General features: G+C 60.9%; 44 protein-coding genes and 2 pseudogenes. 31 read left to right on the plus strand and 15 right to left on the minus strand.

The window, feature by feature from the left end; genetic code table 11:
* Positions 1-155 precede the first annotated feature (155 nt).
* A complete protein-coding gene (locus tag ACWKV5_RS28330; protein ID WP_123436029.1) occupies positions 156-1,649 on the minus strand; it encodes a CoA-acylating methylmalonate-semialdehyde dehydrogenase in 1,494 nt (497 codons plus the stop codon).
* A gap of 65 nt (positions 1,650-1,714) precedes the next feature.
* The gene (aptA, locus tag ACWKV5_RS28335) at positions 1,715-3,064 is read right to left on the minus strand and encodes an omega-aminotransferase AptA (protein ID WP_483843946.1); all 1,350 of its coding nucleotides are present in this window, start codon (positions 3,062-3,064) and stop codon (positions 1,715-1,717) included.
* Positions 3,065-3,187: 123 nt separating this feature from the next.
* Here aptA and ACWKV5_RS28340 point away from each other — a divergent pair, with 123 nt between their 5' ends.
* From ACWKV5_RS28340 to ACWKV5_RS28365, 6 genes are all read left to right on the plus strand, one after another.
* Positions 3,188-4,108, plus strand: coding sequence for a LysR family transcriptional regulator (locus ACWKV5_RS28340; protein ID WP_123436027.1), 921 nt, complete (start codon positions 3,188-3,190; stop codon positions 4,106-4,108).
* Positions 4,109-4,203: 95 nt separating this feature from the next.
* Entirely contained in the window at positions 4,204-4,854 is a 651-nt protein-coding gene (locus tag ACWKV5_RS28345; protein ID WP_140669575.1) for a TetR/AcrR family transcriptional regulator, read from the plus strand.
* A 7-nt stretch (positions 4,855-4,861) separates the two neighbouring features.
* Positions 4,862-5,443, plus strand: a complete 582-nt coding sequence (locus ACWKV5_RS28350; protein WP_483843947.1) for an IMPACT family protein — start codon at positions 4,862-4,864, stop codon at positions 5,441-5,443.
* Between the two features lie 532 nt (positions 5,444-5,975).
* Positions 5,976-7,541 (plus strand): ABC transporter ATP-binding protein, encoded by a 1,566-nt coding sequence (locus tag ACWKV5_RS28355; protein WP_483843948.1) that lies wholly within the window; start codon positions 5,976-5,978, stop codon positions 7,539-7,541.
* Positions 7,542-7,552: 11 nt separating this feature from the next.
* A complete protein-coding gene (locus ACWKV5_RS28360; RefSeq protein ID WP_483843949.1) occupies positions 7,553-8,656 on the plus strand; it encodes an ABC transporter permease in 1,104 nt (367 codons plus the stop codon).
* Positions 8,656-9,582, plus strand: coding sequence for an ABC transporter permease (locus ACWKV5_RS28365; RefSeq protein WP_123514976.1), 927 nt, complete (start codon positions 8,656-8,658; stop codon positions 9,580-9,582). Before ACWKV5_RS28360 ends, ACWKV5_RS28365 begins: the two co-directional genes overlap by 1 nt.
* An 83-nt stretch (positions 9,583-9,665) precedes the next feature.
* On the opposite strand, the gene ACWKV5_RS28370 is transcribed toward ACWKV5_RS28365, so the two are convergent.
* Entirely contained in the window at positions 9,666-10,088 is a 423-nt protein-coding gene (locus ACWKV5_RS28370) for a hypothetical protein (RefSeq protein WP_483843950.1), read from the minus strand.
* A gap of 82 nt (positions 10,089-10,170) precedes the next feature.
* On the opposite strand from ACWKV5_RS28370, the gene ACWKV5_RS28375 reads away from it, so the two are divergent.
* From ACWKV5_RS28375 to ACWKV5_RS28385, 3 genes are all read left to right on the plus strand, one after another.
* On the plus strand, positions 10,171-10,521 hold the full coding sequence (locus ACWKV5_RS28375) for a MerR family transcriptional regulator (RefSeq protein ID WP_046032956.1): 351 nt from the start codon (positions 10,171-10,173) through the stop codon (positions 10,519-10,521).
* A gap of 25 nt (positions 10,522-10,546) precedes the next feature.
* Positions 10,547-11,233 (plus strand): SDR family oxidoreductase, encoded by a 687-nt coding sequence (locus tag ACWKV5_RS28380; RefSeq protein WP_483843951.1) that lies wholly within the window; start codon positions 10,547-10,549, stop codon positions 11,231-11,233.
* Between the two features lie 186 nt (positions 11,234-11,419).
* Positions 11,420-12,778, plus strand: coding sequence for an 8-oxoguanine deaminase (locus tag ACWKV5_RS28385; RefSeq protein ID WP_483843952.1), 1,359 nt, complete (start codon positions 11,420-11,422; stop codon positions 12,776-12,778).
* A gap of 37 nt (positions 12,779-12,815) precedes the next feature.
* On the opposite strand, the gene ACWKV5_RS28390 is transcribed toward ACWKV5_RS28385, so the two are convergent.
* Positions 12,816-13,904 (minus strand): calcium:cation antiporter, encoded by a 1,089-nt coding sequence (locus ACWKV5_RS28390; protein ID WP_483843953.1) that lies wholly within the window; start codon positions 13,902-13,904, stop codon positions 12,816-12,818.
* Positions 13,905-14,202: 298 nt separating this feature from the next.
* On the opposite strand from ACWKV5_RS28390, the gene ACWKV5_RS28395 reads away from it, so the two are divergent.
* The 3 genes from ACWKV5_RS28395 to ACWKV5_RS28405 all read left to right on the plus strand — a co-directional run bounded on the left by ACWKV5_RS28395 (position 14,203) and on the right by ACWKV5_RS28405 (position 17,434).
* Complete coding sequence (locus tag ACWKV5_RS28395) at positions 14,203-15,288, plus strand: BMP family ABC transporter substrate-binding protein (RefSeq protein ID WP_483843954.1); 1,086 nt, start codon at positions 14,203-14,205, stop codon at positions 15,286-15,288.
* Between the two features lie 144 nt (positions 15,289-15,432).
* Positions 15,433-16,398: a 2-oxoglutarate and iron-dependent oxygenase domain-containing protein gene (locus tag ACWKV5_RS28400; RefSeq protein ID WP_483843955.1), complete on the plus strand. Its 966-nt coding sequence runs from the start codon at positions 15,433-15,435 to the stop codon at positions 16,396-16,398.
* An 82-nt stretch (positions 16,399-16,480) separates the two neighbouring features.
* Positions 16,481-17,434 (plus strand): adenosine deaminase, encoded by a 954-nt coding sequence (locus ACWKV5_RS28405; protein WP_123436014.1) that lies wholly within the window; start codon positions 16,481-16,483, stop codon positions 17,432-17,434.
* A 118-nt stretch (positions 17,435-17,552) separates the two neighbouring features.
* Here the strand turns inward: ACWKV5_RS28405 and ACWKV5_RS28410 are convergent, their stop codons facing one another.
* The 3 genes from ACWKV5_RS28410 to ACWKV5_RS28420 all read right to left on the minus strand — a co-directional run bounded on the left by ACWKV5_RS28410 (position 17,553) and on the right by ACWKV5_RS28420 (position 21,050).
* Positions 17,553-18,935 carry an MFS transporter gene (locus tag ACWKV5_RS28410; RefSeq protein WP_483843956.1) on the minus strand — a complete coding sequence of 461 codons (1,383 nt, stop codon included), beginning with the start codon at positions 18,933-18,935 and terminating at the stop codon, positions 17,553-17,555.
* A 134-nt stretch (positions 18,936-19,069) separates the two neighbouring features.
* On the minus strand, positions 19,070-19,804 hold the full coding sequence (locus ACWKV5_RS28415) for an ArsR/SmtB family transcription factor (RefSeq protein ID WP_483843957.1): 735 nt from the start codon (positions 19,802-19,804) through the stop codon (positions 19,070-19,072).
* Between the two features lie 316 nt (positions 19,805-20,120).
* Positions 20,121-21,050: a LysR family transcriptional regulator gene (locus ACWKV5_RS28420; protein WP_483843958.1), complete on the minus strand. Its 930-nt coding sequence runs from the start codon at positions 21,048-21,050 to the stop codon at positions 20,121-20,123.
* A 118-nt stretch (positions 21,051-21,168) separates the two neighbouring features.
* Between ACWKV5_RS28420 and ACWKV5_RS28425 the strand changes: the two genes are divergently transcribed.
* The 3 genes from ACWKV5_RS28425 to ACWKV5_RS28435 all read left to right on the plus strand — a co-directional run bounded on the left by ACWKV5_RS28425 (position 21,169) and on the right by ACWKV5_RS28435 (position 22,833).
* Entirely contained in the window at positions 21,169-21,462 is a 294-nt protein-coding gene (locus ACWKV5_RS28425; protein WP_483843959.1) for a putative quinol monooxygenase, read from the plus strand.
* Positions 21,463-21,495: 33 nt separating this feature from the next.
* Positions 21,496-22,509, plus strand: coding sequence for a zinc-binding alcohol dehydrogenase family protein (locus tag ACWKV5_RS28430; RefSeq protein WP_483843960.1), 1,014 nt, complete (start codon positions 21,496-21,498; stop codon positions 22,507-22,509).
* A gap of 150 nt (positions 22,510-22,659) precedes the next feature.
* The gene (locus tag ACWKV5_RS28435) at positions 22,660-22,833 is read left to right on the plus strand and encodes a hypothetical protein (protein WP_172825920.1); all 174 of its coding nucleotides are present in this window, start codon (positions 22,660-22,662) and stop codon (positions 22,831-22,833) included.
* 8 nt (positions 22,834-22,841) lie between these two features.
* Here the strand turns inward: ACWKV5_RS28435 and ACWKV5_RS28440 are convergent, their stop codons facing one another.
* Both ACWKV5_RS28440 and ACWKV5_RS28445 read right to left on the minus strand, forming a co-directional pair.
* Positions 22,842-24,038, minus strand: coding sequence for a multidrug effflux MFS transporter (locus ACWKV5_RS28440; protein ID WP_483843961.1), 1,197 nt, complete (start codon positions 24,036-24,038; stop codon positions 22,842-22,844).
* 132 nt (positions 24,039-24,170) lie between these two features.
* Positions 24,171-24,368: a cation transporter gene (locus tag ACWKV5_RS28445; RefSeq protein WP_483843962.1), complete on the minus strand. Its 198-nt coding sequence runs from the start codon at positions 24,366-24,368 to the stop codon at positions 24,171-24,173.
* 147 nt (positions 24,369-24,515) lie between these two features.
* Between ACWKV5_RS28445 and ACWKV5_RS28450 the strand changes: the two genes are divergently transcribed.
* From ACWKV5_RS28450 to cueR, 3 genes are all read left to right on the plus strand, one after another.
* Positions 24,516-24,899 (plus strand): hypothetical protein, encoded by a 384-nt coding sequence (locus ACWKV5_RS28450; protein WP_483843963.1) that lies wholly within the window; start codon positions 24,516-24,518, stop codon positions 24,897-24,899.
* Positions 24,900-25,098: 199 nt separating this feature from the next.
* Positions 25,099-27,489 carry a heavy metal translocating P-type ATPase gene (locus ACWKV5_RS28455; protein WP_483843964.1) on the plus strand — a complete coding sequence of 797 codons (2,391 nt, stop codon included), beginning with the start codon at positions 25,099-25,101 and terminating at the stop codon, positions 27,487-27,489.
* Complete coding sequence (cueR, locus tag ACWKV5_RS28460) at positions 27,489-27,902, plus strand: Cu(I)-responsive transcriptional regulator (RefSeq protein ID WP_483843965.1); 414 nt, start codon at positions 27,489-27,491, stop codon at positions 27,900-27,902. The genes ACWKV5_RS28455 and cueR overlap by 1 nt, the downstream gene beginning before the upstream one ends.
* Here cueR and ACWKV5_RS28465 read toward each other — a convergent pair.
* A complete protein-coding gene (locus ACWKV5_RS28465; protein ID WP_483843966.1) occupies positions 27,856-29,073 on the minus strand; it encodes an MFS transporter in 1,218 nt (405 codons plus the stop codon). The genes cueR and ACWKV5_RS28465 overlap by 47 nt on opposite strands.
* A gap of 207 nt (positions 29,074-29,280) precedes the next feature.
* A complete protein-coding gene (locus ACWKV5_RS28470) occupies positions 29,281-30,174 on the minus strand; it encodes a PA4780 family RIO1-like protein kinase (protein WP_123436005.1) in 894 nt (297 codons plus the stop codon).
* A gap of 525 nt (positions 30,175-30,699) precedes the next feature.
* On the opposite strand from ACWKV5_RS28470, the pseudogene ACWKV5_RS28475 reads away from it, so the two are divergent.
* Both ACWKV5_RS28475 and ACWKV5_RS28480 read left to right on the plus strand, forming a co-directional pair.
* Positions 30,700-31,707 (plus strand): annotated as a pseudogene (locus tag ACWKV5_RS28475) (cache domain-containing protein); the annotation flags it as partial.
* A gap of 129 nt (positions 31,708-31,836) precedes the next feature.
* Positions 31,837-32,565, plus strand: a complete 729-nt coding sequence (locus ACWKV5_RS28480) for a methyl-accepting chemotaxis protein (protein ID WP_371258932.1) — start codon at positions 31,837-31,839, stop codon at positions 32,563-32,565.
* A gap of 188 nt (positions 32,566-32,753) precedes the next feature.
* On the opposite strand, the gene ACWKV5_RS28485 is transcribed toward ACWKV5_RS28480, so the two are convergent.
* Both ACWKV5_RS28485 and ACWKV5_RS28490 read right to left on the minus strand, forming a co-directional pair.
* Positions 32,754-33,545 (minus strand): AraC family transcriptional regulator, encoded by a 792-nt coding sequence (locus ACWKV5_RS28485; RefSeq protein WP_483843967.1) that lies wholly within the window; start codon positions 33,543-33,545, stop codon positions 32,754-32,756.
* 175 nt (positions 33,546-33,720) lie between these two features.
* A complete protein-coding gene (locus ACWKV5_RS28490; RefSeq protein ID WP_483843968.1) occupies positions 33,721-34,998 on the minus strand; it encodes an acetyl-CoA C-acetyltransferase in 1,278 nt (425 codons plus the stop codon).
* Between the two features lie 214 nt (positions 34,999-35,212).
* On the opposite strand from ACWKV5_RS28490, the gene ACWKV5_RS28495 reads away from it, so the two are divergent.
* Together ACWKV5_RS28495 and ACWKV5_RS28500 are read left to right on the plus strand one after the other, a co-directional pair.
* Entirely contained in the window at positions 35,213-36,565 is a 1,353-nt protein-coding gene (locus ACWKV5_RS28495) for a 3-oxoacyl-ACP reductase (protein ID WP_483843969.1), read from the plus strand.
* 2 nt (positions 36,566-36,567) lie between these two features.
* On the plus strand, positions 36,568-37,422 hold the full coding sequence (locus tag ACWKV5_RS28500; RefSeq protein WP_483843970.1) for a MaoC family dehydratase: 855 nt from the start codon (positions 36,568-36,570) through the stop codon (positions 37,420-37,422).
* 72 nt (positions 37,423-37,494) lie between these two features.
* On the opposite strand, the gene ACWKV5_RS28505 is transcribed toward ACWKV5_RS28500, so the two are convergent.
* Positions 37,495-37,899 carry a response regulator gene (locus tag ACWKV5_RS28505; RefSeq protein ID WP_483843971.1) on the minus strand — a complete coding sequence of 135 codons (405 nt, stop codon included), beginning with the start codon at positions 37,897-37,899 and terminating at the stop codon, positions 37,495-37,497.
* Positions 37,900-37,967: 68 nt separating this feature from the next.
* Positions 37,968-38,174, minus strand: coding sequence for a Flp family type IVb pilin (locus ACWKV5_RS28510; RefSeq protein WP_483843980.1), 207 nt, complete (start codon positions 38,172-38,174; stop codon positions 37,968-37,970).
* Between the two features lie 324 nt (positions 38,175-38,498).
* On the opposite strand from ACWKV5_RS28510, the gene cpaB reads away from it, so the two are divergent.
* The 9 genes and pseudogenes from cpaB to ACWKV5_RS28555 form a co-directional block, all read left to right on the plus strand.
* Complete coding sequence (cpaB, locus tag ACWKV5_RS28515; protein ID WP_483843972.1) at positions 38,499-39,443, plus strand: Flp pilus assembly protein CpaB; 945 nt, start codon at positions 38,499-38,501, stop codon at positions 39,441-39,443.
* 21 nt (positions 39,444-39,464) lie between these two features.
* A complete protein-coding gene (locus ACWKV5_RS28520) occupies positions 39,465-40,727 on the plus strand; it encodes a type II and III secretion system protein family protein (protein ID WP_483843973.1) in 1,263 nt (420 codons plus the stop codon).
* Complete coding sequence (locus ACWKV5_RS28525; RefSeq protein WP_483843974.1) at positions 40,724-41,914, plus strand: CpaE/TadZ family protein; 1,191 nt, start codon at positions 40,724-40,726, stop codon at positions 41,912-41,914. The genes ACWKV5_RS28520 and ACWKV5_RS28525 overlap by 4 nt, the downstream gene beginning before the upstream one ends.
* Complete coding sequence (locus ACWKV5_RS28530) at positions 41,911-43,191, plus strand: TadA family conjugal transfer-associated ATPase (protein ID WP_483843975.1); 1,281 nt, start codon at positions 41,911-41,913, stop codon at positions 43,189-43,191. The genes ACWKV5_RS28525 and ACWKV5_RS28530 overlap by 4 nt, the downstream gene beginning before the upstream one ends.
* A gap of 9 nt (positions 43,192-43,200) precedes the next feature.
* Positions 43,201-44,085 carry a type II secretion system F family protein gene (locus ACWKV5_RS28535; protein WP_483843976.1) on the plus strand — a complete coding sequence of 295 codons (885 nt, stop codon included), beginning with the start codon at positions 43,201-43,203 and terminating at the stop codon, positions 44,083-44,085.
* Positions 44,082-44,972 carry a type II secretion system F family protein gene (locus ACWKV5_RS28540; RefSeq protein WP_483843977.1) on the plus strand — a complete coding sequence of 297 codons (891 nt, stop codon included), beginning with the start codon at positions 44,082-44,084 and terminating at the stop codon, positions 44,970-44,972. Before ACWKV5_RS28535 ends, ACWKV5_RS28540 begins: the two co-directional genes overlap by 4 nt.
* A gap of 10 nt (positions 44,973-44,982) precedes the next feature.
* Positions 44,983-45,696, plus strand: coding sequence for a hypothetical protein (locus ACWKV5_RS28545; RefSeq protein WP_483843978.1), 714 nt, complete (start codon positions 44,983-44,985; stop codon positions 45,694-45,696).
* Between the two features lie 13 nt (positions 45,697-45,709).
* Positions 45,710-45,976, plus strand: coding sequence for a DUF3613 domain-containing protein (locus ACWKV5_RS28550; protein ID WP_483843979.1), 267 nt, complete (start codon positions 45,710-45,712; stop codon positions 45,974-45,976).
* A gap of 416 nt (positions 45,977-46,392) precedes the next feature.
* A pseudogene (locus ACWKV5_RS28555) lies at positions 46,393-46,604 on the plus strand (DUF6124 family protein); the annotation flags it as partial.

Here is a 46,604-nt window from a genome sequence, read left to right on the forward strand (position 1 = left end):
CAAGGAGTTTTCCGTTTCGACTGCGCCGGAAGTGGGGCGAATTATAGACATCCAGAATCTGCCGTCAACCTTTAATTTCACAAATCTGTCATATGAGTCAAAAAAGCCCGCAAACACAAAGGCCGGCCCCAAGGGGCCGGCCTTCTTCCTTCTACTTACAAGCTAGGGAATGCGAATTGCGACGCTTCATGGCTCGCACGCTGCGGCCAGCGCTGGGTGATGGCTTTGCGGCGGGTGTAGAAACGCACACCGTCCGGACCATACGCATGCAGGTCGCCGAACAGCGAACGCTTCCAGCCACCGAAGCTGTGGTAAGCCACCGGCACCGGCAACGGTACGTTAACGCCGACCATGCCCACTTCGATCTCATCGCAGAACAACCGCGCCGCTTCACCATCACGGGTGAAGATACAGGTGCCGTTGCCATACTCGTGATCGTTGATCAGCTGCATCGCCTCTTCCAGGCTGTTCACCCGAACGACGCACAACACCGGCCCAAAGATCTCTTCTTTATAGATACGCATCTCTGGCGTGACGTTATCGAACAGGCAGCCACCCAGGAAGAAGCCTTCCTCATGACCGGCCACGCTCAGACCACGACCGTCGACCACCAGCGTCGCGCCGGAAGAAACGCCGTCTTCGACATAACCGCTGACCTTGTCCCGTGCCTGACCGGTAACCAACGGCCCCATGTCCAGACCACACGTAGTACCCGCGCCGATTTTCAGCGCCTTGATCTGCGGCACCAGTTTTTCCACCAGCGCATCCGCCACCTGGTCACCGACGCACACCGCCACCGAGATCGCCATGCAACGCTCGCCGCAAGAACCGTAGGCCGCGCCCATCAGTGCGCTGACCGCGTTATCCAGATCCGCATCCGGCATCAGCACCGCATGGTTCTTCGCGCCGCCCAGTGCCTGGACGCGTTTGCCGCGCTTGGTGCCTTCGGCGTAGATGTATTCGGCAATCGGCGTCGAACCGACGAAACTCAGCGCTTTGACCTCCGGCGCTTCGATCAGCGCATCCACCGCAGCCTTGTCACCGTGCACGACGTTCAGCACGCCTTTAGGCAGACCGGCTTCCAGCAACAGTTGAGCGATCAGCAACGTGGAGCTCGGATCACGCTCGGACGGCTTGAGGATAAAGCAGTTGCCGCAGACGATTGCCAGCGGATACATCCACAGCGGCACCATCGCCGGGAAGTTGAACGGGGTAATACCGGCCACCACGCCCAACGGCTGGAAGTCCGACCACGCATCAATGTTCGGGCCGACATTACGGCTGTATTCACCCTTGAGGATTTCCGGCGCTGCGCACGCGAACTCGACGTTCTCGATACCGCGCTTCAATTCGCCAGCCGCGTCTTCCAGGGTCTTGCCGTGCTCTTCGCTAATCAACTGGGCAATGCGTGCTTCGTTCTGTTCCAGCAATTGCTTGAAGCGAAACATCACCTGGGCACGTTTGGCCGGTGGCGTGTTGCGCCAAGCCGGGAATGCAGCCTTGGCCGAGTCGATGGCTTTTTGAATGGTTTCGCGGCTGGCCAACGGCAGCTTGTGGATCGCCTGGCCGGTAGACGGGTTGAACACGTCAGCCGTGCGACCGTCTTCGGTCACCAGTTCGCCATTGATCAAATGCGGGATAAGGCTCATGTAACGCTCCTGAAAAGTTGTCCACAGGCGCCCCATATAAGGACGCCTCTATATAGAAGAGAAAATCAGTCGATCTTGTTCAGCACTTCGCCGACCGCGTCGAACAGACGATCAAGGTCTTGCGGCTTGCTGTTGAAGGTTGGGCCGAACTGCAGGGTGTCTCCGCCGAAGCGCACATAGAACCCGGCTTTCCACAGCGCCATACCCGCTTCGAATGGACGCACGATCGCGTCGCCATCACGCGGCGCGATCTGAATCGCCCCGGCCAGGCCGTAGTTACGAATGTCGATGATGTTCTTCGAACCTTTCAGACCATGCAGCGCATTTTCGAAATGCGGGGCCACCTCGGCCACGCTCTGCACCAGGTTTTCCTTTTGCAGCAGGTCGAGTGCCGCCAGGCCAGCGGCGCACGCCACCGGGTGCGCGGAGTAGGTATAGCCGTGCGGGAATTCCACCGCGTACTCAGGTGTCGCTTGGTTCATGAAGGTTTGGTAGATCTCGGAGCTGGCAATCACCGCGCCCATCGGGATCGCGCCGTTGGTGACTTGCTTGGCGATGCACATCAGGTCCGGAGTCACGCCGAAGGTATCGGCACCGAACATTTTGCCGGTACGGCCGAAACCGGTGATCACTTCGTCGAACACCAGCAGGATGTTGTGCTGATCGCAAATCTCGCGCAGACGCTTGAGGTAACCCTGTGGCGGAACCAGTACACCAGCAGAACCGGCCAGCGGCTCAACGAATACCGCGGCGATGTTCGACGCATCGTGCAGTTCGATCAACTTCAGCAGCTCATCTGCCAAAGCAATACCACCGAGCTCCGGCATGCCGCGAGAGTAGGCATTGCTCGCCAACAGCGTGTGCGGCAGGTGATCAACGTCCATCATCGCCTGACCGAACATTTTGCGGTTGCCATTCACACCGCCAAGGCTGGTGCCGGCGATGTTCACGCCGTGGTAACCGCGAGCACGGCCGATCATTTTGGTCTTGGTGGCCTGGCCTTTCAGGCGCCAGTAAGCGCGGACCATTTTCACCGCGGTGTCCGCGCACTCGGAACCCGAGTCAGTGAAGAACACGTGATTCAGGTTGCCTGGGGTCAGGTCGGTGATTTTCTCTGCCAGTTGGAACGACAGCGGATGGCCATACTGGAAGCCTGGCGAGTAGTCGAGCGTGCCCAATTGCTTGGCGACCGCTTCCTGGATTTCCTTGCGGGTGTGCCCGGCGCCGCAAGTCCACAGACCGGACAGCGAGTCATAAACCTTGCGGCCCTTGTCGTCGATCAGCCAGCTGCCTTGCGCCGCCACGATCAGACGCGGGTCGCGCTGGAAGTTACGGTTGGCGGTATAGGGCATCCAGTGAGCATCAAGCTTGAGCTGGCTGGCCAGGGAAGACGGGGCGTTTTCAGGCAAGTTCATGGGCAAAACCTCGCAGGCAATAAGCGGCATAGAGATCAAAAGCGTTCTTGCAGCTAAATTGCCATGGGGATAAAGTCTGTGAAATCCAACTTTTCTAACGTTCAGTCAGGCCGCTACTAAACTATGAGCACGCGTCGTCCCGATCCACTGGCGCAAGTCAGCGACTTTGATATCCGTTTGCTGCGGATCTTTCGCAGCGTGGTCGAGTGCGGTGGCTTCTCGGCGGCGGAAAGCGTGCTGGGGATCGGTCGTTCCGCTATCAGCCAGCAAATGAGCGATCTGGAACAACGCCTGGGCTTGCGGTTATGCCAACGTGGGCGCGCCGGGTTCTCCCTGACCGAGGAAGGTCGCGAGGTGTACCAATCGGCCTTGCAGCTATTAAGTGCGCTGGAAAGTTTCCGCACCGAGGTCAATGGCCTGCACCAACACTTGCGCGGCGAGTTGACCATCGGCCTGACCGACAACCTGGTCACCCTCCCCCACATGCGCATCACCCACGCCTTGGCGCAATTGAAGGAACGTGGCCCGGACGTGCAAATCCAGATCCGCATGATCGCGCCCAACGAAGTTGAGCAAGGCGTGCTCGATGGGCGTTTGCATGTCGGTGTAGTGCCCCAGGCCAGCGCGCTGTCGGGGCTGGAATATCAGCCGCTTTATAGCGAACGCTCGCTGTTGTATTGCGCGGTTGGGCATCCGCTGTTTTATGTCGACGACAAACAACTCGACGATGATCGCCTCAACAGCCAGGACGCGATCGCGCCGACCTTCCGACTGCCAGCGGACATCCAGGCCCACTACCAGGCACTCAACTGCACCGCCAGTGCTTCGGACCGTGAGGGCATGGCGTTCCTGATCCTGACCGGGCGCTACATCGGTTACCTGCCGGATCATTACGCCAGCCTCTGGGTGCAACAAGGTCGCCTGCGTGCGCTGAAACCGAAGGCGCGTTTCTATGACCTGAGCCTAGCATCGGTCACGCGCAAGGGCCGTCGCCCGCATCTGGTGCTGGAAAGCTTTCTTGAAAGCCTCGCCGCGACACGCTGAACAACCGAAGAAACCTGCGCCCCAGGACTTGTCTGAAGCCCGTGGGTGCGCTATCAACGCACTGGTTGCACCCACCTACTTGTCTGGAAGTGCCTATGACCTTTGAAGTCCCAGCTCACGGCGGTAAACCTGCCAGCCGCATTCGTCAGAAGAACGAAGAGACCATCATCAAAGCCGCCGAAGACGAGTTCGCCCGTCACGGGTTCAAAGGCACCAGCATGAACACCATTGCCCAGAATGCCGGGTTGCCCAAGGCGAACCTGCATTACTACTTCACCAACAAACTCGGTTTGTACGTGGCGGTGCTGAGCAACATCATCGAGTTGTGGGACAGCACCTTCAACACCCTGACGGCCGAGGACGATCCGGCCGAGGCATTGACCCGCTACATCCGCGCCAAAATGGAATTCTCCCGGCGCCAGCCACAAGCTTCGCGAGTCTTCGCCATGGAAGTGATCAGCGGCGGCGAATGCCTGACCGAGTATTTCAACCAGGATTACCGCGCCTGGTTCCAGGGCCGGGCCGCGGTGTTCCAGGCGTGGATCGACGCCGGCAAAATGGACCCGGTCGACCCGGTCAACCTGATCTTCCTGTTGTGGGGCAGCACTCAGCATTACGCCGACTTCGCGACCCAGATCTGCCGAGTCAGCGGACGCACCAAGCTGACCAAGCAAGACATGGAAGAAGCCGGCAACAACCTGATCCGTATCATTCTCAAAGGCTGCGGCCTGACCCCTGTTATTTAAGACACCTATGCCTTTTACCCTCAGCGACTTTTGCGAATACCGCGAAGAGATTCGCAAAAGCCGCTTCATCACCTTCGCCGCGCCGATCTCAAGCCCGGCTGACGCCCAGGCATTCCTCGAACAGCACAGTGACCTCAACGCCTCGCACAATTGCTGGGCGTGGAAACTCGGCGACCAGTACCGCAGCAACGACGATGGCGAACCCGGCGGCACCGCAGGCCGACCCATTCTGGCGGCGATCGAAGCGCAGGACTGCGATCAGGTCGCGGTGCTAGTGATTCGTTGGTACGGCGGAATCCAATTGGGCACCGGAGGCCTCGCCCGGGCGTATGGCGGCGGTGCCAACAAATGCCTGCAAGCGGCACCCAAGGTCGAGCTGATCAGTCGAGTGCCCGTCAGTTGCGCCTGTGCCTTCAGTGAACTGGCGTTGGTGAAACTTCGCGTGGCGGAACTGGGCGGACTGGTCGTAGAAGAATCGTTCACCGCCAACGGCGTCGAACTGCAATTGGCGATGGGAAAAGCGCAGATCCCGGCCCTGCAAACGCAACTGGCGGACTTGAGTCGCGGACGCATTGTGTTGCAGCACTGAACGCACCAACACCGTTCACCCTTATTCCGTCGACGTCAGGATTTTGCCCACATCTACTGTGCACCCGCCTGTGGATAACCTGAGCACATGTGCCTGTAACCCTTCTGTCATGCGGGTTTGCGGGCTTTGTTCATTTTTCGTCCAATTTTCTATCACCCACGTTAAATTCACGTAAAAACAAACAGTTAGATCGGGTTATCACCTTTAGAAGATAGCCGCACAGTGCTTATGCCCGACGTTTGAGCTTGCGCACAAATACTGTGGAGCAATCTGTGGATAACCCGTTCATGGTCGACGCGGCCCCATATACAGCATGGCTTGCGGGCTGCTGTTCATTTTTTAACCAACTTCCTGCGAGCGAAACTGGAGCCTGATCAAAGGCTTCGCACTCAACTGGTGCCTGATTCGGAATCGATAGATCGCAACGCATTGTCCTTGGGGCCTGTGCTTGCGCGGATTTTCAGCTTTCCTGACCCAATGGCCAGGAAATTGCTTTATCCACAGGCATCACGCCCATCGACCCGAGTCAGTCATGCCCAACCCCGTGCCGATCCCCGATCAAACACCCCGTCTGCAATTGCGCCACATCAGCAAACGCTACCCTGGATGCCTGGCCAACGACGCCATCGACCTGACCATCGCGCCGGGGGAAATCCATGCCCTGCTCGGGGAAAACGGTGCCGGCAAAAGCACGTTGATGAAGATCATCTACGGCGTCACCCAGGCCGATTCCGGGGAGATGATCTGGCAAGGGCAACGCGTGAACATACGCAATCCTTCCCAGGCCCGTGGTCTTGGGATCGGCATGGTGTTCCAGCATTTCTCGCTGTTCGAAACATTGAGCGTGGCACAGAACATCGCCTTGGCGATGGGCGCAGCGGCCGGCACGCCGAAACAGCTTGAACCGAAAATTCGTGAAGTGTCCCGCCGTTATGGCATGGCGCTGGAGCCGGAGCGACTTGTCCACAGCCTGTCGATTGGCGAGCGGCAACGGGTGGAAATCATTCGCTGCCTGATGCAAGACATCCGCCTGTTGATCCTCGATGAACCGACCTCGGTCCTGACCCCACAAGAAGCCGAAGAACTGTTCGTCACCTTGCGTCGCCTCGCGGCCGAGGGCTGCAGCATTCTGTTTATCAGCCACAAGCTCGGTGAAGTCCGGGCGCTGTGTCACAGCGCCACCGTGTTGCGCGGTGGTCGAGTGGCCGGGCATTGCCAGCCGGCCGAATGCTCGGACCGGCAACTGGCGCGGCTGATGGTCGGCGAAGCGGCCGAGACAATTACGGACTATCCGAAGGTGGTGGGCGGCGCGGCGTTTCTCAGTGTCAGCCGGTTGTCCTGGCTCAATCCCGATCCGTTCGGCTGCTCACTGAAGGAGGTTCACCTCGAGGTGCGCAGTGGTGAAATCGTCGGCATCGCCGGTGTCGCGGGCAATGGTCAGGATGAATTGCTGGCGCTGCTCAGCGGCGAAGAACGGCTGGCCCGCAACGACGGCGCAACGATCCGTTTCGCCGGGCAAGCGGTCGCCCACCTGCGACCCGATGCCCGACGCGAACTCGGCCTGGCCTTCGTCCCCGCTGAACGATTGGGTCACGGCGCGGTGCCGGAATTGAGCCTCGCCGACAACGCGCTGCTCACGGCTTTTCAACAAGGGCTGGTCAGCAATGGCTTGATCCAGCGCCGCAAGGTCGAAGCGTTGGCCGAAGAGATCATCCATCGTTTCGGGGTCAAGACGCCCGATGCCCAGACACCGGCCCGCAGCCTGTCCGGTGGCAACTTGCAGAAATTCATCCTCGGCCGGGAAATCCTCCAGCAACCCAGACTGCTGATCGCCGCACACCCGACCTGGGGCGTGGACGTCGGCGCCGCCGCGACCATTCACCGCGCGCTGATTGCCTTGCGCGATGCCGGCGCGGCGATCCTGGTGATCTCCGAAGACCTCGACGAATTGTTCCAGATCAGCGACCGCCTCGGCGCGTTGTGCGGCGGTCGTCTGTCGCCACTGAAAGCGACCGTCGACACGCGCATGATCGACGTCGGCGGCTGGATGGCCGGCCAGTTCGACGCCCCTCCCTCACCTGCACCCGTATCGGTTTAACGGAGTTTTTCATGCTGCTTTCTCTCGAACCCCGTGGCCAGCAATCGCGACTGATGCTCTGGTGCTCGCCGTTGCTCGCGGCGGCCCTGACGCTGGGCTGTGGCTCATTACTGTTTATCGCGCTGGGCCACGATCCGTTGCTGACCTTGCACACCTTGTTGATTGCGCCGATCAGCGACTGGTATGGCGTCTCGGAACTGTTGGTCAAAGCGTTGCCGATTTTGCTCTGTGCATTGGGGCTGGCCGTGGCCTATCAGGCGCGGATCTGGAACATCGGCGCTGAAGGTCAATTGCTGCTCGGCGCATTGGCCGGCAGTGCCTTGGCAGTGAACGTCATCGACCTGCAAAGTCGCTGGGCGCTGGTGTTGATTCTGCTGGTCGGCACCTTGGCCGGTGCGGCGTGGGCCGGACTGACCGCGTGGTTGCGCACGCGCTTCAATGCCAACGAAATCCTTACCAGCATCATGCTCAATTACATCGCCCTGAACCTGCTGCTGTTTTGCGTGCATGGGCCGTTGAAGGACCCGGCCGGGTTCAATTTTCCGGAGTCGGCGATGTTCAGTGACTTCAGCCGATTGCCGTTGTTGATGGAGGATGGCCGGGTTCACGCCGGGGTGTATTTCGCCTTGCTGGCGTTGGTCGCGGTGTGGGTGTTGTTGCAGAAAAGCTTTATCGGTTTCCAGATCAAAGTGTTGGGGCTGGACAAGCGCGCGGCAGGTTTCGTCGGGTTTCGCGAGAAGCGCCTGATCTGGCTCGCGCTGTTGATCAGCGGCGGATTGGCGGGCCTGGCCGGCGTGTGTGAGGTGACCGGGCCGATCGGCCAATTGGTGCCGCAGGTCTCGCCGGGCTATGGCTACGCGGCGATCACCGTGGCGTTTCTCGGGCGACTCAATCCCATCGGCATTCTGTTTTCCAGCCTGTTGATGGCGTTGCTGTACATCGGCGGTGAGAGCGCGCAGATGAGCATGAACCTGCCGCAAGCCATCACCCAATTGTTCCAGGGAATGATGCTGTTTTTCCTGCTGGCCAGCGATGTGCTGATTCTCTACCGACCACGCTTGAACGTGCGCTGGGCTCGCCGCGCGCCAGCCACCGTACCTGCCGGAGCGCTGTGATGGATATCGATCTGCTGAGCAATATTTTCTACGCGATGGTCCGTTGCGGTACGCCGTTGCTGTTGGTGGCGTTGGGTGAATTGATCTGCGAGAAGAGCGGCGTCCTCAATCTCGGTCAGGAAGGGATGATGCTGTTTGGCGCGGTGATCGGTTTTATCGTCGCGCTGAACAGCGGCAACCTGTGGCTCGGCGTGCTGCTGGCGATGCTCGCCGGGATGCTGTTGTCGTCGCTGTTTGCCTTGGTGGCGCTGGTGTTCAACGCCAATCAAGTGGCCACTGGGTTGGCGCTGACGATCTTCGGCGTGGGCTTGTCGACGTTTGTCGGGGCAGCGTGGGTTGGCAAACCGCTGGCCGGTTTTGAGCCGGTGGCGATTCCTTACTTGAGTGAGATCCCGCTGATCGGGCGGATGCTGTTTGCGCAGGATCTGTTGGTGTACTTGTCATTCGCGCTGTTTGCGTTGGTGGCGTGGGTGATTCTGAAAAGCCGCGTTGGGCTGATCATTCAGGCCGTTGGGGAAAACCCGGACGCGGCCAGCGCGATGGGCTTGCCGGTGTTGGGTGTGCGCACGCTGGCGGTGTTGTTCGGCGGTGCGATGGCCGGGTTGGCCGGGGCGTATCTGTCCCTGGCGTACACACCGATGTGGGCGGAGAACATGAGCGCCGGGCGCGGCTGGATTGCACTGGCGCTGGTGGTATTTGCCAGTTGGCGGGTGTGGCGGTTGCTGCTGGGGGCATACCTGTTCGGGCTCGCCAGCATCCTGCATTTGGTGGCGCAGGGGTTGGGGCTGGCGATTCCGTCGAGCCTGCTGGCGATGTTGCCGTATGTCGCGACGATTGTGGTGTTGGTGTTGTTGTCGCGGGACGCCGTGCGGACACGGTTGTATGCGCCGGTGTCGTTGGGGCAGCCGTGGCAGGGTGGGCATTAGGGTTGGATGGGCCGGCCCCTTCGCGAGCAAGCCCGCTCCCACACTTGACCGAGTCAAACCGGTTTCCGGTGACCGACATAAATCTACTGTGGGAGCGAGCCTGCTCGCGAAGGCTGCCTGACAGGCAACACTTGAGCCACGCCCCACGCCAATTCAAAGACCAGGAAAACCACTAACAGCGAACTGGCCCCATGCAGCAAGGCATACAGCTGCCAAGCCGAAAACAGAAACCTGCCAACCGCGTCATACCGCCCAAACACCTGCTGCGGATCCCGAATCCGCAGCACCGCCCAAACGCACACAATCGACCCCAACAGATTCGCCATCAACATGTGCATCGGCTCAAACGCCGGCAGCGCCCCAGGCAAATCCAACGCCTGACTCAACCCCGTCAACCCTCCATGCAAAACCGCGAAACTCCACGGCGTGACAAACGCCGCCGTCACGATCAAGTCATACCAGGCGCTGCCCCGCACCACCCGGCGATATTGCGCTGAAGTCCACATCGGCGTTGCTCCATACATTCGAGGAGCATCAAGGCTAAAGCCTGGAGTATGCTCCAGGGTCAAGCCCTCTTGAGACACCACTATGCGCATCGGTGAATTAGCCCAGGCCAGCGCCGTCAGCCGTGACACGCTACGGTTTTACGAGCAACGCGGATTGATCGCCGCGCAACGCAGCGCCAATGGTTATCGCGACTACCCGGCAGACATGGTGCAACTGGTGCAGTACATCAAGACCGCCCAACGGCTGGGCTTCACCCTCGGCGAAATCGGCAACAGCGTCGCGGCAATCTGGCAATCGCCCGATCCAGACAGCGCCGTCACGCAACTGCTGCAAGACAAACTCAAACTGATCGAAACCCGGATGGATGAACTGGGCGCGTTGCGTCACGAGTTGCAACAACGGCTCGGGCAACGCTGTCCACTGAATCCGTGATCCTCTTTTTTCAAGGAAGCCACTCATGTCCAAGGCAAAAACCGCACTCATCATCGGAGCCTCCCGAGGCTTGGGCCTCGGCCTGGTGAAAACCCTGCTGGCCGACGGCTGGCAAGTCACCGCCACCGTGCGTAACCCGCAAAACGCCGACGCCCTGCGGGCCGTGGGCAACGTGCGGATCGAGAAACTCGACATGGACGATCAGCCGGCGGTGATCGCCCTTAGCCAACAGCTCAAAGGTGAAGTGTTTGACCTGCTGTTCGTGAATGCCGGGGTCAAGGGCCCGGACGTTCAGACACCGGGCGGTGCGACGCTGGCCGAGGTGGGCCAGTTGTTTTTCACCAACGCCGTGGCCCCGATCAACCTGGCCCAGCATTTCGTCGGGCAGATTCGTCCGGACAGCGGCGTGCTGGCGTTCATGAGTTCGGTGCTGGGCAGCGTGACCATGCCGGACGCGCCGGAACTGGCGCTGTACAAGGCGAGCAAGGCTGCACTGAACTCGATGACCAACAGCTTTGTGACGCAACTGGGCGAGCAGACACTCACCGTGCTGTCGCTGCATCCGGGCTGGGTGAAAACCGACATGGGCGGCGAAGGTGCGGACATTGATGTGGACACTAGCACCCGCGGGCTGGTTGATCAGGTGAATGCCTACACCGGCAAGGGCGGGCATCACTTCGTGAATTACCGGGGTGAAACCATTCCCTGGTAATCACCCCACAATTCCTTGTGGGATCATTCCATGCAGGGATTTGTGTTGTCTGGTCGGGTCGGGCTTGCCCGGCGCTGCGTTTTGTCCGAAACTCCGCACCTCGCCCCCGCGGCGATCCTGGATCAGCAGACAGGGTAATCACTGAGCTGGCAACCCTGAACCCAACTTTCAGAGGAGCCGGCCAACATGCCCGCATCCCGTACCTGGTTAAAAAATCCCCTCGCGATCTTCACTGCCAATGGCCTCGATGCCCGTGGCGGCCTGGTGGTGCAAGACGGCGTGATCGTCGAAGTGCTCGCCGCCGGCCAGCAACCGTCCGCGCCCTGTGGACAGGTTTTCGATGCCCGCGAGCACGTGATCCTGCCGGGACTGATCAACACCCATCACCATTTCTATCAAACCCTGACTCGTGCCTGGGCGCCGGTGGTCAATCAGCCGTTGTTCCCGTGGCTGAAAACCCTGTACCCGGTCTGGGCCCGCCTCACCCCGGAAAAACTCGCCCTCGCCACTAAAGTCGCGCTGGCCGAGTTGCTGCTGTCCGGCTGCACCACCGCGGCCGATCACCATTACCTGTTTCCCGAAGGCCTGGAAAACGCGATCGACGTGCAAGTCGAAAGCGTTCGCGAACTGGGCATGCGCGCCATGCTCACGCGCGGTTCCATGAGCCTCGGCGAGAAGGACGGCGGCCTGCCACCGCAGCAGACCGTGCAGGAAGGCGAAGTCATCCTCGCCGACAGCCAGCGCTTGATCGCCGAGTACCACGAACGCGGTGACGGTGCGCAAATCCAGATCGCCCTCGCGCCCTGCTCGCCCTTCTCGGTGACCCCGGAAATCATGTCCGCCAGTGCTGAACTCGCGAACAAACTCGACGTGCGCCTGCACACCCACCTGGCCGAAACCCTCGACGAAGAAGATTTCTGCCTGCAACGCTTTGGCCTGCGCACCGTGGATTATCTCGACAGCGTTGGCTGGCTCGGCCCGCGTACGTGGCTGGCCCACGGCATCCACTTCAACCCGGACGAAATCGCCCGCCTCGGCGCTGCCGGCACCGGTATTTGCCATTGCCCAAGCTCGAACATGCGCCTCGCTTCCGGCATCTGCCCGACGCTAGACCTTACGGCCGCGGGCGCGTTGCTCGGGCTGGGCGTGGACGGTTCGGCGTCCAACGATGCGTCGAACATGATGCTCGAAACCCGCCAGGCGTTGTACATCCAGCGCCTGCGTTATGGCGCCGAGAAGATCACGCCGGAGTTGGTACTGGGCTGGGCAACCAAGGGTTCGGCGAGCTTGCTGGGGCGTACCGATATTGGTGAGCTGGCGGTTGGCAAGCAGGCGGATCTGGCATTGTTCAAACTCGATGAGCTGCGCTTCTCTGGCAGCCATGATCCGGTGTCGGCACTGCTGCTGTGCGGCGCGGATCGGGCGGATCGGGTGATGGTCGGTGGCAAGTGGCGAGTGATTGACGGGCAGGTTGAGGGGTTGGACCTCAAAGGATTGATTGCTGATCACAGCCAGGCTGCTCGCCAACTGATCGCCGGTACCTGACACAACACAAATCAAAAACTGTGGTTTTAGGGTGTGGTCAGAGACCGAGCAGCGACAACATGATGAATGTCGCGAACAGCACAAAGTGGGTCATCCCTTCGATGGCGTTGGTTTCGCCATCGTTGAGGTTGATCGCACTGACGATCAACGTCAGGAAGATCATCACTGTCTGTACCGGCGTCATCGCCATCTGAAAGGGCTGACCGGTATACAGCGCCATTGCTTCCATCACCGGCACGGTCAGGATCACCGTCGATAGCGACGCCCCCATCGCGATGTTGACCACCGACTGCATCCGATTGGCCAACGCAGCGCGCAATGCCGTCAGAATCTCCGGCGCCGCCGAAATGGCCGCCACCAGAATCGCCGTAATCACCGGCGGAGCGCCCGTCCCTTCCAGCCCCAGATCGAGGGTCTTGGACATCACCTCGGCCAGTGCGCCGATCACCACCACGCCAAACACCAACGTGCCGATGCTCAGCGCCACATTGACCGGTTCAGGTTCCTCTTCCGGGACTTTCCGGCGGCGTTTTTCCGGATAGCTGTAGCTGAAAAAATAACTGTGCGGCCCGACCTGCATCCGCAGGAACAACGCGTAGAGCACGACCATCGCACCGATGGTGAAGCCCGAATAAATCTTCCAGTTGGCCTCGGGAATGAACTCCGGCACCACCATCGACACGCCCATGGCCGTGAGGATCATAACGCTGTAGCTGCGCGCCGAATCATCGTTGTAGGACTGCTCGCCGTGCTTGAGCCCGCCCATTAAGGCGGCGAGGCCGAGGATGCCGTTGATGTCGAGCATCACCGCCGAGTAAATCGTGTCGCGCACCAAAGTGGACGAGGCTTCGTTGCTCATCATGATCGCCAGGATCACCACTTCCACCAGCACCGCCGCCAGCGTCAGGATCATCGTGCCGTAGGGGTCGCCGACTTTTTCCGCCAACAGCTCGGCGTGATGGGCGACGCGCATGGAGGCGGTGACAATAAACGCAATCAACACCAACCCGGCGCCCAGCGCGACCGATTGGCCGCTGTGGAGCATCCAGTGCTCCAGCGGGTACGCGACGACGGCGGCGAGCACGGCCAGCAGCAGAAATGTTTCTTGCTTGAGGAGTGTGAACATTGCGGGCCTTTTTGCACAGTGAAGCGAAAGCAGAGTGATGAGCTACTGACTGCGGTGCAGCGCTAACGTTTCGTTACACCTTAGCGCACCAGTGGATGGCAGCCGTGATCGGCCATGCACTTTTATCGGCCTTGCGGGCCTCTTCGCGAGCAGGCTCGCTCCCACAGGGGGATACGGTCCCCTGTGGGAGCGAGCCTGCTCGCGAAGGCCTCACCTCGGTCATGAAGACTTTGTTGTCCTGTTGGTCAGTAATTTGCATTGCCCCTGCCAACCTCAAAACAAAATGGAGTTGGAATTCATGCATAAACGTCCGCTGAAGAAGCTTTTGTGCGCCGTCGTCGCCGCCGCCATCGGTCTGAGCACCAGCCTGACCGCCAGTGCCGCCGACCCGCTGAAAGTCGGCTTCGTCTATATCGGTCCGATCGGTGACCACGGCTGGACGTATCAGCATGAACAGGGGCGCAAAGTACTGGCCGAAAAATTCGGTTCGCAGATCACCACCAACTATGTGGAGAACGTCGCGGAAGGCGCCGACGCCGAGCGGGTGATCCGCAACATGGCCAAGGACAACTACGACCTGATCTTCACCACTTCCTTCGGCTACATGAACCCGACACTGAAAGTCGCCAAGCAATTTCCCAAGGTGACCTTCGAACACGCCACCGGCTACAAGCAGGACAAGAACCTCGGCACCTATTTGGCGCGAACCTACGAAGGTCGCTACGTCGGCGGTTTCCTCGCGGCGAAGATGACCAAGACCAAGAAGATCGGCTACGTCGCGTCCTTCCCGATCCCTGAAGTGATCCGCGACATCAACGCCATTCAACTGGCCCTGAACAAGTACAACCCCGGCACCGAGATCAAAGTGGTGTGGGTCAACTCGTGGTTCGACCCGGGCAAGGAAGCCGACGCCGCCAACGCGCTGATCGACCAGGGCGTGGACGTGGTGTTCCAGCACACCGACAGCCCGGCGCCGATCCAGGCGGCCGAACGTCGCGGTGTATATGCCGTCGGCTACGCATCGGACATGGCGCATTTCGGGCCGAAAGCGGTGCTGACCTCCATCGTCAACGACTGGGGCCCGCACTACGTTCAAGCGACCCAAAGCGTGCTCGACCACAACTGGAAATCCCAGGATTACTGGGGTGGTTTGAAGGAAGGCACGGTTGAGTTGCCGATCAGTGACCTGGTGCCGGCACCAGTGAAAGCCGAAGCCGAGCAGATCATTGCCGACATCAAGAGCGGCGCGCTGCACCCTTTCACCGGGCCGATCAAGGATCAGGCAGGCGCAGAGAAAATTGCCGCGGGTGCGACAGCGAGCAATGCAGAGCTGGCGTCGATGAACTATTACGTTGAAGGCATGAAGGCCGAGATTCCGAAGTAATCCTTCACACCAGACGCAAGCCCCTGTGGGAGCGAGCCTGCTCGCGAAGGCGATAGCACATTCAACACAAATGTTGGCTGACACACCGCATTCGCGAGCAAGCTCGCTCCCACAATGGATATTCATCGATTTCAAGGAATGTGCATGAACCGTCTTCCTATCATCGACATCGCCCCGCTCTACAGCGATGACCAGATCGCCTGGCAATCCGTCGCCAGCGAAATCGACCACGCCTGCCGCGAATGGGGTTTCTTCTACATCAAGGGCCACCCGATTTCCGCGCAACGCATCGCCGCCGTACTCGACCACGCCCAACGCTTCTTCGCCCAACCCACCGCCGAAAAGCTCAAAATCGACATCACCCAAACCCGCCACCACCGCGGCTACGGCGCCATCGCCACCGAACAACTCGACCCGAGCAAGCCCAGCGACCTCAAGGAAACCTTCGACATGGGCCTGCACTTGCCGGCCGATCATCCGGAACTCCTCGCGGAAAAACCGTTGCGCGGCCCAAACCGTCATCCCTCGCTGCCCGGCTGGGAAGCGCTGATGGAGCAACACTACGTCGACATGCAGGCCCTCGCCCAAACCCTGTTGCGCGCAATGACGTTGGCCCTGGGCATCGAGCGGGATTTTTTCGACAGCCGTTTCAAAGAGCCGGTCAGCGTACTGCGCATGATCCATTACCCGCCGCGCCACACCGCCAGTTCCGCCGAACAACAGGGCGCCGGCGCTCACACCGATTACGGCTGCATCACCCTGCTGTATCAGGACGCTGCCGGTGGCTTGCAAGTGCGCAATGTGAAAGGCGAATGGATCGACGCACCACCGATTGAAGGCACGTTCGTGGTCAACCTCGGCGACATGATGGCGCGCTGGAGCAACGACCGTTACCTGTCGACGCCGCATCGGGTGATCAGCCCTTTGGGCGTGGACCGTTATTCGATGCCATTCTTTGCCGAGCCGCACCCCGACACACGCATCGAATGCCTGCCCGGTTGTCAGGATGACGCGCACCCGGCGAAATACCCGGCCACCAGCTGCGCCGAGTTCCTGCTCTCGCGCTTCGCCGATACCTACGCCTATCGACGGGAACCAGAAGCGGTGTAATCAACCGGCTGGTCAGGTTTTGCTAAATGTTTCTCCGGGCATCTGTAGAATGCTCGCCATCTGCACCTGATGAGAAAAGACCATGTACGACTGGCTGAACGCCCTGCCCAAGGCAGAACTGCATTTGCACCTCGAAGGCTCGCTGGAGCCTGAGCTGCTGTTCGCCCTGGCCGAACGCAACAAGATCGCCCTGCCGTGGAGCGACGTCGATACCCTGCGCAAAGCGTACGCCTTCAACAACCTGCAAGAATTTCTCGACCTGTATTACCAGGGCGCCGACGTGTTGCGCACCTCGCAGGATTTCTACGACCTGACCTGGGCGTACCTGTTGCGCTGCAAGGCGCAGAACGTGATTCACACCGAACCGTTCTTCGACCCGCAAACCCATACCGACCGTGGCGTACCGTTCGAAGTGGTGCTGAACGGCATCGCCGCGGCCCTCAAGGATGGCGAGCAGCAACTGGGCATCACCAGCGGTTTGATCCTCAGCTTCCTGCGCCACTTGAGCGAAGACGAAGCGCAGAAAACCCTCGATCAAGCGCTGCCGTTCCGCGACGCATTTGTCGCCGTGGGCCTGGACAGTTCCGAGATGGGTCACCCGCCGAGCAAGTTCCAGCGCGTGTTTGACCGTGCCCGTCACGAAGGCTTCCTGACCGTGGCCCACGCCGGTGAAGAAGGCCCGCCCGAGTACATTTGGGAGGCCCTCGACCTGCTGAAAATCCAGCGCATCGACCATGGCGTGCGCGCCATCGAAGACGAGCGTTTGATGCAGCGGATCATAGACGAGCAGATCCCGCTGACCGTGTGCCCGTTGTCGAACACCAAGCTCTGCGTGTTCGATCACATGTCCCAGCACAACATCCTCGACATGCTTGAACGTGGCGTGAAAGTCACCGTGAACTCGGATGACCCGGCGTACTTCGGCGGCTACGTGACCGAGAACTTCCACGCGCTGTACACCGATCTGGGCATGACTCAGGATCAGGCCAAGCGCCTCGCGCAGAACAGCCTGGATGCGCGGTTGGTCAAACCGTAAGCCATACCGCATAACCCCATGTGGGAGCGAGCCTGCTCGCGATGACTGAGTGTCAGCCGACATTTAAGTGTCTGACACACCGCTATCGCGAGCAGGCTCACTCCTACAGGGATTGTGATCAGTTGACGATCACTGCCTCAGTCAACTCCTCCAGCGTCTTCCCTCGCGTCTCCATCCCGAACACCCACACCACCCCCGCCGCAATCGCAAAACACATCGCCCCCAACGCGAAGACTCCGCCCTGCCCGGTCACCGGAAACACCAACCCCGTCACCAAGGGACCGAGCAACGAGCCCACCCGCCCAATCGCCGAGGCAAACCCCGAGCCCGTGGCGCGTGCCGACGTGGGGTACAACTCCGGGGTGTAGGTGTAGAGCACCGCCCACATGCCGAACAAAAAGAACTGCATCAACAGCCCCGACGCGATCAACAGGCTGACATTGCCGCCAAACACCGCGCTTTGCCCGTAGAGAAACGCCATCACGCCGCCGCCGAGCAAGGTCACGACGCACACCGGTTTACGTCCCCAACGCTCCACCAGCCAGGCGGCCATGAGGAAACCGGGAATCCCGCCGAGGGAAATCAGCACCGTGTAATACACGGACTGTGTCACGGCAAAACCCGACTGCTGCAACAAGGCACTGAGCCAGGACGTGAGGCCGTAGAAACCCAGCAAGGCAAAGAACCACACGCTCCAGATCATCATCGTGCGCTGGCGATACTGCGGCGACCAGATCTGCCGCAACGCCGAAAAGAAGTTACCCGGCGTCGTCGCCACATGCGGCAGGCGAATCGGCTCAGGCAAGTCCGAATGTCCCAGCGACACACGCACACGTTCTTCGATCCGAAGCAGCACCGTGTCGGCCGCCGCATGATGCCCGGCCTGTTCCAGCCAGCGTGGCGACTCAGGAATGAAAAAGCGGATCGCCAGTACAAACACCGCCGGCACCGCCAGAACGAGGAAGATGTCCCGCCAGCCAATCACCGGCAACAGGAAATAGGACAGCACCCCGGCCGCGACAAAACCCAGCGGCCAGAAACCGTCCATCAACGCAATGTAACGTCCACGTTTCTTGGCCGGGATCAGCTCGGACAGCATCGATTGGGCAATCGGAAACTCCATGCCCATACCGATGCCCAGGAGGATTCGGAACAGGGTCAGCGTTTCAACGCTCTGCGCCGTGGAACACAGGTAACTGGCGATGCCCCACAGCACGATGCTCCACTGGAACACCGGCTTGCGACCAAAGCGGTCGGCCAACATGCCCGACAGTGAAGCGCCCAGCACCATGCCGAAGAAACTCGAACTGGCCAGCAACCCGGCCTGCGCCGAACTCAGGCCGAACTCGGTTTTGATCGAGCCGAGCAGAAAGGTCATCATCGCCAGGTCCATGGAGTCGAAGAAAAACGCCAGGGCAATGATGATGAAAATGATCCGGTGATAACCGCTGATGGGCAGACGTTCCAATCGTTCTGCCGCGCTGAAGCCTCGTGTTTCCATGCCACATCCCCCACCCGAAAATCCCTGGATCGAGTGTGCGCGATAGCGTCTGGCGGCTATTGCTGGATGCGACCTGTCCACAGCTCTGAACGACGCCTGAACCCGCTGGCGGCAGACGTCGGCATCAGGACGCTCTAAAGCGCCATTTCCAGCTCGGTTTCCTTGGCGAAACGGTGGATTTCACGCTGCCCTGTGGCGGTGACCTGCAAGGCGCGGGATTCGTTGGGCAGGCTCAACCAGCCTGATTGCATGAACAGCTGCAACAGGGCGGCGCCCAGTGAGCCGCCCATGTGCGGGCGTCTTTCGCTCCAGTCCGGGCAGGCGCAGGCCACTCGACTGTTGCGATGGGCGAGCGCCTGGATGAACACGCCGCGTGTCGCCAGTTGCGTGGAGCCTTTGTGGGTAATCATGACCCGCTGATCGATCTGTTCGATCCAGCCTGCATCCAGCAATCGCTGGTAAAGGTCGGCGGCCAGGGTGCCGCCCAAATGATCGTCGCACAGTCGCGCCCGCAGCAGCGACGAAGGCGCCGTCTGAGGTTTGGCGATGGGATTGGGGCGCTTGAAAACTTCCGGGACTTCCCGTGGCGTACTGGCTAGCGTCGCGCTAGCCAATGCCTCGATGGCCGCGCCGACCTCGGGGGCTGCCAGACGGAAAAACCGCTTTCGCCCGCGAACGTCAACTTTCAACAGACCGCCTGCGGACAATCGCCCCAGGTGCGCGCTGGCCGAAGAGGGTGACAGGCCGGCCAACAACGCCAGCTCTTCGGTATGCCGCGCCGCGCCGTCCATCAAGGCCCACATCATTGCGCTGCGCTTTGGGTCAGCCAGTAACGTGGCGATCTGGCTGATGCAAGGTGCATGTTCCATGTATTCACTCCCTGTTGAATCGTTTCGTCTGCTGCTCAGAGACATCTTGACCAGTAATGTGTCGTCGGCCAAGACGCGGAAACCGCCATAAGCCGGGCAAAGTCCCCCGCTCACCCGAGCCATTTCTTCGCAGCCAGGGCAAAGGTCGGATACTTGAGCGGAGTGCCAGCCGACTGTAACGCGGACTCGCCATCGCGAGATCGACGGTGCGTACATGAGGCGGGCGCTAGTATAAGCGGGTTAACCGCCGGTTCCTGCCCCTGGGAAACCGTGGGTGCTGATAGTTGCTGACAGAAATTTCGCTATTTGCCTGCGACTATTGATCGTTGCTCGATATCGTCGGGAATTGCCGGCCCAAATCAGCGCATCGACTGGCAAGCATTTCCCGCAGCAGGTTCACAGGCTTACTCAATTGTGCGCGATGGGCGCACAGCAAATTCAGAGGTGCGCGCTCACAGAGCAGTTCCGGCATTAACACTTTCAACCGTCCGGCGAGCACATCGGCGGCGACATCGAGCCAGGACTTGTAAGCGATCCCGGCGCCGGCCACCGCCCACAAACGCACCACATCGGCATCGTCACTGAAACGATCACCGCTGACGGTCAGGCCGACTTCGCGTTTACCGTCATGAAAACTCCAGTGATCGTGGACCCGGCTGCCCAGCATGAACAACAAACAATTGTGCTGGGCCAATTGCTCCAGCTGCCGGGGTTCGCCATGTTTGGCCAGGTAATCCGGCGCAGCGCACAGGACGCGACGGTTCTGCGGGGCGATGGGCAGCGCCACCAGGCTCGAGTCTTCCGGCTCGCCATAGCGCAGGGCGATGTCGACCGGTTGCCGGAACAGGTCGGCGATGCGATCACCGAGCAACAACCTCACGGTCAGTTTCGGATGCTCGTGCTGAAACTCGTCCAGCCACGGCAATAACAGGTTGCGGCCAAAGTCCGACGGAGCGGATAGCTGCAAGATCCCGCTGACCTGATCCTGACCACTGGCCAGCAATCGGCGTCCTTCATCCAGATTGCTCAGCGCCGCCCGGGCATATTCCAGAAAGCCCTCGCCTTCGGCAGTCAGGCGCAGGCTGCGGGTGGACCGCGCGAGCAAGCGTGCGCCGAGTTGTTGCTCGATGCGCTTCAACGCGGCGCTGGCCACCGCCGCGGACATGTCCATCACCCGCGCCGCCGCCGACAGGCTCCCCAGATCGGCAGCGCGGACGAACAGCTGCAAGTCATCGAAACGCAGCATTTTCAGCCTCTATTATCAAAAAAATATTGAAAGAGACTGCTCTTTTAGCGGGTTTTATCTTGCAGCGAAATAGCCAATCATCTGTGCCATCGAATTCATCACGCTCCCGGAGTCGTCCATGTCCCAGCCATTTACCGCCATCGCCACGCTCATCGCCAAAGCCGGCCAGCAAGACGCCCTCGAACAGCACCTGCGCGCGCTGCTGGAACCGACCCGCGCCGAGCCCGGTTGCGGCCAATACGATCTGCACCAGGACCTCGCCAATCCCCTGGCCTTCTACATGATCGAGCAGTGGAGCAGCGACGAAGCCCTGCAAGCGCATGACGCCAGCGCCCACATCCAGAACTTCCGGGCCAAGGCCGGTGCCTTCCTCGAACACTTCGACCTCAAGCGCCTGCGTACCGTGGCCTGACACCCTCTTTTATTACCTTTGGGAATTCCCTAGATGAAAGCCATTGCCTATTACAACGCGTTGCCGATCAGCGACGAACACTCCCTGCAAGACATCGAGTTGCCAGAACCGGTGGCCGGCCCACGCGACCTGTTGGTGGAGGTCAAAGCCATCTCGGTCAACCCGGTGGACACCAAGGTCCGCCAGAGCGTCCAGCCTGAAGCAGGCGCGGCCAAGGTGCTGGGTTGGGACGTGGCCGGCGTGGTCAAGGCCGTCGGCAGCGACGTGACCTTGTTCAAGGTCGGCGACAAGGTTTTTTACGCGGGCTCCATTGCGCGTGCGGGCGGCAACAGCGAACGCCATGTGGTGGATGAGCGGATCGTTGGCCACATGCCGAAAACCCTCGGTTTCGCCGAAGCCGCCGCACTGCCGCTGACCGCCATCACCGCTTGGGAATTGCTCTTTGAGCGCCTGCAAGTGCGCGAAGGCAATACCGATGAAGGTCAGAGTCTGTTGATCGTCGGCGCGGCCGGTGGCGTGGGTTCGATCCTCACGCAATTAGCCAGCCAGCTCACCGGGCTTAAGGTCATCGGCACCGCTTCACGTCCGCAAACCCAAGGCTGGGTTCGTGAATTGGGCGCCGACCTGGTGATCGATCACAGCCAACCGCTAAGCGAAGAACTCAAGCGTGCCGGCGTGGACGCCGTGACCCATGTCGCCAGCCTGACCCAGACCGATCAGCATCTGGACCAATTGGTCGAGGCACTGGCGCCGCAAGGCAAGCTGGCGCTGATCGATGACCCCAAGTCGCTGGACGTGACCAAGCTCAAACGCAAGAGCCTGTCGCTGCACTGGGAGTTCATGTATACCCGCTCGCTGTTCGAAACCGCGGACATGATCGAGCAGCACAAATTGCTCAACCGCGTAGCCGGGCTGATCGACGCCGGCACTTTGAAAACCACGGTCGGCGAGCACTTCGGCACCATCAACGCGGCCAACCTGCGCCGTGCACATGCGTTGCTGGAGAGCGGCAAAGCCAAGGGCAAGATTGTACTGGAAGGCTTCTGAAACATGATGAAACAGTGTCGCTCAGCAATGAGCGACACCGTCAGTCCGAAGGTTGACCTCTGTCACAATAGCGATCGTATTCGGGTCTACAATCGAAATCTCTGCGGCACAATCTTTACGTAGCAACTTTTACGAGAGGAGAGATCAGCAATGAAGATCCTGATAAAAGAAGTGGCTAAATCTCAGTGGCAAGTCCGTCTGGACCAGCATGCCGTGACCTTTCGCAGTGAAGCCGAAGCACTGGCCTTTACCCGAACCCTCGAAGCCCGCCTGTACGCCCCCCACCAGATTCCCGGTCGCCAACAGCAGCGCGCTGCTGGCTGAGCCCGTCCTCAAACCTGGGCTTGCGCCAACGCCCGGGCATTTTGCAAACGACGGGTGAGCATCGCCATGCTCACCACCAACACTCCGCACAGGCTGATGACCATCGCCATCGGCACGGCGCTGCCATCGTGTAAAACACCGACCAGCGCAGCCGCACCGGCCGCGACGGTGAACTGCAGGCACCCGAGCAATGCCGACGCACTGCCGGCGCGGGCGCCCTGCCCGTTCATGGCACATGCCGACGCATTGGGCAGGATGCAGCCGAGGCTGGAGATGCAAATAAACAGCGGGATCAGCAACGGCCACAGGTGCTCAGGGTGCAGCGCACTCACAGCGAGCAACGCCAGGCCGGCGGCCAGGTAAACCCACACAGCACGCGCCAGCAAGAACGCCGGACCGCGCTTGGCCAGCAATCGCGCATTGACTTGCGCCGTCAGAATAAACCCCGCCGCGTTGATGCCGAACAGCCAGCCGAAATGCTCGGCCGGTACACCGTAGAGCTTGATGAACACGAACGGGGATCCGGCGATGTAGGAAAACATCCCGGCGATGGCGATGCCACCCGTCAGCGCGTGACCGAAATAGACCCGATCCGACAACAGGCGGCCGTACTGACGCAAGGCACCCGACAATGGCTGACGTGGCATATGCGCGGGCAGGCTTTCCGGCAACCCGAGTGCCACGGCCAAGCCGGCCAGGGCACTGAAACCGGACAACGCCAGGAAGATCGACTGCCAACCTGTGGTGTTGACCAGCAAGCCGCCGAGCATCGGCGCGAGAATCGGCGCCAGGCCCATGACCAGCATCAGTTGCGAATAGACTTTTGCCGAGCCCACGGCGTCGCATTTATCACTGACCACCGCACGGGAAATCACCATCCCCGCACAACCGCCCAACGCCTGGACAAATCGCGCGCCGATCAGCCATTCGAGGTTCGGCGCATACGCGCAGGCCAGCGAAGCGAGGGTGAACAGACCGACCCCGGTCAGCAACGGGATACGCCGCCCAAAACGATCGGCCACCGGGCCGTAGGCCAGCTGGCCAATCGACAAACCGAGGAAGTACGCCGCCAGGGTCAGTTGAACGTGTTTTTCATCGGTGCCAAAGGCCAGCGCCATTGCCGGGAAGGCGGGCAGATAGAAATCGATCGCCAGCGGACCGAAAGCGGTCAGGGCGCCAAGAATCAAAATGGTACGGAAATTCATCAGGCATCCAGTTGAGCATGCGTCGGCAGGCCCCACAGTCTAGCCGGGCATGAACGCCTTGAACATTCCGATAGCTCGCTAACTATTAAAAACCCGCTGAATGAATGCAGAACAATGTGGGATTGCGTTGGATCAGGCGACTTTGGCTTCGTAGCCTTCTTCGGTGATCGCGGCGATCACTTGCTCAACCGTCAGCGCGCTCTCGACCCCGACTTCCTTGGCCGCCAGATCAACCCGCACGCTGGCCGCCGGATCCTTGGCCTGCACCGCCTGGGTAATGGCTTTGACGCAGTGACCGCAAGACATGCCCTGAACGTTGAACACTTGCATGGTGTGGCTCCTTTATTGAGGTTGCGAGCAGTCTCGAGCTTGCCACCGTGGCAAGGTCAAGTTCTTCGACAATCTGCCGGGCTGGCATTCGGCGGCGCGCTCGGCCAAGCTGCGTGCATCAATGACTCGATTTCAGGAGATTCAGCCATGCGCTGGTCAGCTCTCAGCCTGTTTGGCTTCCTCAGCCTCTTTGCCGCGACACCTTCGGTTCAAGCCGCCGGGGAGGACTATGGCGTACTGATCATTTCCCGCGAGCGCCTGGAAGTCGCGACCTCCTGCGAAATCGGCGTGTACATCCAGGATCAACTGTCCGCACGACTGTTCCAGGAGCAAAGCACCTCGTTCAACCTGCCGCCGGGCAATGTGTCCCTGCGCCTCAAACTGCTGCCGGGCCAGGTGCCGGGTTGCAACCCGGGCATGCTCGCGCCGGGCTCGCAGATCATCTCGCTCAAGGCGGGTGATGTGTTGAAGTTCCGGATCGCGATGACGCAGGAAGGGATGTACCTCAAGCCTGCCGCACTCGAATACTGAGCAAATCCAATGTGAAACCCTTGTGGGAGCGAGCCTGCTCGCGAATGCGGTGTGTCAGTCAATATCTGCATCACTGACACACCGAATTCGCGAGCAGGCTCGCTCCCACAGAGTTCGGCGGTGACACAAACATTGGTGCTTGACCTTGCCCGCATGGCAAGGTTGATCCTGTAGGCATCTACTACAGGGAGCGCGACCGATGTCCGAATCCACCACGTTCGATCTGCCGATTGCCGGCATGACCTGCGCCAGTTGCGCCGGGCGTGTCGAACGCGCCTTGAGCAAAGTCATCGGCGCCACCGCCGTCAGCGTCAACCTGGCCACCGAACAGGCCCGCGTCCAGGCGCCCAGCGACAGCTTGCCCGCGCTGATGGACGCTGTTGAACAGGCCGGTTACAGCGTGCCCCGGCACAGCCTGGAACTGAGCATCGACGGCATGACGTGCGCCTCGTGCGTCGGCCGGGTCGAACGGACGCTGGCCAAGGTGCCGGGGGTCCAGAGCGTCAGCGTCAACCTGGCCAACGAACGCGCCCACCTCGAACTGCTCGGCCAGATCGATCCGCAGACCTTGATCGCGGCAGTGACCAAAGCCGGTTACGCCGCCAGTGTCTGGGAAGTCGAACACCCACCCACCGACACTCAACAACAGCGCCTGCACCGTGAGCGGTGGGCGCTGATCATGGCCATCGTCCTCGCCTTGCCGCTGGTCCTGCCCATGTTGCTGCAACCGTTCGGCGTGCACTGGATGCTTCCCGCCTGGGCGCAATTCGCCCTGGCAACGCCGGTGCAATTCATCTTCGGCGCACGTTTCTATGTGGCAGCCTGGAAAGCCGTGCGCGCCGGGGCCGGGAATATGGATTTGCTGGTCGCCCTCGGCACCAGTGCCGGTTACGGCCTGAGTCTTTACGAATGGGCCACTGCCGCCGGGCGCATGCCGCACCTGTATTTCGAAGCCTCGGCTGTGGTGATTGCCTTGGTCCTGCTCGGCAAATACCTGGAAAGCCGCGCCAAGCGCCAGACCGCCAGCGCCATTCGCGCCCTCGAAGCCTTGCGCCCGGAGCGGGCGATTCAGGTGATCGATGGCCGCGAACAAGACGTCGCCATCAGTGCCCTGCGCCTCAATGACCTGGTCATGGTCAAACCCGGTGAACGCTTCCCGGTGGACGGCGAAGTGGTCGAAGGCCAGAGCCACGCCGACGAAGCGCTGATCAGCGGCGAAAGCCTGCCGGTGCCCAAGCAACCCGGCGACAAGGTCACCGGCGGCGCGATCAACGGTGAAGGGCGCTTGTTGGTGCGTACCCAGGCCTTGGGCGCGGAAACCGTGTTGGCGCGCATCATTCGTCTGGTCGAAGACGCCCAGGCCGCCAAGGCGCCGATCCAGAAACTGGTGGATAAAGTCAGCCAGGTATTCGTGCCCACCGTCCTGCTGATCGCGTTGGCGACCTTCATCGGTTGGTGGCTGTACGGCGCGCCGATTGAAACCGCCCTGATCAATGCCGTCGCGGTGCTGGTGATTGCCTGCCCCTGTGCCCTGGGACTGGCCACGCCAACAGCGATCATGGCCGGGACCGGCGTGGCCGCACGTCACGGGATTCTGATCAAGGACGCCGAAGCGCTGGAACGCGCGCATGAAGTCAGTGCGGTGGTGTTCGACAAGACCGGCACACTGACCTCGGGCGCGCCGCGCATTGCGCATTTGACGGCCATCGACGGCGACGAATCCGCCCTGCTGCAAATGGCCGGCGCGCTGCACCGGGGCAGCGAACACCCGCTGGCCAAGGCCGTGCTGGATGCCTGCGCCGAACGCGGTTTGAACGTGGCCGATGTCAGCGACAGTCAATCACTGACGGGCCGAGGCATCGCCGGCACGCTTGAGGGGCGTCGACTGGCATTGGGCAATCGTCGTCTATTGGAAGAAAGTGGTTTAACCGCGGGTTCGTTGGCGGACTCGGCAACCGCCTGGGAAACCGAAGGCCGAACCCTGTCCTGGCTGATCGAGCAAAGCCCCGAACCGACAGTGCTCGGCCTCTTTGCCTTTGGCGACACCCTCAAACCCGGCGCCCTGCAAGCCGTGCAACAGCTCAGCGCGCGGCACATCAGCAGCCACCTGCTGACCGGTGACAACCGTGGCAGTGCCAAAGTCGTCGCCGAGGCGTTGGGCATCACCGATGTCCACGCCGAAGTGCTGCCGGCCGACAAAGCCGCCACCGTCGCCACACTGAAAAAAACCGGCGTGGTGGCGATGGTCGGCGACGGCATCAACGATGCCCCGGCGCTGGCGGCGGCGGACATCGGCATCGCCATGGGCGGCGGCACCGACGTGGCGATGCACGCGGCCGGGATCACCCTGATGCGCGGCGATCCACGGCTGGTGCCGGCGGCGCTGGAGATCAGCCGCAAGACGTATGCGAAGATCCGGCAGAACCTGTTCTGGGCCTTTGTCTATAACTTGATCGGCATTCCGCTGGCAGCGTTCGGCTTCCTCAACCCGGTGCTGGCCGGTACGGCCATGGCATTGTCGAGCGTCAGCGTGGTGAGCAATGCGTTACTGTTGAAAACCTGGAAGCCCAAGGACCTGGAGGACAATTGATGAACATCGGTCAAGCAGCCCGTCAAAGCGGCCTGAGCGCGAAGATGCTCCGTTACTACGAGTCCATCGGCCTGCTCAAGGCTGCCCATCGCACCGACAGCGGCTACCGCGTTTATGGCGACGATGATTTGCACACGCTGGCGTTCATCAAGCGCTCCCGGGACCTGGGGTTTTCACTGGAAGAAGTGGGCAAGCTGCTGACCCTCTGGCAGGACCGCCAACGCGCCAGCGCCGACGTGAAGGCCCTGGCCCGTCAGCACATCGACGAGCTGAACCAGAAGATCCGCGAGCTCGGCCAGTTGCGCGACACCCTGCAAGACCTGGTCGAGCATTGCCAGGGCGACCATCGCCCCGACTGCCCGATCCTCAAGAACCTGGCGTCGGGCTGCTGCGCCGAACCTGTGCGCCCCTGATCGCCAGCCCCTTCACCACCAGCAACGTTGTGAGGGGAATGCCGTGGAACAGCAACACCACCGCACCCGGCGTCCACCACGAATAAAACGGCGCGGCGACCAACATGCCGACGCCGAACCCGGTCATTTGCAGCAGCGTCAACAAGCTGAAAATCGGCAAACGCAGAGCGTCCGGTTCACGTTGCAAACGGGACATCAGGCCGACTTCCGAGAAGCCGTCGCCCAATCCCGCCGGCAACGAGAACAACAACAAACCGAACAGGGTCTGCTGCTGAAACATCAGGATGAAGCCGCAGGACATCAGCAACACCCCGAAGAAAAACCGCCGCTCCAGATTGATGTTGTCCGAGCCTTTCAGGCGACTGGCGATTCGCGCACCGATCAATTTTCCGCTAGCCCAGACTGCCAGCGCCAGGCCCAATGTTGTGCTGGCCGCTTCGGGGGTCAGTAGTTTGGAAATTATGGGCAAGCCCACGTTGTGCGCGGCACTGCCAAGGGTGTCGGCCATGGTGACCGCGAGCATTGCGGCCACTACCGGTGCGCTGCGCAACCCTTGGCGCAACGCCGACCATTCGCCTCCCTTGTCGGCCGATTCATCACTGGCCACCGGGATCGAAAAGCGCAGCGGCAGGATGAACAACGCGGCCAACAGATACGTCACCACGTTCAGCGCAAACACCGTCTCAAACCCAAACGCCGCTACCAACAGGCCCGCCACCAGACTGCCGCCGACCATCGCGGCCGAGGAGGCAGAGGTAATCCAGGCATTGGTCTTGAGCAGGTGTTCGTCATTGATCAAGTACGGCAGCTGACTGTTCAGGCCGATGGCAAACATCGAGTTGCCGAAGCCCAGGCCAAATGCGATGACCGGCAGCAGCAGCGCCTGTTGAGCAACCGGCAGCACCAGCAACAAGCCGAGCAATCCTGCACGCAACAGGTCGAAGGCGATCAACGGCATGCGCCCGCCCCAACGGCGATAGAACGTGGTGCCGATCAGACTGGCGAAAATCCCGCCACCGACACGGCTGGCGAGGAAGATGCCGACACTCATGGCGCTGTTGCTGAGCAGGTAAACGTAAGTGGCCAGGGCGACCATGTTGAGGAAAGCGCCAAAGTCCGAAACCAGACGGGCGGCGATGATCAGTCGGGCGTTGCGGGTGGAGGTGTTCACATTCAATCCTTGAGTGTGGGAAGTCCGGGAGATCACAAAATTACTGTGGGAGCGAGCCTGCTCGCGAAAGCGATGGATCAGTCGACATTGATGTTGAATGACACACCGCATTCGCGAGCAGGCTCGCTCCCACAGTAAACATCAGTGTTTGGGAAATTGGGGATATCTACAAAAAACCCGGCCGACGCCGGGTTTCTGTTTAGCCCATCACTGCATCCAGGGCGGAGGCGGTTCTTCGGCCTTGCTCGGTGGCGCGTCGTCGGCAGCGCGGATCGCTTGCTTGCGCTCTTCGTCCAGCCGCGCTGCCTCGATTTCGCGGATGACCCCACCAACGTCAGCCAACTCTTCCGGCTCGTCGAACTCACCGGTCAAGATGCTGGCCGGGTGCAAGGTGCCGGCTTCGTACAACGCCCACATTTCCTTGGCGTACTTGGTCTTTTTCAACTCCGGCGCAAACCGCCCGAAGTAGGACGCCATGTTGCCCACGTCCCGCTCCAGCATGTTGAACGCGTGGTTGTTACCCGCCGCATCCACCGCCTGAGGCAAGTCGATGATGACCGGGCCGTCCGGGGTCAACAGCACATTGAACTCGGACAGGTCACCGTGCACCAGACCGGTACACAACATCAGCACGATCTGCGAAATCAGGAACGCGTGATATTCACGGGCCTGGTCCGGTTCCAGCACCACGTCGTTCAGACGCGGCGCGGCATCGCCGTATTCATCGGCCACCAGCTCCATGAGCAGTACGCCTTCGAGGAAGTCATACGGCTTGGGCACCCGCACACCGGCACCGGCCAGACGGAACAGGGCCGCCACTTCGGCGTTCTGCCAGGCGTCTTCGGTTTCTTTCTTGCCGAACTTGGAGCCCTTGGCCATGGCGCGAGCCTGACGGCTGTTGCGCACCTTGCGGCCTTCCTGATACTCGGCCGCCTGACGGAAACTGCGTTTATTCGCCTCCTTGTAGACCTTCGCGCAACGTAACTCGTTGCCGCAGCGCACCACATAAACAGCTGCTTCTTTACCACTCATGAGTGGGCGCAGCACCTCGTCGACCAGACCGTCCTCGATCAGGGGTTCAATGCGTTTTGGAGTCTTCATCAGCTTTTATTGTGGGTCCTTTATTACCAAACACGCGAAAGTCATTCGTTATACGGCAATCCACTCGTTCGGGGGAGGGGTTGCCGACCTGTGAACGACGTGATGCACACAATGTGCCGGATTAATCGCTCATCCGCCGCCGGTCGTCAATGACCGTCGCAGATCATAGCCGAGCCAGTGACTCGCGTAAGCGAATGGTTTTGAGGGCATTTACGACAGAAGCTGACATCCGGACTCACACCCTTCGTAGGATTTTTCCAAACAGCCCTCAATTTCCCCCGCCAGCAGCCGAAGTCATCAGTGACAAAGGTATTTGTCCGACAATCGTTCCTACAGAAAACGACGGCGCACTCACGGACGCAACACGTAAAACAACGTTTTCGGCTGCCAATATTCCGCGAGTCATCTGCACTGCGTGGGCCTACAAGAAAATCTGGAGCGCGGATGAACATCAAACAGAAGTTGACCTGGGCGTTTGCAATCATCGCCTGCTTGCCCGTGGTGCTGGTCGCCACCCTCGTTGTGATGAACCTGCGCAGCGATGCCAAGGAAAGTTTCGTCGACGGCAGCGGTCGTGAAATTCGTCAGGTCAGCAACGCCATGCAATTGTTTTTCGACGGCATCAGCCAGAACGTCGACTACCTGGCCAAACAACCGCTGATCAAGGACTCCGACGACAGCCTCAAGACTTACATGAGCGCCAACGCCGAGAGCATTCCGCAAGGCGAGATGGACAAAAAAGTCTTCGGCCTCCTGCAAGACCTGGGCAACAGCCACCCGTCCTACGCCTATGCCATTCTCGGCACCGCGGCCGGTGGTTATGTGTCCTGGCCGGACGATGCCAAGCTGAACAACTACGACCCGCGCCAGCGCCCTTGGTACAAAGCGGCCCAGGCCAAGCCGGGCAAGCCGTTTCGCACTGAAGCCTATTATTGGGCACAGGACGATGCGACTTACGTCAGCACCGTGCGCACCATCGACAACAAGTTGGGCAGCAACGGCGGCGTGGTCAGCATCGACGTGACGCTCAAGCAGCTCACCGAAATCGTCAAACAGATCAAGCTCGGTGAAACCGGCTACCTGATGTTGCTGGAAAACACCGGCATGGTCCTGGTGGACCCGAAACAACCGGAACACAACTTCAAGCCGCTGAGCAGCCTCGGCGAGGGTTACGCACAACTGGCCAAGGCCGGCAAAGGCCTGGTGGAAGTCGAGCTCAACGGCGAACGCTACATGGCCAACGTCTGGCCGTCGGAGCAACTGGGCTGGACCTTCATCGGTCTGATCAAACAAAACGACGTAATGAGCTCGGCCACCCAACTGACCTGGCTGATCGCAATCATCGCCGCCGTGCTGGCAGTATTCTTCGCCATCCTCGGCGCCAGTTTCGCCAGTGTCATCGTGCGACCGATCCGCAGCGTTGCCAGCGGTCTGGAAGGCATCGCGCAAGGCGAAGGCGACCTGACCAAGAACCTGGAAATCCGTGGCAGCGACGAAACCGCGCAACTGGCCAGTTGGTTCAACCAGTTCCTGACCGCAATTCGCAACCTGATTCAAAGCATCGGCGGCGCCGCGACCAAGATTCTCGCCACCTCGAAAAGCTCGACCCAGGTCTCCCACGACATGGCCGAAGCTGCCGGGCGCCAGCGTGAAGCGGTGGACATGGTGTCCACGGCGTTCCACGAAATGGTCGCCACCGCCAACGAAGTCGCGCGCTCTTGCAGCCAGGCAGCGGACTCTGCCGACAGCGGCCAGCGTCAGGCACGCGAAGGCCAGCAGCAGATTGATGCGGCGGTGAGCAGCGTTGATCGCTTGAGCCAGGAAATCGAACAGTCGGCGCAGTCAATGCAGCAACTCGAGCGCGACAGCAACGACATCCAGTCGATCCTGGGGACCATTCGTTCGATCGCCGAACAGACCAACCTGCTGGCGCTGAACGCGGCCATTGAAGCGGCACGTGCCGGCGAGCAAGGTCGCGGGTTTGCGGTGGTGGCTGACGAAGTACGGGCGCTGGCCAAACGCACGGCGGATTCCACGGCAGAAATCGACGGCCTGCTCGGCAACCTCGCCAAGCGCACCAGCCAGGTGACTCAACAGATGCACGCGAGCCTGGAAGTGTCGCAGCAGTCGGTGAGCCGCATCGGCGAAGCACGCAACAGCTTCGGGTTGATTCGCGAATCGGTGGACGTGATCCGCGACATGAACACGCAGATCGCGACAGCGGCCGAAGAACAGCATCACGTGGCCGAAGACATCAACCGGCACATCAGCCAGATCCATGGCGATGCGCAATTGGTGGCGGAACTGGCGAACTCGGCGCGTCTGGATTCGCAAAGCCTGGCCGGGCTTTCGAATGAACTGGACGGGTTGGTTCGACGCTTCAAAACCTGATCTCAAGAACACCGCACATCCACTGTGGGAGCGAGCCTGCTCGCGAAAGCGGACCTACATTCAACATGGATTTTGAATGTGACGGCCCCTTCGCGAGCAGGCTCGCTCCCACAGGGAATCAATGTCAGCCACATGTACAGTGTTCACCCAGATCAACTTTGGGAGTGAGCCTGCCATCGATGGAGGTGTTATTGCTTGAAGAGCTCGCCAGGGGTAAACCCGAACAGCCCTTTGAACGCCGCAATAAACGCCGACGTCGAGTCATACCCACACGCCAGCGCGGCATTGGTCACGCTGTCGCCCTCCTCCAGCAAACTCAACGAAGACAACAGTCGCATCCGTTGTCGCCAGCCGCGAAAGCTCAACCCCGTCTCACGCTGAAATAGCCGCATCAGGGTCTTTTCCGACGTTCCCAAGCGCTCTGCCCACGCCTGCAACGTCACGTTCTGTTCGGGACTTTCAATCAATTCGTTGCACAACCCCAGCAGCCGCTCATGCCGTGGCAGCGGCAGGGAAAACCCCACCTCCGGCAAATTAGCCAACTGATCCAGCAACACACCCACCAACCGCGCTTCCTGGCTGTCGCCCTGCGGATATTCCACGGGCAACAAGCAAAAACTCTTGATCAGCTCCCGCGCCAACGGCGTGACTTCCAGCACCCGGCAGCGCCCGTCCGCCCACTCGCAATCCTCGCGGCGCACATACAGGCTGCGCATTTCGGCGCGCATCGAGGTCACGACTTGATGCTCAAGGTCCGCCGGGATCCAGATGCCCCACTGCGGCGGCGCATAGAAACTGCCTTCGGCGGTGTGCACGCCGAGAACGCCGCTGATGGCGTAGGAAAACTGCACCCAGTCGTGGCGATGGGGTGGCGTCCAGGAACCGGCGTTCAGGCTTTCTACCCGGGCGAATAGTGGACGCGGTAAAGCCGACAGGGTCGGGATTGTTCGTTCGAGGGAAAGTTGTCCGTTGGTCGTCATAGAGGGGCCTTATGTCGCATGACGGCAGATAGGGCGACAGTAGGCCAAGTCCTCAATTCCTACAAACACATTCCTTGTGGGAGCGAGCCTGCTCGCGAAGGCGGCGTATCAGACGACATCACCCTTGAATGACGCACCGCATTCGCGAGCAGGCTCGCTCCCACAGGGGAAAGTATCAACGCTCGATGATAGCGGTCACGCCTTGGCCGCCCGCCGCGCAGATCGAGATCAATCCCCGGCCCTTGCCCGCCGCGTCCAGCAACTTCGCCAGATTAGCGACAATGCGCCCACCGGTTGCCGCAAACGGATGCCCGGCCGCCAGTGAACTGCCTTTGACGTTGAGGCGGCTGCGGTCGATGGAGCCCAGTGGCGCATCAAGCCCCAGGCGGGTTTTGCAATACTGCGGATCTTCCCAGGCCTTCAACGTGCAGAGCACTTGCGCGGCGAAGGCTTCGTGGATTTCGTAGTAGTCGAAGTCCTGCAAGGTCAGGCCATTACGCGCCAACAATCGCGGCACCGCGTACACCGGCGCCATCAACAGGCCTTCGGCACCGTTGACGAAATCCACCGCCGCCGCTTCGCCATCGCGCAGGTACGCGAGGATCGGCAAGCCACGTTCCTTCGCCCATTTTTCACTGCCCAGCAGCACCAGCGACGCACCGTCGGTGAGTGGCGTCGAGTTGCCCGCCGTCATCGTGCCCTTGGCACTTTTCTCGAACGCCGGTTTCAGCTTGGCCAGTTGTTCCAGGGTCAGGTCCGGGCGCAGGTTGTTGTCGCGGGTCAGGCCGAGGAACGGTGTCATCAGGTCGTTGTGCCAGCCTTCGGCGTAGGACGCGGCCAGATGGTGATGGCTTTCCAGCGCCAGTTGATCCTGTTCTTCACGGGGGATGTTCCAGGTCTGCGCCATCAGCTCGCAGTGTTCACCCATGGACAAACCAGTGCGCGGTTCACCGTTGCGCGGAAACTCCGGAATCAGATGCCGAGGCCGCAGTTGCAGAAATGTTTTCAGTTTGTCGCCGGTGGTCTTGGCGCGATTGGCTTGCAGCAAAATCTTGCGCAGGCCTTCACTGACGCTGATCGGCGCATCCGAGGTGGTATCGACGCCGCCGGCAATGCCGCAATCGATCTGTCCCAGGGCAATCTTGTTCGCCACCAGCAACGCCGCTTCCAGCCCGGTGCCGCACGCTTGTTGAATGTCGTAGGCCGGCGTTTCCGGCGACAGCCGTGAGCCGAGCACGCATTCGCGGGTCAGGTTCATGTCCCGCGACAGCTTGAGCACCGCCCCCGCGACCACTTCACCCATGCGCAGGCCGTGCAGGTTGTAGCGTTCGATCAAGCCTTCGAGCGCTGCGGTGAGCATCGCCTGGTTACTGGCGGTGGCATACGCCCCGTTGGAGCGGGCGAAAGGAATACGGTTACCGCCGATAATCGCGACGCGGCGCAGCTGAGTCATGAAAAGCTCCTTGTGAAAATTAATGTATGGATGCGCTCCCACAGGGTATGCATTCCAATTCAGGGTTTGCATTCCAATTACGGTCTGCGATCACCCTGAAAGTGCCGCTACAAACTACTCTGCAATGTTCAAGCGTAGGCCTTATCTCGTGGATCGAACGACTGATTGCCATTCGTGGTCCACACTTTGAACCCCAGCCGCCGGAGCACGTTCCATGTCAGACCGTTATATCGACTTCGCCAATTCGTCCATCGGCCATCGCCTGGTCGGGGCCTTGGGTTTGCCGTCGCCGGTTCGCCTGGAGCGCTGGCAGGCAGGCCGGTTGCGGCCTGTCGACGGGGCGCTGTTGATTGGCGGCGGCCCGTTGGCGGACAAGGTCGGCGCTTTCGCCAATCGCCTGACCGACGCGATCTACAGCTACGGCACCGAGCCATCGCTGGCCACCGCGTGGATTCCCGGGCACGGTCCGAAACTCAAAGCCGTGGTGTTCGACGCCAGTCATTTGCTGCAGACCGACCAGCTCAAACAGCTGCGCGAATTCTTCCAGCCGCTGATGAAAAACCTCGATCACAGCGCGCACTTGGTGATTCTGGGCCGTGCACCCGAGACCTTGAGCGACCCGTTCGCCGCCAGTGCCCAGCGTGCGCTGGAAGGCTTCAGCCGTTCGCTGGCCAAGGAACTTCGTAGCGGCGGCACGTTGCAATTGATCTATGTTGGCGACGGTGCGGAAGATCAACTGGAAGGACCTTTGAGGTTTTTCCTCTCGCCGAAAAGTGCGTTTGTGTCCGGGCAAGTGATTCGTTTGAAAGCGTGCACCACGCCCGTTCAGGACTGGACGCGGCCGCTGGCCGGACGCAAGGCGTTGGTGACCGGTGCAGCGCGTGGCATCGGCGCCTCGATCGCCGAGACACTGGCCCGTGACGGCGCCGAAGTGATTCTGCTCGACGTGCCACCGGCAAAAACCGATCTCGACGCCCTCGCCGCACGTCTCGGCGGGCGCAGCATCACCCTCGACATTTGTGCCGAAGACGCTGCCGCACAGTTGATCGAACACCTGCCCGACGGCGTCGACATCGTGGTGCACAACGCAGGGATCACTCGCGACAAAACCCTGGCCAACATGACCCCGGAATTCTGGGACGCCGTACTCGCGGTCAACCTCAACGCGCCACAAGTGCTGACCAAGGCCCTGCTCGACAGCGGCACCCTGCGCGACAACGCTCGGGTGGTTTTGCTGGCCTCCATCAGCGGCATCGCCGGCAATCGCGGGCAAACCAACTACGCGGCGAGCAAGGCCGGGCTGATCGGTTTGGCGCAAGCGTGGGCGCCGTTGCTGGATCAGCGCGGCATCAGCATCAACGCGGTGGTGCCGGGGTTTATTGAAACGCAGATGACCGCGCACATTCCGTTCGGCTTGCGTGAAGCGGGCCGACGCATGAGTTCGCTCGGCCAGGGCGGCTTGCCCCAGGACGTTGCCGAAGCCGTGGCGTGGCTGGCGCAACCGGGCACCGGTGCGTTTACCGGCCAGGCGTTGCGGGTCTGTGGACAAAGTGTTCTGGGGGCCTAGTGATGATCACCGACTGGCACACACTCAATCGCGAACCGAGCCTGCCGGCGTTGTACCTGCGAGCGGCGACGCGACGCAAAATCACCGGCACCACCCTTCCCGACACCGGGTTGCACTGCTGGGTCAATGTCGACCCCAAACACCTCGCGGCGTATCGCAACGTCTGCGGATTTGCCGACAACGGCTTGCTGCCGCCGACCTATCCGCACATCCTCGCGTTCGCCTTGCAGATGCAATTGCTCACGGCAAGCGAGTTTCCGTTTCCCCTGTTGGGGCTGATTCATCTGAGCAACCGCATTCGCGTGTTGCGCCCTATGGGCGGTGTGAATCGGGTACGCGTCAGCGTGCAGGTGCAGAATCTGCAACCCCATGCCAAGGGTGCGACGTTCGATCTGCTGACCACGCTGGACGATCAATTGGGAACGCTCTGGGAAGCACAAAGCCAGATGCTGTGCCGGGGCGTCAAACTGGACGGCGAACCGGTCGAGGAGGTGTTGGCCTCGACGCAGGACATGATCGAAGTGACCCGTTGGAAAGCGCCGGTCGACATTGGCCGCCGGTACGCCAAGGTGTCCGGCGATTACAACCCGATTCACTTGAGTGCCGTCAGCGCGAAACTGTTTGGTTTTCCGACCGCCATTGCTCACGGGTTATGGAACAAGGCGCGCACGTTGGCGGCGCTGGCCGATCACCTGCCCACGGCGAACATCGAGGTTGCCGTGCAGTTTCGCAAACCGGTGCGGTTGCCCAGTGAAGTGACATTGCTGGCGAGTGCGGCGGGGGCCAGTGGAGACTTTCGGTTGGTGGGGGCTGGGGATCTTGAGCACATGGTCGGGCATTGGCGGCCGGTGGCTTGATGCCAGGCAACAAAATCTTTTGCAAGTTTGAAATGGCTTTCGCGAGCAGGCTCGCGAAAGCGGTCGTCCAGACTAAGCCTGAACCAGCGGCTGCGGAAACAGGTTATCCAGCGTCTCCAGCAACCGAACGTGATAAATCGGCTTGCGAAACAGGTCGAGCACCTGCAATCGCAGCATGTCGCTGACGTCCTCCATGTCCGCGTGCCCGGACGTGACGATCACCGGCAAATGCTGACGCGACGTGTGTTCGCGCAAGCGCTTGATCAGTGACATACCGCTTTCCTCTGGCATGCGCAGATCCGTGATCACCAGCGCAATGTCCGGGTGACGGGTCAAGTGCTGCAAGGCGAGCTTGACCGACGTCGCGGTAAAACAACAAAAACCCTCCCCTTCCAGCAACTCCGCCAGTTCCATCAACGCATCCTCCTCGTCATCGACCAGGAGCAGCTGTTGGCGTTGCGGCGAGGGAGCGGTCATGGGGGATTCCTGCAATGGACTTAGTGCTGAAGTTAGTTGTGCCATGGCAGGTTAGCAAACGGCAATGGTCAAGTAGCGGGAAACAACGCTGTGATAGAGGTAAAGACTTTGGTGATGCCTTTCGAAATCGGGTCCATAAACGTGGCCAGTGCAACCGCCGCCATCCCAGCAATGATCGCGTACTCGATACCCGAAGCACCCTCAGTATCTTTGGCCAGGTTGTAGTAGAAAACGATCTCGCTCTTGATGTGCTGAACAGCGCTTTTAAAGGACATGACGACTTCTCCTGAGGACTGCGGGTGTTGCACGGTCGCAACATGATTCCCCTTTGCCAGCACCAGCATTGTCGGCATTCCCCATCCCAACAACTGTAAGAACGTATTAATACTTAAGTAGTAACCCCACCCGTTTTTGGCAAAAAACGGGGTTTGGCGGTTCAGTCACCCACTTTCGTCGGTTTTTTGCCAGCCGGTAATGGCATTTTGCTCTAGCTGAACTACCTTCAAATAGCGAAATAGTTCCATGAATTTAAATGCTTTTTTGGGAATTTATCGCGTTTGACGGTACGGATCATCCGCCATAGGAAAGGGAGAGCCCTCATGAACAGCCGTGTCACCATGGGATTGGCCGGGTTGTTTCTGGTGGGTGCCATCATTGCCGGTTACTGGGGACTTGCTCTGAGCCGTCAACCCACTCCCGAGCCTGTCGTGCAACCCGCCGTCACCTCATCGCCAACCAATCCAACACCTGTGCCAGTGGATGACCCCACGCGCCAGCCGGTTGTAGTCCTGCTGCACGACGTAGCGCCCTTCGTTCAAATCACCGCAGCCGACGTCACCCTCGAAAAACTGCGTACCGCCCCGGCCGGCAGTTTGACCACGCTTGAGCAAGCGATTGGCCGCACGCCGTGGCACGCCCTCACCGCCGGCACCTGGCTCAACGAACAAAGCTTCGAGGCCGGCAGCTCGCTGGCACGAATGATCCGCCCCAATGAACGCGCGCTTGCAGTCGCAGTGGACGAAGTCACCAATGCAGGCGGACAACTGAGCCCAGGGGATTACGTCGACGTGATGCTTTTCCTGCGCGCCGACGCCAACAACACCCAGCAGTCAGCCCAGGTGGTGGTCCCGGCGTTGCGCGTACTCGGGGTCGGCGAACAGTTGGGGCTGACCAACGACGGGCGCCCCGCCACCCCGGCGCGCAGCAGTGAAGAACAACTCAAGCAGGACCAACTGCGTGCCAATGCCCGCTCGGTGTTGCTCGCCGTCCCCGAACCCTTGCTGAGTCGCCTGACGCTCGCGGCCCAGGCCGGCACATTGCGCCTGGCCGTGCGCAGCGCCGAAGAAAAACGCCTGGCCCATTACTGGGCGGGCGAAAGCGCTTCGCCGGCCAATCTCGCCAGCGCCAATCGCGACCTCGTGCAATTCAGTCAACTGGCCCTCGTCGGCACCCCCAAACCCCTCACCCTCGGCGCCAGCACTGCACCGCAGAAAAAAGGCGTGGAAGTCATTCGCGGCAATCAGATCACTCAACAAACTCCCTGAATTGAGCAAGGACGCATCTACATGCGCAGAAGTACCATGTTCATGTTTCAAGGCCTGCTCTGGGGCTCGCTGCTGAGCGGCGTGCCACTCACGGCGACCTTCGCGGCTAACGGTAACTGTGCCGCCCTCGGCCAATTGCCGGCGACACTGGAAGTCGGCGAAGGCTTGCAGCAGGAAGTGCAATCCCCCGTGGCGATTACGCGGCTGGCCGTGGGAGACCCGAAAATCGCCGACGTGCGGGTCAACGGCAATCAGGCCTTCTTGCTCACCGGCATGGCACCCGGCGCCACCAGCCTGATGGTGTGGACGGCCTGCGCCAGCGCCCCGCGTCAGAGCATGGTGTTCGTGCAGGGGCGGGCCACCGCGGCCATGACCGGCAAGTCTTCCCTGCCCTCTCAGGACCCATTGCTACCGTCGCAAGTGCAGACCGACATTCGTTTCGTCGAGGTCAGCCGGACCAAACTGAAAGAGGCCAGCACCTCGATCTACGGCAAAAACTCGAACTTCCTCTTTGGTTCCCCCGGCACCGTGCCGAACACCGCCGTAACCCCGCGAGTGCTGCCTTTGCGCAACATTGATCCGCGGATCGCCGTGCCGAGCATTCCGCTGGCCAATGACATGTTCAATATCGTCGCCGGCGGCGGCAACTTCCTCGCGATCATCAACGCACTCGAAGGCAGCGGCTTCGCCTACACCCTGGCGCGGCCGAGCCTGGTGGCGATCAGCGGGCAGAGCGCGAGCTTTCTCGCCGGCGGCGAAATCCCGATCCCGGTGCCGAGTGCCAACAGCAACAGCTACTCCATCGAGTACAAGGAATTCGGGGTCCGCCTGACGCTCACGCCGACCGTGGTCAGCAACGATCGCATCGCCCTGAAAGTGGCGCCGGAGGTCAGCGAGCTGGATTTCGCCAACGCCGTCACCATCGGTGGCACCACCGTCCCGGCGTTCACCATTCGCCGCACCGACACCAGCATCTCCCTGGCCGATGGCGAGAGTTTTGTCATCAGCGGTTTGATCAGCACGCAAAACTCCTCCCAGGTCGACAAGTTTCCGGGGCTGGGGGACATCCCGATCCTCGGTGCCTTTTTCCGCAGTTCATCGATCAGGCGCGAAGAGCGTGAACTGCTGATGATCGTCACGCCGCACCTGGTTCAACCGCTGGCCGTCAATGCGCCACTGCCTTCATTGCCCGGTGAACAACTGCGCAACTACGACCCCGGTTTCTATCGCATGTACTTCCTCGAAGACGGCAACTTCGATAAACGCAGCGGGTTATCGCAATGAGCCAGAACCTGAGCCAGACCTTTCTCGCGATCACGCGAAACGACACTGACCTTGAGTGGCTGCAAGGCGCCCTCGCCCCGTTAGGCCAGGTGGTCAGCGCCGGCGGCGGCAGCCTCGACGAACTGTTGGCGCTGGTCGACGTCACCTTCGCCAGCCTGGTGTTCGTCGGGCTGGACCGCGAACACGTGGTCGCGCAAAGCGCGCTGATCGAAGGCGCACTGGAAGCCAAGCCGATGCTGGCGATCGTGGCTCTGGGCGATGGCATGGACAATCAGCTTGTGCTGAATGCGATGCGTGCCGGCGCGCGGGATTTTGTCGCCTATGGCTCGCGTTCCAGCGAAGTCTCGGGGCTGGTGCGCCGTCTCGGCAAACGCCTGCCAACGGTGGCGCCGAGTACCCAGCTCGGAGGCCTGACCGTGCTCTACGGCGCGCAAACCAACGCCGACGGTGCGCTGCTCGCCAACCACATGGCGCAAGTGGTGCAGAAAAGCGGACAGCAAACCTTGTTACTGGACCTGGGTTTGCCACGCGGCGACAGCCTGGCGTTGCTCGGGCTGGAGAGCTCGTTTCATTTCGGCGACGCCCTGCGGCATTTGCGGCGCCTCGACGCCACGCTGATCGACAGTGCGTTCACCAGCAATGAAGCGGGACTGCGAATCCTCGCCTACGCCAGCCACGATGAACCGCTGGAGCGCACCAGCGCCGCCGAGTTGTACATGCTGCTCAGCGCGCTACGCCAACACTTTCAACACATCGTGGTGAACCTCACCGGCCAGCCGGACAGCGAAGCGCTGCGCACCTTTGTCAGCCATTGCGACAAGCTGCTGTGGTACACCGATCAGAACGTGCTCGACTGCCGGCGCAACCTCGCGGTGCTCAACCTGTGGCGCGAAAAAGGCATGAAGCTCGATCACGCCCGCCTGCTGATCGACCGCTACCTGCGCAATGTCGCACCCGACGCCGACACCCTGGGCAAGAGCTTTGGCATGGAAGTCTTCGCGATTCTGGCCTTCAGCCCGGAAGTGCGCCTGAACGCCAAAAACCAAGGCGTGAGCCTGTTCGAACTGGCCCCGCGTGAAGGCCTGACCCAAAGCCTGCGTACCCTCGGCGAACGCCTGGCGAAACGCTCCGAAGGCCTGGCCAAACCCAAGACCGGCTGGTTCAACCGGCTGAGGGGTGCGCAATGAGCACGGAAAAACTCTTCGGTGCCCCTGCGCGCGCGCCGGCCGGCAACACCGACAACGAAGGCCTGAAGCTGGTGTTGCACCGCTACATCATCGACGCCATTGAAGAGTCCGGAAAAAATTTGCTGGAGGGGTCGAGGCCCGCGCTGTCGCAATTCGTCATCGACAAGGTTGCCGAATACATCGCCCGGCTGCACCTGGCGATTTCCCGCTATGAGATGGAGCGCCTGGCCGAAGAATTGGTCGACGAACTCACCGGTTTCGGCCCGCTGGAAGTGCTGCTGCGCGACCCTTCCGTGACCGAGATCCTGGTCAACGGTCCGCACCGAGTGTTCATCGAACGCGATGGCGTGCTGCATCAAAGTGACTTGCGCTTCATCGACTCGCACCACGTCGAACGCGTCATGCAACGTATCCTCGCGCCCCTCGGCCGACGGCTCGACGAGTCCTCGCCGATGGTCGATGCGCGCCTGCCCGATGGCAGCCGGGTCAACGCAATCATCCCGCCGATTGCCCTCGACGGGCCGTGTCTGTCGATTCGAAAATTCCGCAAGGACATGCTCAAAAGCAACGACCTGATGGCGATGCAAACCATCGATCAGGCGATCTTCGATTTCATTCAGGAAGCCGTGGGCAAGCGCTGCAACATCCTGATCAGTGGCGGTACCGGCACCGGCAAAACCACGCTGTTGAACATCCTCAGCCAGTTGATCAACCCGCACGAACGCCTCGTCACCATCGAAGACGTCGCCGAACTGCAACTCGGCCACCCGCACGTCGTGCGCCTCGAAACCCGGCCGCCGAATGCCGAGGGCCACGGCGAAGTGAAGTCCAGCGACCTGATCCGCAACGCGCTGCGGATGCGCCCGGACCGGATCATCCTCGGCGAAATTCGCGGCGTCGAAGTGCTCGACGTCCTCACTGCCATGAACACAGGCCACGACGGTTCGATGAGCACCGTACACGCCAACAATGCCCAGGATGCGCTGCTGCGCCTGGAAACACTGGTCGGGCTGACCGGCCGCACCATCGCCGAAAAGACCTTGCGCCAGATGATTTGTGCCGCGCTGGACGTGGTGATCCAGCTCACCCGCCTGCCCGATGGCCGCCGCTGTGTCAGCGAGGTGGTAGAAGTGGTCGGCGTGCGCGATGACGTGTACGTGACCAACACCTTGTTCAGGCTCGACCGTCGCACCGGTTTCGGTTTTATGCGCGAGGCGGTCAACCCCGCCGGCGACAAACTGCGCCGCGAGACGGCACTTGTTTCCTCACCGCACTGAGGCCACGGCATGCTCAAACCGGCACTGCTGATTCTCGTTTGCCTGATCCTGTTCGGGCTATCGATCCGTTTGTTGCTGCGCGGGCTGCGCCAGACCGGGACCGAACGCGTGCTCGGCCGACTGACCCAAGGGCAGCCGCAAATCGTTGTCGAGAAAACGGCCTGGGCCGGACCGGAGCGGGCGTTTCTGCGCGCCGGTCTCGGGCGCCCTTCCGAGCGATTCGGACGTTGGTTGCTGCTGTGGGCCCTCGGTATTTTGCTGGGTTTTATCGTTGGGGGCTGGATCGGTGCGCTACTGTTCGTGCTGATGCCGCCGGTACTCCTGCGGCTGTATGTCAGCTGGCGTTATCAGCGGCGGCTCAAGCGCATGATCGAACAACTGCCGCCATTGCTTGATCACACCGTGCGCAGCCTGAAATCCGGTCGCACCCTGGCCGATGCCCTGCTCGGCGCCATCGAGGCTGCCGACGATCCGCTGAAAAATGCCATGGGCCGGGTCCAGCGCAACGTGCAGTTGGGCGTCAGCCTGCCCGATGCCGCATCGGACTTCGCCGAGCTGTATGAGAAAGATGAACTGCGCCTGCTGGCCCTGGGATTGAAGGTCAATCACCGCTACGGCGGCAATGCCAGTGAACTGCTGGAGAACCTGATCAAGATGATCCGCGAGCGCGAACAGGCCGCCCGCCAGCTCAGCGCCATGACCGGTGAAACCCGGGTGACCGCTTGGGTGCTGGGGTGTTTGCCGCTGGGCCTGGCCGGTTATTTCCTGGTCGCCAACCCGGCCTATTTACTCGCCATGTGGAATGACCATTCGGGGCAAATCATGCTGGCGACAGCATTCGGCTTGCAGGCGGTGGGCAGCCTGGCGCTCTGGCGCATGTTGCGCAGCGTATGAAAATGCCTCTACTGATCAGTGCGCTGCTGTTTTTCGGGGCCACGCTGTTGCTGCTCAGCAGCCTGCTGGACCAGCGTCGGCGGGCGCGTCAGGTAGCCCAGCGACTGGACGGCAAGCCGCTCGGCCACAGCCAGGTGGGTCTCTGGTTGCAGGCGTTGGGCAATAGCCGGATCGGTCAACGCTCGGTCAACCTGGACAACGAAACCCAGGCACTGCTCAACCGCCTAGGCTGGCGCAGCACCCGCCGGCGCTCGCTGTTCGCCGCGTGCCAGGTCGGCGTGCCGTTGCTGGCACTGGCCCTGAGCCTGCTGATTCAGGGGTTGTTTTACCCCGACACGGAGAACCACTGGATCGCCCCGCTGTTTGCCACGGCCATCGGCTATTTGCTGCCCAAGCGCTTACTCGTCGCCGCCGCCCTGCGTCGACAAAAACAACTGGCGTCCGAGATCTCCACCTTCATCCCGCTGCTGCGCATCCTGTTCGAATCGGGCATGGCGGTGGAGCAGTCGTTGCGCGTCCTGAGCACCGAAGGCAAACAACTCATGCCCGCGCTGACCCATGAACTGCGCCTGGTGCTGGCCCGTGTCGACTCCGGCCTGGAACTGGGCGAAGAGTTGCACAAGGTCAGCCGTTTACTGGCGGTCGATGAATTCACCGACACCTGCGTGATCCTTGAGCAGTTGATTCATCAGGGCGGCGGCGCGATGAAATCCCTGCTGACGCTCAAGCAATTATTCGATGACCGGCGCCTGACGCGCCTGCAGGAATACATCTCCAAGATGTCCGCCAAAATGTCCGTCGTGATGATGCTGTTTCTCTTCCCGGCGTTATTGATCGTGCTGGCCGGCCCGGGCTTCACCGCCCTGGCCCGGGCCATTGGTTCGTAGAGGGATCCTGATGAAAGCAATGATTGCCGGTTTGAGTTTGCTGTTATTGGGCGGTTGCGCCACCGACGGCCAGGCACCGTGGAACGCCCTGACCAGCAGTGCCAGTTGCAGCAAATTGAGTGGCGATGAACAGCTGAAATTGAACCTGGCCGACGACATGGCCAACGACGGCAAACTGCACGCCAGCCTGGCCAACCTGCAAAGCCTGCCGGACAACGTGGCCGACGTGCGCCTGCGCCGGGCCAAGGTCTACCGCCTGCTGGGCCGCAGCGAAGCCGAACCGTTATACCGCAGCCTGCTCGGCACCTGCATGGCCGCCGAAGCCGAACACGGCCTGGGCCAACTCGCCGCCGCCAAGGGCGACAACGGCCTGGCCCAGTCCCACCTGCTGCGCGCCGCACGGCTGGCGCCCACCGACGACAAAATCCGCAACGACCTCGGCGTGGTGTACCTCAACCAACTGCGCGTCGACGATGCACGCTTCGAATTCCTCACCGCCATGGAACTCAAGCAAGGCGATCAACTGGCCGCATTGAACATGGTGACGCTGCTGATCTACCAGGACGACTGGAGCCGCGCCGCCGAACTCGTCAGCCGCCTCGGCCTCAGCCCCGCCCAAGTCACCGCAGCCCAGGAACGCGCACAAAAACTCAAGACCCCGGGCAAGACAGGCCCGATTCCTGCGAACCAGGTCGCCGTCGTCACGACGCCGAGCCTTCAATAGGGAGTCCTTTGCGATGAAACCAATCGTCCTCTGCTGCCTGCTGGCCCTGCCCCTCGCCGCCCATGCGCTCGACGGCCCATCCTCGCCACAACAAGCGGAAACCGAAGGCTGGCTACAACTGCAAAGCAGCAACAAGGCGGCTTCGCAGAAACCACAGACCTCGACGGCGACTGAACGGGAGCTGAGCATGCAGCGCTGGTTGAAGAGTTATGAGCATGAGATCCCGCAGTTTTTTGATCAGGATCAGGGGGGGACGGTGAGCAGTGGGTCGGGGGGGTAGGTTTTGATTTTTTTGTGTGTGGTTTGCCGCCTTCGCGAGCAGGCTCGCTCCCACATTTCGATTGAGATCAGTCTGAAAATTTACGCGGGTCCTACAGCCGGGACGGTTTTTGAGGAGGATTCCGACAGGTTGTGTCGGTTGTTGGGTCAGACGGGAAATGGGTAGGCTTTGGGTGTCGCTGCAAATTCAGCGACCGGGCGTCGCAGTCCGTCTTAGCTTACTTGGTGCATAATCACCGTCCTCAATCGACTCTCCTTCATAGATTGTCGATTGGTTTTATGGTGGCTGTGCGCGGGATACCTTCGGGTATGCCGGGTTTACCAAGTAGCTCGGTCTGCGACCCCGCGTACAGCTGCCTCCTTCAAATCGCGTCGCAGCGATCAGTGGCAGCTCCACAATTTACTTGGAGTCTCACCATGTTCAAAGAAACACCAAATCCCCCGGAAACCGACGACGTTTCTCCCTACGAATCCATCGATTCCAAAAAATTCCACGACGCCGCCGAACGCGCGTTGAATCACTACCTCAACCCCGCAGTACTGAAGTCACCGCCCACCCGCAAACCCAGCACCATGTTCATGCTTGCACCGGACCTCAAAGACGAAGACCTGCTGGCCCACACCTGTGA

This window comes from Pseudomonas oplopanacis, assembly GCF_057128725.1.

Excerpts from the sequence above, each read along its gene's own strand:
- ACWKV5_RS28340 (WP_123436027.1), top strand. The coding sequence starts at position 3,188 with ATGAGCACGCGTCGTCCCGATCCACTGGCGCAAGTCAGCGACTTTGAT.
- ACWKV5_RS28495 (WP_483843969.1), top strand. The coding sequence starts at position 35,213 with ATGTCAGACCGTTATATCGACTTCGCCAATTCGTCCATCGGCCATCGC.
- ACWKV5_RS28540 (WP_483843977.1), top strand. The coding sequence starts at position 44,082 with ATGAAAATGCCTCTACTGATCAGTGCGCTGCTGTTTTTCGGGGCCACG.
- ACWKV5_RS28345 (WP_140669575.1), top strand. The coding sequence starts at position 4,204 with ATGACCTTTGAAGTCCCAGCTCACGGCGGTAAACCTGCCAGCCGCATT.
- ACWKV5_RS28470 (WP_123436005.1), bottom strand. The coding sequence starts at position 30,174 with ATGAAGACTCCAAAACGCATTGAACCCCTGATCGAGGACGGTCTGGTC.
- ACWKV5_RS28480 (WP_371258932.1), top strand. The coding sequence starts at position 31,837 with ATGGTGTCCACGGCGTTCCACGAAATGGTCGCCACCGCCAACGAAGTC.
- ACWKV5_RS28420 (WP_483843958.1), bottom strand. The coding sequence starts at position 21,050 with ATGCTGCGTTTCGATGACTTGCAGCTGTTCGTCCGCGCTGCCGATCTG.
- ACWKV5_RS28400 (WP_483843955.1), top strand. The coding sequence starts at position 15,433 with ATGAACCGTCTTCCTATCATCGACATCGCCCCGCTCTACAGCGATGAC.
- ACWKV5_RS28500 (WP_483843970.1), top strand. The coding sequence starts at position 36,568 with ATGATCACCGACTGGCACACACTCAATCGCGAACCGAGCCTGCCGGCG.
- ACWKV5_RS28375 (WP_046032956.1), top strand. The coding sequence starts at position 10,171 with ATGCGCATCGGTGAATTAGCCCAGGCCAGCGCCGTCAGCCGTGACACG.
- ACWKV5_RS28390 (WP_483843953.1), bottom strand. The coding sequence starts at position 13,904 with ATGTTCACACTCCTCAAGCAAGAAACATTTCTGCTGCTGGCCGTGCTC.
- ACWKV5_RS28430 (WP_483843960.1), top strand. The coding sequence starts at position 21,496 with ATGAAAGCCATTGCCTATTACAACGCGTTGCCGATCAGCGACGAACAC.
- ACWKV5_RS28550 (WP_483843979.1), top strand. The coding sequence starts at position 45,710 with ATGAAACCAATCGTCCTCTGCTGCCTGCTGGCCCTGCCCCTCGCCGCC.
- ACWKV5_RS28365 (WP_123514976.1), top strand. The coding sequence starts at position 8,656 with ATGGATATCGATCTGCTGAGCAATATTTTCTACGCGATGGTCCGTTGC.
- ACWKV5_RS28360 (WP_483843949.1), top strand. The coding sequence starts at position 7,553 with ATGCTGCTTTCTCTCGAACCCCGTGGCCAGCAATCGCGACTGATGCTC.
- cueR (WP_483843965.1), top strand. The coding sequence starts at position 27,489 with ATGAACATCGGTCAAGCAGCCCGTCAAAGCGGCCTGAGCGCGAAGATG.
- ACWKV5_RS28415 (WP_483843957.1), bottom strand. The coding sequence starts at position 19,804 with ATGGAACATGCACCTTGCATCAGCCAGATCGCCACGTTACTGGCTGAC.
- ACWKV5_RS28485 (WP_483843967.1), bottom strand. The coding sequence starts at position 33,545 with ATGACGACCAACGGACAACTTTCCCTCGAACGAACAATCCCGACCCTG.
- ACWKV5_RS28505 (WP_483843971.1), bottom strand. The coding sequence starts at position 37,899 with ATGACCGCTCCCTCGCCGCAACGCCAACAGCTGCTCCTGGTCGATGAC.
- ACWKV5_RS28405 (WP_123436014.1), top strand. The coding sequence starts at position 16,481 with ATGTACGACTGGCTGAACGCCCTGCCCAAGGCAGAACTGCATTTGCAC.
- cpaB (WP_483843972.1), top strand. The coding sequence starts at position 38,499 with ATGAACAGCCGTGTCACCATGGGATTGGCCGGGTTGTTTCTGGTGGGT.
- ACWKV5_RS28380 (WP_483843951.1), top strand. The coding sequence starts at position 10,547 with ATGTCCAAGGCAAAAACCGCACTCATCATCGGAGCCTCCCGAGGCTTG.
- ACWKV5_RS28410 (WP_483843956.1), bottom strand. The coding sequence starts at position 18,935 with ATGGAAACACGAGGCTTCAGCGCGGCAGAACGATTGGAACGTCTGCCC.
- ACWKV5_RS28530 (WP_483843975.1), top strand. The coding sequence starts at position 41,911 with ATGAGCACGGAAAAACTCTTCGGTGCCCCTGCGCGCGCGCCGGCCGGC.
- ACWKV5_RS28525 (WP_483843974.1), top strand. The coding sequence starts at position 40,724 with ATGAGCCAGAACCTGAGCCAGACCTTTCTCGCGATCACGCGAAACGAC.
- ACWKV5_RS28545 (WP_483843978.1), top strand. The coding sequence starts at position 44,983 with ATGAAAGCAATGATTGCCGGTTTGAGTTTGCTGTTATTGGGCGGTTGC.
- ACWKV5_RS28370 (WP_483843950.1), bottom strand. The coding sequence starts at position 10,088 with ATGTGGACTTCAGCGCAATATCGCCGGGTGGTGCGGGGCAGCGCCTGG.
- ACWKV5_RS28355 (WP_483843948.1), top strand. The coding sequence starts at position 5,976 with ATGCCCAACCCCGTGCCGATCCCCGATCAAACACCCCGTCTGCAATTG.
- ACWKV5_RS28385 (WP_483843952.1), top strand. The coding sequence starts at position 11,420 with ATGCCCGCATCCCGTACCTGGTTAAAAAATCCCCTCGCGATCTTCACT.
- ACWKV5_RS28425 (WP_483843959.1), top strand. The coding sequence starts at position 21,169 with ATGTCCCAGCCATTTACCGCCATCGCCACGCTCATCGCCAAAGCCGGC.
- ACWKV5_RS28395 (WP_483843954.1), top strand. The coding sequence starts at position 14,203 with ATGCATAAACGTCCGCTGAAGAAGCTTTTGTGCGCCGTCGTCGCCGCC.
- aptA (WP_483843946.1), bottom strand. The coding sequence starts at position 3,064 with ATGAACTTGCCTGAAAACGCCCCGTCTTCCCTGGCCAGCCAGCTCAAG.
- ACWKV5_RS28455 (WP_483843964.1), top strand. The coding sequence starts at position 25,099 with ATGTCCGAATCCACCACGTTCGATCTGCCGATTGCCGGCATGACCTGC.
- ACWKV5_RS28520 (WP_483843973.1), top strand. The coding sequence starts at position 39,465 with ATGCGCAGAAGTACCATGTTCATGTTTCAAGGCCTGCTCTGGGGCTCG.
- ACWKV5_RS28445 (WP_483843962.1), bottom strand. The coding sequence starts at position 24,368 with ATGCAAGTGTTCAACGTTCAGGGCATGTCTTGCGGTCACTGCGTCAAA.
- ACWKV5_RS28450 (WP_483843963.1), top strand. The coding sequence starts at position 24,516 with ATGCGCTGGTCAGCTCTCAGCCTGTTTGGCTTCCTCAGCCTCTTTGCC.
- ACWKV5_RS28435 (WP_172825920.1), top strand. The coding sequence starts at position 22,660 with ATGAAGATCCTGATAAAAGAAGTGGCTAAATCTCAGTGGCAAGTCCGT.
- ACWKV5_RS28490 (WP_483843968.1), bottom strand. The coding sequence starts at position 34,998 with ATGACTCAGCTGCGCCGCGTCGCGATTATCGGCGGTAACCGTATTCCT.
- ACWKV5_RS28440 (WP_483843961.1), bottom strand. The coding sequence starts at position 24,038 with ATGAATTTCCGTACCATTTTGATTCTTGGCGCCCTGACCGCTTTCGGT.
- ACWKV5_RS28535 (WP_483843976.1), top strand. The coding sequence starts at position 43,201 with ATGCTCAAACCGGCACTGCTGATTCTCGTTTGCCTGATCCTGTTCGGG.
- ACWKV5_RS28510 (WP_483843980.1), bottom strand. The coding sequence starts at position 38,174 with ATGTCCTTTAAAAGCGCTGTTCAGCACATCAAGAGCGAGATCGTTTTC.
- ACWKV5_RS28330 (WP_123436029.1), bottom strand. The coding sequence starts at position 1,649 with ATGAGCCTTATCCCGCATTTGATCAATGGCGAACTGGTGACCGAAGAC.
- ACWKV5_RS28350 (WP_483843947.1), top strand. The coding sequence starts at position 4,862 with ATGCCTTTTACCCTCAGCGACTTTTGCGAATACCGCGAAGAGATTCGC.